Below are 57,671 nucleotides of genomic sequence, written 5' to 3'. Positions count from 1 at the left end.
CCTCGACGCGATCGCGTACGAATGCGGATTCGGGTCGGCCGCCGTGCTGCGCCAGAACTTCGCGCGGTCGCTCGGCATCACCCCCACCGCTTACCGCGCGCGCTTCTCGTGCGCCGACGCCGAGCGAATGCCGGACGCCGTCGCCTCGTGACGCGAGAGCCTGGGCCACGTGCCCTCGACGTGGTAAAGTTGAGCGCAAGCGACTCAAGTTTGAATTGCGCCATGGATTTCAGGAGTACACATGAACGCACAACCCACACCCGCGCAGGAGGAGCAGCAGAGCGCCCTCGAACAGTTCGGGATCAACCTCACCGACCGCGCACGGCAGGGCAAGCTCGACCCGGTCATTGGACGCGACAGTGAGATCCGCCGCGTGAGCCAGGTGCTCACCCGCCGCACCAAGAACAACCCCGTGCTGATCGGCGAGCCCGGCGTCGGCAAGACCGCCGTCGTTGAAGGCCTCGCGCAGCGCATCGTCGCAGGCGACGTCGCCGAGTCGCTCAAGAACAAAGAACTCGTCACCCTCGACATCTCGGCGCTCGTCGCCGGTGCCATGTACCGGGGGCAGTTCGAAGAGCGCCTCAAGAACGTGCTGAAGGAGATCACCGAGTCCGAAGGTCGCATCATCACCTTCATCGACGAACTGCACGTGCTCATGGGCGCGGGTGGTGGCGAGGGATCGGTCGCTGCATCCAACATGCTCAAGCCGATGCTCGCGCGCGGTGAGCTGCGCCTCATCGGCGCGACCACGCTCAACGAGTACCGAGAGTTCATCGAAAAGGATGCCGCCCTCGAACGGCGCTTCCAGCAGGTGTACGTCGGCGAGCCGAGCGTCGAAGACACCGTCGCGATTCTGCGCGGACTCAAGGGTCGCTACGAGGCGCACCATGGTGTCATCATCAGCGACGGTGCGCTCGTCGCGGCCGCAGCGCTCAGCAACCGCTACCTGCCGAGCCGTCAGCTGCCCGACAAGGCGATCGACCTGATCGACGAGGCCATGAGCCGCCTCAAGATGGAGATCGATTCGAGCCCCGTCGAGATCGACGAGCTGCGCCGGTCGGTCGACCGCATGAAGCTCGAAGAGCTCGCGCTGAAGAAGGAGAAGGATGCCGCCTCGAAGGAACGCCTCGTCGCCCTGCGCGAGCAGATGGCCGCGGCATCCGACGAGCTGGCCGCCCTCGAGGCGCGCTGGGAGCGGGAGCGCGCCGGCCTGAACCGGGTCGGCGAGCTCAAGAAGCAGCTCGACCAGGCCTACACCGAGCGCGACCGCGCGCTGCGCGAAGCCGACTACGCGCGCGCGTCGAAGCTCGAGTACGAGACCATCAAGCGCCTCGAGCAGGAGGTCGCCGACGCCGAACGCGCCGAGGCCGACCCGGCCGAGGAGCGCATGGTCAACGAGCAGGTCACCGATGAAGACATCGCCGCCGTCATCGCGGCGTGGACCGGCATCCCCGTCGGGCGACTGCTGCAGGGCGAATCCGAGAAGCTGCTGCACCTCGAGGCCGAGCTCGGCAAGCGCCTCATCGGGCAGAAGGAGGCGGTCGGGGCCGTATCGGATGCGGTGCGCCGTTCGCGCGCGGGCATCAGCGACCCCCACCGGCCCACCGGCTCGTTCCTGTTCCTCGGGCCGACCGGTGTCGGCAAGACCGAGCTCGCCAAGGCGCTCGCCGAGTTCCTCTTCGACGATGAGCACGCGATGGTGCGCATCGACATGAGCGAGTACGGCGAGAAGCACTCCGTCGCCCGGCTCGTCGGCGCCCCTCCCGGGTACATCGGCTACGAGCAGGGCGGGCAGCTCACCGAGGCGGTGCGGCGTCGCCCATACTCAGTCGTGCTGCTCGACGAGGTCGAGAAGGCGCACCCCGAGGTCTTCGACGTGCTGCTGCAGGTCATGGACGACGGGCGGCTCACCGATGGCCAGGGCCGCACGGTCGACTTCACGAACGTCATCCTGATCCTCACCTCGAACCTCGGCTCGCCGATCCTCATCGACCCGACCCTGTCCATGGATGACAAGCGCGAGCAGGTGCTGGCGCTCGTGCGGCAGGCCTTCCGCCCCGAGTTCGTGAACCGGCTCGACGACGTCGTGGTGTTCCAGCCGCTGTCGGAGGCCGACCTCGCCCAGATCGTCGAACTGTCGGTCGACGCGCTGCAGCGCCGGCTGGGGTCGCGACGGCTGACCCTGGCCGTCACGCCGGATGCCAGGGCGTGGCTTGCCGAGCGCGGCTACGACCCGATCTACGGCGCCCGGCCGCTGCGCCGCCTCATCCAGACCGAGGTGCAGGACCGCCTGGCCCGCGCGCTGCTGGCCGGCGGCATCCATGACGGCGACATCGTGCGCGTCGACGTCGCCCCGGACGGCTCCGCGCTGGTGCTCACGACCTAAGCCTCCCGGGCGTCGGGGAGGTTGCGGAGGCGCCAGAACGGGCCGATGACGACGGGGAGCGCTGACAGGAGCGCGCCGACGGTGCCGATCCAGAGGGTCGGGACCGTGCCGAGCCACGTGCCGAGCCAGCCGGCGGCGAGCGCCGAGAGCGGCATGACGCCCCAGACGCAGAAGCGGATGCTGGCGTTCATCCGCCCGAGCAGGCGCGGCGGCGTGATCCGCTGGCGGAACGTCACCTGCGTGATGTTGTAGACGAGCACCCCGAAGCCCATCAGCATCCCCTGCAGCACGAGCATGACGAATGCGGCGGGGGTCGGGAGGATCGCGGCGAGCGGGAACGGCACCATCGCGAGGCTGAAGCCGATCGCGCTCAGCGGGATGAGGCGGGCTTCGCCGAACCGCGAGACGAGCCGCGGCGTTGCGATCGCGCCGAGCAGTCCGCCGACCGCGCCGAGCGAGAACAACAGGCCCATCAGCTCGGGCGAGAATCCGAGGATGCGCAGGAAGAAGATCGGCGTCAGTGTGAAGACGAGGGTGCTGGTGAGGTTCGAGATCGCGGTGGTCGCCACGATGCGTCGCAGCAGCGGGTTGCCGAACACCCAGCGCAGGCCCTCCGCGATCTCGCGGTGCAGTGGTGCGCGGTCTTCGGGGGCGCGGCGCTCTTCGTGGTCGCGTGTGGACAGCAGCGCGATCATCGACGCGATGTAGGTGCCGACCGTCGCGAGGATCGCCATCGGTGCGCTGATGAGTCCTACCAGCCCGCCGGCGATCGCGGGACCGGTGAGCCCCGCGAGCTGTTGTGTCGACTCGAGCTTGCCGTTGGCGTCGGCGATCTGCTTCGGCTGCACGAGCGAGGGCACGAGTGACTGGTACGACACGTCGAAGAACACCGTCGCGATGCCGACGATCAGCGCCACCACGTACAGGTGCCACATTTCGAGGATGCCGAGCAGGTGCAGCGCAGGCACCGCGGTCAGCGCGAGGGCGCGCACGGCGTCGGCCCAGATCATGACGTGCCGCTTGCGCATGCGGTCGATCCACGCGCCGGCGGGGAGTCCCACGACGAGGAACGCCGCCATCGAGGCCGCGTTGAGGTAGCCGACCTGCGCCTCGGTGGCGTGCAGCAGCAGCACCGCGAGCACCGGGAGGGCGAGCTCGACGATCTGCGCACCGAACTGGCTGAGCGCCTGGCCGCCCCACATCGTGACGAAGTTGCGGTCGCGCCAGAGCGACGGGGCGGGCGCCGCGGCATCCGTTCCGTCGGGGCCGTTCGTGCCGTCCGCTGCATCGACTGATTGAGACATCTCGATCAGTATGCGCCGATCGATTGGGAAGTGTCAATCAGTCGGCTACGCTGGCCGCATGGACGATGCAGAGGCACGCGCGGCAGCCCGCGCGCTGAGTTCACCGCTGCGGATGCGGGCGCTGCGCCTGTGCCGGTTCGACGCGCGCACCAATAAAGAACTCGCCGACCTGCTCCAGGTCAATCCCGGCACGATGCTCCACCACGTGCGCACGCTCGTGGATGCCGGGTTCCTCGCGCCGCAGCCCGAGCGCACCGGCGCGCAGGGCGCTCGCGAGGTGCCGTACCTGGCGACGGGGCGTTCCTGGGACGCGCCGATGGAGAACGGCACCGCCGTGCTCATGGAGACGGTCCGCCAGCAGGTCGCGCTCGCCGACCCGGCACACGTCGAACTCGGCTGGCTCGGCCTCAAGCTGAACGCCGAGCACCGCGCCGAACTGCACGAGGCGGTGCAGGCGCTGTTCGCCCGCTACAAGGACGCACCGCCCGATCCCGACGGCGACCCCTACTCGCTGGTGGTCATCACCCACCCCGACCTCAACCCGCCCGGCGCCTGAGCCGGGCTGCCTGGCCGACGGACGCCGCCCCCCCGTGCACAACTGCGGGGATCCGCCGCGACACGCCGTCAGGCTCGATGGGTCGACGGCGTGTCGGGCGAGATCCCCGCAGTTGTGTTCGCGCCGGATGGGTCAGCGCGCGGGCCGGGCGGATGCCGGGGTCAGGCGTTGACGACGGCCGACTCGACGATCGGTCGGCGCACGCGAGGTGCCCGCTCGCCGTCGCGGCTGGCGACCGGAGCGTCGTCGATGGTGCCGGCAGCGCCGACGGCCATGACCGTGAAGGGGCGCAGGTCGCCGTCAAGGCCGAATGCGGCGGCGACGGCGTCGGGGTCGAAGCCGGTCATCTGGTGCGTGGCGAGCCCGCCCGAGTGGGCCTGTACGGTGAAGTGCGCCGCGGCCTGGCCGAGGTCGTAGAGCGCTGACGGAAACTCGCGGCCGTCGCGTGAGAGTTCGGCGACGAACACGACGAGCGCGCCCGCGGACGCAGCCCAGGCCTGGTTGAACGCGACGAGCGAGTCGACGACCTTGGCATGTGCGTCACTGCCGCGTCGCGCGACGATGAACCGCCAGGGCTGGTTGTTGAACGCGGACGGCGACCAGCGTGCCGCTTCGAGCGCTGCCGCGAGGGCGTCTTCATCGATCGCGGTGGCGCCATCGAACGCGCGGGTGCTCCAGCGCTGCGAGAGCACGTCGAGGATCGGGGTGTCGGTGGGTGCGGTGCGGTCGAGCAGATCGGTCATGGGAGGTCCTTCAAGGTGTCTGAACAATGCCGAGACACCGTCGTCCCGATCCATGCAACCGGATGCAGTGGCCGGATGTTCCCGGTGCGAGCTTTTGCGTCACAGAAGTCCGGCCGATCTTCGCAGCGTCGCGGAGTCCGCAACGCGTGCGGGCATGCGTACGGTGAACGCATGGGCATCGCGACGGCAGACCTCTACGACGAGCGCGGCGACGAGCTGGACTCGGTCGGCATCCAATTTCACGACATCGGCGGACACGTCGCGTTCGACGGGCCGGTGCGCACGATCCGCTGCCACCGCGACAACGCGCTCGTCAAGCAGACGCTCGCCACACCGGGAGACGGTGCGGTGCTCGTCGTCGACGGCGGAGGGTCGCTCGAGTCGGCGCTCGTGGGCGACCTCATCGCGGCATCCGCCGTCGAGCACGGCTGGGCGGGCGTCATCGTCAACGGTGCGATCCGCGACCGCGAGGCGATCGGGCAGTTGCCGCTCGGCGTGAAGGCGCTCGGGTCGAACCCCCGCAGGAGCGCGAAGGACGGCGTCGGAGAGGTCGACGTCGTCGTCGAGATCGGCGGGGTCGCGTTCCGCCCCGGCGCGCATGTGTGGGCCGACGCCGACGGCATCCTCGTCGAACGCTGAGCCGCGAAAACCACACCGACGTGAGAAACCACCCCTGCACGCGTGTGTCGCAGCAGGGGTGGTTTCTCGGCGGGCGGATGCCGGGGCAGGCGCGGACGCCGGGGTTCAGCCGGCGAGGGCCTCGCGCAGCTTGACCCGGGCGCCCATGCGCAGCAGCGAATTCTCGTAGATCTTCGCCCCGACCACGATCGCGGCGACGCACGTCGCGGCCAGGATCAGCAGCGAGAGCAGCGGCTCCCACCACTGCGCCTCGCCGAGGAACAGGCGCATCGGCATCCCGACCGGCGCCGAGAACGGCACGTACGACATGATCGTCATCACGAGCGGGTTGTCGTTGAAGAAGATGACCAAGAAGTACGGCGCCATGATGAGGAAGATCAGCGGTGTCGTGGTCGATCCGATGTCTTCCTGCCGCGAGACCATCGCGGCCGCGGCGGCGAACATCGCCGCCAGCAGCACGAACCCGAGCAGGAAGAACACCGCGAACCACGCCAGCGGCGCCCCGAGCCCGCCGAGCAGGGCGGTCTGCCCGGTGACGGTCAACCCCACCACGGCGATCGCCGCCAGGATGAGGATCTGCCCCATCGCGAGGATCGTGTTGCCGATGACCTTTCCGGCAAGCAGTGCCCGCACCGGGATCGCCGAGAGCAGCAGCTCCACGACGCGGGTCTGCTTCTCTTCGACGATCGACTGCGCGATGGTCGACCCGAACAGCTGCGCAGACATGAGGAACACGATGCCGAAGCCGAGCGCCACGAAGTAGCGCAGCATCGCGTCGGTCGACGACGGGTCGAGCATTTCGACCGGCGGCAGTTCGGCGAGCGACATCAGCAGGGATGTCGGGGCGGAGTCTTCGGCGAGCACGGCGAACCCGAGCGGCGATGCGCTGTCGGCGACGACCGCGGCATCCACATCGCCGGCGAGCACGAGCGCTTCGGCGTCGGCGCGGCTGCCGACCTCGGTGACCTCGAGGCCCTGCACACCGGCGACGTACTGCTCGGCGTCGGCCGTGACGGCGACGGGCGTGCCCGACGTGTCGCGTGCCTGGAGGCCTCCCCAGACCACCAGGGCGAGCGCCGCCAGGAACAGGATGGCGAACGAGATGATGAACGCCTTGCTGCGCAGCTTCGAGCCGATCTCGCGCTCGGAGACGAGCCAGACGCTCTGCAGGAACGACGGGGCGGGTGCGGTGCTCATCGGATGACCTCCTTGAAGATCTGCGAGAGGGACGGATGCTGCGGTGCGAAGCTCGCGACGTCGCCGCCGTCGATGGCACGGCGCAGCACGATCTGGGCGGTCTCGTCGCTGTCGACGTCGAACACGGCGTAGCCGCCGTCGAATTCGAGCACCTCGACCCCGGGCACGTCACGCAGCCAGCCGGCATCGCCTGCCGAGACGAGTTCGAACCGGTTCTGCGCGTGCTCGGCTCGCAGCCCGTCGCGGGTGCCGGCGGCGCGGATCGTGCCCCCGGCGATGATCACGAGGTCATCGCACAGGCGCTCGACGACATCGAGCTGGTGCGACGAGAACAGCACCGCGACGCCCTGCGCGGCGCGGGCCTGCAGGACCCCGGCGACCACCTCGACGGCGATCGGGTCGAGGCCAGAGAACGGCTCGTCGAGGATGAGCACCTCGGGATCGTGCACGAGGGATGCCGCGATCTGCGCGCGCTGCTGGTTGCCGAGCGACAGGGTCTCGACGTTGTCGTCGAGGCGCTCGCCGAGCCCGAGCTCTTCGAGGAGTGCGCGGGCGCGAACCGTGGCATCCGCCTTCGAGAATCCGTGCAGGCGGGCGAGGTACACGATCTGCTCGAGCACCTTCATCTTCGGGTACAGCCCGCGCTCTTCGGGCATGTAGCCGAAGCGGCGGCGGTCGGCGCTCGTGACCGGCTCACCGTCGATCGTGACGGTGCCGCCGTCGCGGCTGAGCAGTCCGAGCGCGATGCGCATCGTGGTGGTCTTGCCGGCGCCGTTGCCTCCGACGAAGCCGGTGAGCCGCCCGGGGGCGACCGTGAACGTGATGTCGTCGAGCACGCGGCGACCGCCGTAGCTCTTCGTGATGCCCGTCAGCTCGAGCATGGTGCCTCCTCGGGGATGTCGTGCCTCCACGCTACGAACCCCGCGCCCGCCACACATCCGTCCCGCGGCGGATCCCCCGGCATCCGCCGTCGGAGGGATGCCGGGGGATGCCGGGGGTGCCGGGGGAGACGCACGCCGAGGTCGCGTGCACAACGTCGCCATTCCGCAGCCCGGTGCCCTGGAACCGGGCCGCTCGACCGCTCAGCGCACCGGATTGGCGACGTTGTGCACGCCGGGGCTCAGCCCTCAGGCGAGGCCGTGGCGGTGGGCGTAGACGACGGCGGCGACGCGGTCGCGGGCGCCGAGTTTCTGCAGCAGGTTCGACACGTGGGTCTTCACGGTGGCCTCGCCGATGAACAGTTCCTTCGCGATCTCGCCGTTGCTGTAGGCCTGCGCGAGCAGGCGCAGCACTTCGCTCTCACGGTCGGTGAGGTCGACGGCGATGCCGGATGCCGGGGGCGCCGGCTCGGCAGCCCCGATGGGGTCGCTCGTTCCCGCGAACCGCTCGATGACCCGCCTCGTGACTGCGGGCGCCAGCAGGGCATCGCCCGCCGCCGCAACTCGCACGGCGGCGACCAGGTCTTCGGGGCCCGCGTTCTTCAGCAGAAAGCCGCTCGCCCCGGCAGACAACCCCTGGAACAGGTAGTCGTCGCGGTCGAAGGTCGTGACGATCACGACGGCCGACGCGACGGCCGGGTCGGCGACGATGCGCCGGGTCGCCTCGAGCCCGTCCATGTCGGGCATCTGCACGTCCATGCAGATGACGTCGGGGTGCAGTTCGGATGCCGCGGCCACCGCCGCCGTCCCCGTGCCCGCTTCGCCGACGACGGTGATGTCGTCTTCGGCCTCGAGGATCATCCGGAACCCCGCCCGCATGACGGCGTGGTCGTCGACCAGCAGCACGCGGATCACGCGGGTGCTCCCGCCGGGGCCGCGGCGGCGACGGGCACTCGTGCCCGCACGAGGAACCCGCCGCGCGGACGTGGGCCCGCCTCGACGGTGCCGCCGGATGCCGCGGCGCGCTCGCGCATGCCGACCAGCCCCAGGCCGGGGCGACCGCCGGCACGGTTGAGTCCCGTGTTGGTGACTTCGAGTTCGACCGCGTCGGTCGCGTAGCGCAGGCGCACGTCGGCGGTGGCTTCGGGCCCGCCGTGGCGGCGCGCGTTCGTGAGCGCCTCCTGCGCGATGCGATACAGGTTCACCTGCACGAGGGCGGGCACTTCGACCGGTTCGCCGACGACCGTGAGCGTCGTCGGGAGGCCGTTCTCGCGGGCATGCGCGACAAGGTCGTCGATCGTCGCGAGTGACAGGGTCGAGTCGTCGGGAGTGTCGGCATCCGGTGTGCGGAGCGTGTCGAGCAGGTGGTGCAGGTCGTCGATCGCCGCTCGCGCCGACGTCTCGATGCCGGCCAGTGCGGTGCGCGCGGCGGTGGGGTCACGGTCGAGCACGGTGCGGGCAGCGCCGGCCTGCACGCCCATCGCCGAGACGTGGTGGGCGACGACATCGTGCAGTTCGCGGGCGATGCGCACCCGGTCGAGCGCGACGGCCTGTGCTGCCGTCAGTTCGCGCTCCCGTTCGAGTTCAGCGGTGCGCTCCTCGATGACGAGGCGGGCGATCGCCTGCGCGTACGCGCGCTCGCCGAAGTAGTAGGCGCCGCCGAAGAAGGCGGCGTTGACGAGCAGGTTGATGAGCGAGAACGCGACGAACGGCGACATCGCACCGGCCTGCGACAGTGCGCCCTCCGCCGGGTCGGTCGCGGCCTGGAACATCGTGACGAGCAGCCACACGAACATGCCCGCGATGACGATGACGCGCACGACGGTCGCGCGCCGCCGGTCGTCGACCCACGCGCCGACGGTGTACATCGCGATGAACAGGGCGATCTGGCTGACGTAGAACTCGGGCACCCGTGCGCTCATCGCGACGAAGTAGGCGACCGCGACGACGATGAGCACGGTGCACGGAAAGCGACGTCGCACGGCCAACGGCACCGTCATGCCGGCGGTGTAGAGCAGCGCCCAGCCGAGGCCCGGCGTCTCCTCTTCGTAGAAGACGCCTGCGATCTGTCCGAGCCAGGCGCTCAGCACGGCGCCGAGCAGCAGCGCGCCCGCAAGCCACACGTCCGCCTGCAGTTGGCCGGACGTCGGGGGATGCCGTCGTGTGACGGCCGCATCCGTTATCGACATGGCTCCAACGCTACGGCGCACGGCGGGCACCGGCATCCCCCGCACGGCGGATCGAATCGGGGCCGGGCGACGGTGACGCGGTCAGGTGCGCGAGGGAGCGACTGCGCGGCGGCCGACGAACAGCCACGCGGCGGCGCCGACCAGCGGAACGAAGATCACCAGCAGGGTCCACACGAGCGCCTGAAGCGTCGTGAGGCGCTTCGCGGACCGGGCGAGCGACACCAGCGCGACCACGGCGAACACCGCGATCGCGATTGCGACGATCGACCAGGCGATGTCGTATCCGGCCGGCAGCAGCGGGTTCACGGTGTCCATGCCGTCAGCCTATCGACGCGGGTCCCGCCGCTCAGAAGATCATCGGGCGCTCGTCGTCGTCCTCGCCGTCGAGGTCGAGGTCGACCATCACCGGCACGTGGTCGCTGGGGATCTCGCCCTTGCGCTCGTTGCGGTGGATGACTGCACCCGCCACGGCATCCGCGAACGCGGGGGAGCCGAGGATGAAGTCGATGCGCAGCCCCTCGTTGCGGGGGAAGCGCAGCTGCTTGTAGTCCCAGTACGTGTAGCCGGTGGGCACGAGCGGCCGGACGGTGTCTGCCAGCCCCGCGTCGAGGAGCGCCTGGAACGCGGCCCGCTCGGGCGGTGAGACGTGGGTCGTCACGCCCTCGATGACGGTCGGGTCGCCGTTGTCGTCGTCGGTGGGGGCGATGTTGAAGTCGCCGGTCAGCGCGAGGGGCAGGTGGGGCTGCGCGGCCAGCGTGGTCGCCGTGTATTCGCGCAGGGCCTCCAGCCACGCCAGCTTGTAGGCGTAGTGCGGGTCATCGAGCGAGCGACCGTTGGGCACGTAGAGGCTCCACGCGCGGACGCCGCCGATCGTCGCGCCGATCGCGCGAGCCTCCTGCGGCGGATGCGGGTCGTCGGGGTTCTTGCTGAAGCCGGGCATGCCGGGGAAGCCGATCTCGAGGTCTTCGATCGGCTCACGGCTGGCGATCGCGACGCCGTTCCACTGGTTCAGTCCGTGCGCCTCGACGTGGTAGCCCGCCGCCTCGAACTCGGCGTACGGAAACTGCTCCGGCTTGCACTTGATCTCCTGCATGAGCAGCACGTCGACGTGCTCGCGCACCGCGAAGTCGACGGTGCGCACGACGCGCGCGCGGATGGAGTTCACGTTCCAGGTGGCAAGACGCATGCATCCAGCCTATTTCGCCCCGCCGACCCCGCCCGCCGGGTCACAGGACGCGGAGGATGTCCTCCACACGCTCCTTCGCGTCGCCGAACAGCATCTGCGCGTTCTCGCGGAAGAACAGCGGATTCTGCACGCCGGCGTAGCCGGAGGCCATCGACCGCTTGAACACGATGACGTTCTGCGCCTCCCACACGCGCAGCACCGGCATCCCCGCGATCGGCGACCCCGGGTCTTCGGCGGCGGCCGGGTTGACGGTGTCGTTCGCGCCGATCACGAGCACGACATCGGTGGATGCCAGGTCGTCATTGATCTCGTCCATCTCGAGCACGACGTCGTACGGCACCTTCGCCTCGGCCAGCAGCACGTTCATGTGCCCGGGCAGGCGACCGGCCACCGGGTGGATGCCGAAGCGCACGTCGACGCCCTTCTCACGCAACCGGTGCGTGAGCTCTGCGACGGGGTACTGCGCCTGCGCGACGGCCATGCCGTAGCCCGGAGTGATGACCACCGACGACGCGGATGCCAGCATCTCCGCCGCCGACTCGACGTCGATCTCGCGGTGCTCACCGTGGTCGGCGTCATCGCCCTTGGGCGCTTCGATGCCGAAGCCGCCGGCGATCACCGACAGGAACGACCGGTTCATCGCCTTGCACATGATGTACGACAGGTACGCACCCGACGAGCCGACGAGCGCACCCGTCACGATGAGCAGGTCGTTGTTCAGCAGGAAGCCCGCGGCAGCTGCCGCCCACCCCGAGTAGCTGTTGAGCATCGAGACGACCACCGGCATGTCGCCGCCGCCGATCGAGGCGACCAGGTGCCAGCCGAGCAGCAGTGCGACCGCCGTGACGGCGATGAGCAGGGCGAGCGAGGGGGTGATGACGTACCAGACCGTCAGCGCCACGAACACGACGAGTGCACCGAGGTTGAGGAAGTTCTTGCCCGGCAGCACGAGCGGCTTCGACGCCATCCGCGCCGACAGCTTCAAGAACGCGACGATCGACCCGGTGAAGGTCACGCCGCCGATGAACACGCCGATGAACACCTCGGCGTGGTGGATGTCGGCCAGCGCCCCGGTGAGGCCGGAGTCGTGCAGGTGGCCGTTCCAGCCCACCAGCACCGCCGCGAGACCGACGAAGGAGTGCAGCAGTGCGATGAGCTCCGGCATCCCCGTCATCTCGACGACGCGCGCGCGCCACAGGCCGATGATCGCGCCGACCACGACCGCTGCTGCGAGCAGGGTGAGGCCGATCGTGCCCGACGTGGTGCCCCACGCGGCCGATGCGGCGAGCCACACGGTCGCGACCAGGGCGATCGCCATGCCGACGATGCCGTAGACGACGCCGCGGCGGGCCGTCTCGTGCTTGCTGAGCCCCGCGAGGCTCAGGATGAACAGGAGCGCGGCGACGATGTAGGCCGCGGTGCTGATCGAGATCGCGAGACTCATCGGTCGCCCTCCTTCGAGAACATCGCGAGCATGCGTCGCGTCACGGCGAACCCGCCGAAGATGTTGATGGATGCCAGCAGCACAGCGGCCGCGGCGAGCACCTGCACGACGAGGTCATCGGCGGTGATCTGCACCATGGCGCCGACGATGATGATGCCGCTGATCGCGTTGGTGACGCTCATGAGCGGGGTGTGGAGGGCGTGCGCGACCTTGCCGATGACGTAGAAGCCGACGACGACCGACAGCACCAGCACGAGGAAGTGCTGCGGCAGCGGTGCAGGGGCGAACGCGCAGACGGCGAACAGTGCGGCGATACCGGCGGCGATGAGCCCGGTCTTCGCGCCCTGCGACATCGTCTTCTTCGGTGCGGGTGGTTCCGGTGGCGCGGCGGCTGCGGCGGCCGGCGCGGCAGAGACCTGCGCGGGCGGCGGCGGCCAGGTGATCGTGCCGTCCTTCACAACGGTCACCGAGCGCTGCACGATGTCGTCGTCGTCGATGGTCAGCGTGCCGTCTTTGCTGGGCGTGAGCAGCTTCAGCAGGTTGAGGAGGTTCGTGCCGTACAGCTGCGACGCCTGCTGCGGGAGCCGACCCGGCAGGTCGGTGTAGCCCAGGATCGTGACGCCGCCCGGCGTGACGGTGCGCTCGCCGGCGACCGACCCCTCGACGTTGCCGCCCTGGCCGGCGGCCATGTCGACGATGACGCTGCCGGGCTTCATGCTCGCGACATCCGCCGCCGTGATCAGTCGCGGTGCGGCCCGCCCCGGAATGAGCGCGGTCGTCACGATGATGTCGACGTCGGCGGCCTGCTCGGAGTACATCTCGGCGGCGCGACGGTTGTAGGCGTCGCTCGTTGCCTTCGCATAGCCGTCGGAGGAGACCTGCTTCTGCTCGTCGGGGACGACGACCTCGAGATACTCGCCGCCGATCGAGCGGACCTGGTCGGCGACTTCGGGGCGCGGGTCGGTGGCCCGCACGATGGCGCCGAGGCTGGATGCCGCGCCGATCGCAGCGAGCCCTGCCACACCGGCGCCGGCGACGAGCACCTTGGCGGGCGGCACCTTGCCTGCGGCGGTCACCTGACCGGTGAAGAAGCGACCGAACTCGTGCGCCGCCTCGACGACGGCGCGGTAGCCCGAGATGTTCGCCATCGAGCTGAGCACGTCCATCGACTGCGCGCGTGAGATGCGCGGCACGGCATCCATCGCGAGGGCGGTGACGCCGCGCCCCGCGAGCGCCTCGAGCAGTTCGGGGCGCAGTGCGGGGGCGAGCAGTCCGATGACGGTGGTGCCCGGCTGCAGCAGCGACATCTCGGCATCCACCGGCGCGGCGATCTTCAGCACGATGGCTGAGGACCACGCGGTCTGACGGTCGACGATCTCGGCGCCGGCGGCGACGTACGCGTCGTCGGGAAAGCTCGCGCCCGCCCCGGCCCCCTGCTCGACGACGACCTCATAGCCGAGGGCGATGATCTTCTCCGTGGTCAGGGGCGAGACGGCGACCCTGTGCTCTGCTGGCTGCTCAGCGACGATGCCGATGCGCGTCATGGTGGTCCTTCCGGTCGGCAGCGACGCCGACGGTGTGCGGGACTCCTCAATCTATTGGCGCGTCAAGGCCTGGATGGGAGCGTTTCGGTGAAAGATCCCCGGTTCTTGAGGAGTTCGGATGCCGGAGCGCGGTTGCCGGGCGGGGCCTTCCGTAGACTCGGGGGCATGACCTTCTCTTCGTCTCCCGAGCTCGAATCCGACCGCCAGGCGCTGATCACGCTCATCGGCGACGAGGCCGTCTTCCACGGTGACTTCACCCTGTCGAGCGGCAAGAAGGCGTCGTATTACGTCGACATGCGCAAGCTCACCCTGGACCACCGCGCCGCACCCGCGATCGGGCGCATCATGCTCGACCTGATCCGCGACGTCGACGGCATCGTGGCGGTCGGCGGGCTCACGCTCGGCGCAGACCCGATCGCCAACGCCGTCATGCACGAGTCGGTGCGCGCGGGCCGCCCCCTCGACGCGTTCGTCGTGCGCAAGGAGCCGAAGGACCACGGCCGAGGTCGCCAGGTCGAGGGCGCCGACGTGTCGGGCAAGCGCGTCGTCGTCGTCGAGGACACGTCGACGACGGGGCAGTCGGCGCTGAAGGCCGTCGAGGCGCTGCGTCGCGAGGGTGCCGAGCCGGTGGCCGTCGCTGTCATCGTCGACCGCAAGACCGGCGCGCAGGCCGCAGTCGAAGCCGAGGGGCTGCAGTGGCTGGCCGCGATCGACCTCGACGATCTCGGCCTCGCGCCGCAGTAGGCCCTGGGCGTCAGCAGCGACGGGTTCATGTCCGTCGTTGTCACAATCTGACTAAAGCGCTTTACAAACGGGACGGGGCTCGTCTAGCCTCGGCACGTCGGACACCCCGCTCCGGCCCTGCCGCCGCTTCAACGGAGAAGTCCCATGCGACGACGACCGCTGCACACCCGCATCCTCACCTCGATGGCTTTGGCCACCACGGCCATCCTGCTCGCTTCGGGCGCCCCGCCCGCGCTCGCCGCGGACGGCGACACGCACACCATGGTCGATCCGTCTGCGACCGCCCAGACTCGATCGCTCTTCGACTTCCTCGAAGAGCAGCAGGGGCAAGGCGTGCTGTTCGGCCAGCAGCACGCGACCGACTACAGCATCGGCGGAGGTGACTCCGATGCGTACGACGTAACCGGAGACTATCCGGCTGTCTTCGGGTTCGACACGCTGATCATCGACGGCGGCGAACGCCCGGGCATCGATTCGAACACGCCTGAACAGAACGCCGATCTGCTCGCGCAGGCGTTCGTCGACGCCGACGCCAAGGGCGGCATCCCGACGCTCAGCGCGCACTTCGACAACTTCGTCACCGGTGGTGCGTACAACGACGTCAGCAACCGTCCGGTCAGCCAGATCCTGCCCGGTGGCGACTTCAACGACGAGTTCCTCGCGTACCTCGACCTCATCGCGCGCGCCGCGCAGGGCGCCGAGCGCGCCGATGGCACGCTCGTGCCGGTCATCTTCCGTCCGTGGCACGAGAACACCGGTTCGTGGTTCTGGTGGGGTGCCTCGCACGCGACGACCGCGGAGTTCAAAGAGATCTTCCGCTACACCGTCGAGTACCTGCGCGACGTGAAGGGCGTGCACAACTTCTTGTACTCGTTCTCACCCGGCGGCACGTTCGCCGGCGATGCCGACCGTTACCTCGCCACCTACCCAGGCGACGAATGGGTCGATGTGCTCGGCTATGACACCTACGAGAACTCAAACGAACCCGATGACTCGTCGGTGTGGATCGATGAGGTCGTCACCGATCTCGGGATGCTGGCGCGTCTCGCCGAGACGCGAGGCAAGATCTCGGCGTTCACCGAGTTCGGGCGCAACGGTGATCGCACCATCCAGCCGACCGGCAACAAGAGCCTGACGTACTTCACCGACCTGTTGGCCGCGATCAAGGCGGATGCCGACGCTTCGAAGATCGCGTACATGCTCACGTGGGCGAACTTCGGCGGCGGGCAGATCTACGTGCCGCCGGCAGGCCACGAGATGGCGGATGATTTCGCCGCGTTCGCTGCCGACGAGCACACGGTGTTCGCGGGCGACCTGCCAGTCGACCTCTACACCCGGTCGATCTCGACGGCTGCTCACGATGCGTCGATCCGCATCGCCTCCCCGGCGGACGGGTCACGGGTCGAGGAGCTCCCCGCCACCGTTCGTATCAAGCTGACGGGCGTCGACGACGCCGATGTCTCCGGCGCCGCGTTCACCGCCACCGGCACCGACGCGCCCGTCGAGCTGGTGCTGGATGACGAGGGGTTCTGGTCGGCTGAGTGGGATGCTGCCGGTGTCGACGAGAACAGCGAGGCGACGATCACCGCGGCAGTCACGACGGGCGAGCGCGCGCTCACTGCGACGACGAACGTCATCGTCGGCGCCGCGCCAGAACTCGCGCCCGGCGTCATCGACGACTTCGAGACCTACGCGAATGACACCGCGCTGCGCACCGCGTACACGGCCGAGAACACCGCCGCCAGCACCTTCTCCTTGGCAGAGGTCGAGGGGCGCAGCCGCGCGCTGCAGATCGCCTACGACCTGAATGTGGGCGGCTACCTCGGATTCACGAAGGCCTACGCCCAGTCGCAGGACTGGTCGGCCGACAACGAGTTGCGACTCTGGCTTGATCCGGATGCGTCGAACCAGAAGCTCGTCATCCAGGTGACGGCCGGCGGGTTGGCGTTCGAGGGATACCCGTCGCTCGCTGGCGACGAGCCCGGCGAGGTCGCGCTCGCGTTCGAAGACTTCCGGACACCGACCTGGCAGAACCAGCCGGACGCGCGTCTGACACCGCAACTGCTCGACTCGGTGACGAAGTTCGCGATCTACATGAACCACGTCGGCGACGCGCCGACCTCAGGAACGATCCGCATCGACGACATCTCGACTGCGGGTGAGGGAGCCGAGCCGGAGGAGCCGGAGACCTCGACGGGCCCGATCTCGCTGGACGACTTCGAGGCGTATGCCGATACCGACGGGCTGCGCGCGGCGTGGTCGAATCGCAATGGGGCGCAGCAGCTGACGCTCGACCGCGACGCTGCGAGCGGATCGCAGGCGACCGAGTACGCCTACGACTTCGGTGCCGAGACCTATACGCAGGTCGCGCGCTGGATCGGCGGGCAGGACGCCGCGAACTGGGCGGGTCGCGACCGCGTGCGACTGTGGGTCGACCCGAACGGTTCCACCCAGAACCTGCTCATCCAGTTCCGCACGCCGGCGCAGCCGGGCCAGTCCGAAGACACGTTCTGGAACCTCGAGCACCGGCTCGACGGCGCGGAGGCCGGCACCATCGAACTGAACTTCGCGGATGCCGTCGTCGGCTGGCCCTCGGGCATCGACCCCGAACTGCGCCCGAGCGCGACGGACTTGGCCGATGTTCGCGAAGTCGTGCTGATGCTGACGCAAGCCGACACTGAGGCACCCGCCACCGGTTCGGTTGTGCTCGACGACATCGTCGTGACGGGCGAAGATGCCACCGAGCCCACCGAGCCCACCGAGCCCACCGAGCCCACCGAGCCGACCGAGCCGACCGAGCCGACCGAGCCGACCGAGCCGACCGAGCCGACCGAGCCCACCGAGCCCACGGAGCCGAGCGAGGCGCCGGTCGCGGGTTCGACCGGCGGGCTTGCCGCCACCGGTGGCACGACGGCACTCGTCACCGGAACGATCGCGCTCGCACTGGCGGCGCTGACCCTGGGCTTCGTGCTGGTCGTCCGCCGCCGCCGGGCCTGAGTTCTTCCGCGGCCGCGGCTACTCACCACCGCCGCGGCCGCGGAAGAACTGCACCGCGAACACGATGAGGGTGCCCAGGAGGATCACCGTCGTCGTGGCGAACAGCATCGTCTGTTCGAACTCGTTCATCAGAGGCCGTCCGCCAGTTCGGGCAGTTCTGTCTCGACCGGCTCGACCGGCAGCAGATCGGCCACCGAGTCGAGGATCTCGTCGGGCCGGAACGGATACTTCGCGATCTCGGCGTCATCCGAGATGCCGGTGCGCACCAGCACGGTGTGCAGCCCCGCCTCGATGCCGGCGACGACGTCGGTGTCCATCCGGTCGCCGATCATGCCCGTCGTCTCGGAGTGCGCCCCGATCTGGTTGAGCGCCGAGCGGAACATCATCGGGTTCGGTTTGCCGACCACGTACGGTTCGCGGCCGGTCGCCTTCGTGATGAGCGCAGCGAAGGCTCCCGTCGCGGGCACCACACCCCAGGGCGTGGGGCCGGTCGCGTCGGGATTGGTGACGATGAAGCGGGCGCCGTCGTTGATGAATCGGATCGCCTTCGTGATCGCCTCGAACGAGTACTGCCTCGTCTCGCCGACGACGACGTAATCGGGCTGCGTCTCGGTCATGATGTAGCCGGCCTCGTGCAGCGCCGTGGTCAGCCCCGCCTCGCCGATCACGAACGCCGAGCCGCCGGGCAGCTGCGACCGGAGGAAGTCCGCCGTCGCGAGCGCCGAGGTCCAGATGCGTTCCTCCGGAACGTCGAGGCCGGACGCCCGCAGTCGCGCGCTCAGATCGCGCGGCGTGAAGATCGGGTTGTTCGTCAGCACGAGGAACGGCGTGCCGGTGTCGCGCCAGTGCGCGAGCAGGTCGGCGGCGCCCGGAATCGGGCGGTTCTCGTGGACGAGCACGCCGTCCATGTCGGTCAGCCAGCAGTCGATGTCGGCGCGTGTCCGCATGGGACCAGACTAATCGGCTCGATGCCCGTAGTGTCGGTCTCGTGGCGCGCGACACCTGGGACCCCGAGCTGCTGCCCGACCTGTCCGGCAAGCGCTACCTGGTCACCGGTTCCAACGCGGGCCTCGGCTTCTTCTCGTCGCTGCAGCTCGCCGGTGCGGGTGCCCACGTCATCATGAGCGGCCGCAATCCCAACCGCCTCGCCGCAGCGCGCGGCGCCGTGCTGCGGCAGCATCCGGATGCCTCGGTCGAGACGCTCCTGCTCGACACCAGCAATCTCGGCTCGGTGCGCGCGGCCGCCGCAACGGTGAAGTCGCGCAAGGGGCTCAACGGCATCCTGCTCAACGCCGGCGTCGTGCACCCGCCACGCCACCGCGAGGTCACCCGCGACGGGCACGAGATGGTCTTCGCCACCAACGCGCTCGGCCACTACGCGCTGGCCGGCGCACTGTTGCTGCCGCTCGCCGCGGGCCGTGGGCGGCTCGTCTGGAACGGGTCGATCTCGACCATGCTCACCCCGATGGACCCCATCGACCCCGAGCTCGAGAACGGCTACACGCCGTGGCGGGCGTACGTGCAGTCCAAGATCGCCACCACCGCACTCGGATTCGAGGCCGATCGTCGACTGCGGGCCGCGAACGTGCCCGTCGCGAGCGTCGTCGCGCACCCGGGCTACTCGATCGGCGGGCGCACCCGCGGCATCGCCGGTGTGAACGCGCCGAACCGGCTCAAGCGGTTCACCGACAACCTGCAGGCGCCGATCACGCAGTCCAAGGAGCGCGGTGCCTGGCCGCTCGTACGGGCACTCGTCGATCCCGACGTCGAAGGCGGGCAGTTCTGGGGTCCGTCGCGGGTAGTGACCGGCATCCCGAAGCTGTCGACGCCGCCCAAGATCACGCGCGACGAGAACATCTGCGCGCGACTGTGGGACTACTGCGAGTACGCGACCCGCACCGAGTGGCCCTACCTCAAAGCCTCGCGCACCCGCGCTCGCTGAGCTGCAGGTCTGTCAGGCCGTGAGCCAGACGGCCTCGGCCGCGCCCTGCGGCAGGGTCACGGTGGGGGAGTCGTCGATCGCGACCGCGTCACGACCCGTGACGGTGAGGGTGTGGCCGACGTCGATGCCGGCCTCCTCCAGCGCGCGCAGCAGCTCGGGGTCGCGGTCGCTCACCCGCAGCACGCGACCGGCGTGCCCGATGCGCGCTTCGCCGAGCAACACGAACGGCACCCGCTCCACTTCGCCCGCGGCGTCGGGGATCGCGTCGCCGTGCGGATCGAACCGCGGATGCCCGAGCCGCTCCGAAATGCCCTCGAGCAGGCGGTCGCTGATCGAGTGCTCCAACACCTCGGCCTCATCGTGCACTTCGTCCCACGCGTAGCCGAATTCGCGCACCAGCCACGTCTCGATGAGTCGGTGGCGGCGGATGATGGATGCCGCCCGCAGACGCCCGGCATCCGTCAGTGTCACGGGGCCGTACGGGCGGTGCGAGACGAGGTCCTGCGCGGCGAGCTTCTGCACCATTTCGGTGACCGTCGACGGCGCGAGACCCAGCACGCCGGCCAGTTGTGACGGCGTGATCGGGGCGGTCTGCCACTCGGTGTGGTGGTAGATCGCCTTCAGGTAGTCGTCGATCGCGGCGGAGGGCACGCTTCAGGCTATCCGCCCGTGAACACGAGCCACAGCAGGACGCCGTTGAGGGTGATGAGGAACAGCGATGCGGCGATGCCGGCGGCGGTCGTCCACACGCGGTTGCGGAACCCGCCGAGCACGTCGCTGCGGGCCGTGAGTGCCACGAGCGGCACGAGCGCGAACGGGATGCCGAAGCTCAACACCACCTGGCTCAGCACGAGCGCGAGGGTGGGGTCGACCCCGATCGCCAGGATGATGAGCGCCGGGGCGAGGGTGAGCAGGCGTCGGGCGAGCAGCGGGATGCGCACCTTGAGCAGTCCCTGCATGATCTCGGCACCCGCGTAGGCGCCGACGGCGGTCGAGGCGAGGCCGCTGGCGAGCAGCCCGACGGCGAACAGGGTCGCGATGACCGGGCCGAGCCCCGCGCCCAGCGCTGCGTGCGCGCCTTCGAGGCTGTCGGTGCCGGGCGCCCCGGCGAGGTTCGCGGCAGCCAGCAGCAGCATGCACAGGTTGACGGTGCCCGCGATGGCAAGCGCGATGGTCACGTCCCACTTGGTGGCCCGCAGCAACCGGGCGGTCCCGATGCCCCGGCGACCTTCGAGCGCAACCGCATCCCGTTCCGCAGTCACGTGCGCCGGGCCGACGGCGCCGATACCCCGCGCACGTGACTGCGGAGTGGTCGATCCGGGGGCGAATCGGTCACGGGCGAGGGCGCTGTGCGCGTAGATGGCGTGGGGCATGATCGTCGCGCCCAGAATGGATGCCGCCAGCAGCACCGAGTCGGTGCCCTCGAAGCGCGGCACGAGCCCGTCCGCGACGCTCGCGGCATCCGGCGGTGCGACGAACACGCCGTACGTGAAGCCGAGCGCGATGATGAGCATGAGCCCGATGACGACGAACTCGAAGCTGCGGGCGCCGCGACGCGCCTGGATCAACAGCAGCGCGATCGACACGGTGCCGGTGATCACGCCGCCCCACAGCAGCGGCACGCCGAACAGCAGCCACAGCGCGACGGCACCGCCGATGACTTCGGCGATGTCGGTGGCCATCGCGACGAGTTCGGCCTGCAGCCAGTAGGCGCGTCGTCCCCAGCGGTTCTGGATGCGCTCGCCGAGCGTCTCGGCGAGGCTACGCCCGGTGACGATGCCGAGTTTCGCCGACAGGTACTGGATGAGCCACGCCATCGTGTTGCCGAGCACGACGACCCACACCAGCAGGTAGCCGTAGCGGGCGCCCGCCGTCATGTTGCTGGCGACGTTGCCCGGATCGAGGTAGGCGACACCGGCGACCAGCGCGGGGCCCAGCAGCCACGCTGCGCGCTTCGCCCGATTCGGGGCGGGGCGCGTGTCGACGGCCGCACTTTTCGGCATACCGAAAACCGTAGCGGATTTTTCGGCTACCCGAAATATGCCGACGGCCGGGCAGCCGGTCGAGTTGGTGGCACTCGTTGTCGCTCGCCGGTGCGCTGCGCGACAACAAGTGCCACGAAGTCGGCAGGGGGTCATCGGAAGGGGAGCACCTCGTACGTTGCGCCGTGCTGTCCGGCGAGGGCGACGGGGCGGGTGTCGACGGTCTGCACGAAGCGGTGGTGCGTGTCTAGGGCGTCGGGCACCGGCGGGTGGTAGACGGGCAGGGTGCCGATGCCCTCGTTCGACAGCCACACGAGATCGCGGCCGGCGCGCACCCGGTCGATCGTGGCGGCGAACTCGCGCCGGCCGTCGGCGTCGAGGTAGAGCAGCACGGCCGAATGGAAGACGACCAGGGTTGCGTCGGCGGGCGCCTCAGCGACGAGCGGCTCGAGCTGCTCGCGGATGTCGCCCGCCACGACCCGAGCCCGGTCGGATGCCGCGATCGCCGCCGCACCGCGCAACCGTGCGACCCGGGTGTCGTGGTCGGGGCCCGGCCAGATCAGGTTCGCGAGCCAGGCGACCGCATCGCTGTCGGCCGGATCGATCGGCGACAGGTCGATGCCGGCGCGCCACACGACCTCCGGCATCCGCTCGGGTGCGGCGGCGGCGTCATCCAGCCGGCAGTCGAGCACGACCTCGCTCGGGCCCGAGGCCGGGTCGAGAGCGCGCGGACCGTCCGGGGTTGCGTACCGGTAGCTGTACCGGTCCGGATGCAGGCAGAGTCCGGCCGCGGTGCCCGTCTCGAGCAGCGCGACCGGACCGTCGATGCGTGAGAGCACCGGCAGCAGCGTCGCGCAACGCGTCGCCTCGTTGGTCTGCGTCGCCCGCGTCGAGGCGAGCGCGGCGACGTCGTCGACGTGCGCCAGGAACCACTCGCGGAAGTCGCGATAGCCGGTGAGGGGACACCCCAGCCACCGCGCGCACGCGAACACGAGGTTCGGCTGCCGCTTCAGCCTCGGCAGCGCGACGATGTGCGCGAGCGCCTCGGCATCGTCCGCGATGCCCACCGCCCACTCCTCGTAGAGGGGCGATGTGCCGTGCGCCCATCGCCGACCGAAGTCGTCGTAGTGCGCGGCGTAGACCTCGAGGTCGGCGGTCACGGCACCTGCATCACCAGACGATGCCGCCGCCGAGCGAGATGCCGCCCCACGTGAGCGCGATGAAGATCGCGGCGAACACGACGGGGGCGATGCCCTTGCCGCCGCGGGCGAGGCCCTTGAGCAGCCCGATCACCCCGAAGATCGCAGCGACGACAGAAAGGCCACCGCCGAGGATCAGTCCGATGAAGAGGGGGATCGGCATGAGGATGAGGCCGGCCAGCCCCACCCAGAACGCCACCCAAGCAGACGGATTCGAACGGTTCGCGGCGACATCAGACATGGCCCGATTCTCGCAGATCGCGCCTGTGGCGCACCTGCAGGTCACCGCTGTTGACACCGGAACCCCGACCGGATCACACTGAGATGGCCTCGCTACCTGGTGGAGGCGGCATCGCACCTCATGCCTCGAGGCGTCGCCCTTCTGGACGGCGCCGCAGCCGACGGGCTGCGCCTCCGCGATTCACGCGGTTCTAGCGATCTGCACCGTGGTGGGGTCCCATGCACGAGGTTCCCGAGAAGCTCCTCAGCGCCGCACTCCAGTACGCCCTCGCGCGGGTGCGCGAGCATGCAACCGTGGCGCAGATCGAGGCCCTCGTTGGGGGCGCAGCACGCGACGCGGTCGCCGTGAAGACCCACCTCGACCAAGCCGCCGTCCACGCGCAGAACGCGGCAGCCGCGCTTGCCGTACCCGACGTCGTCACCGGCATCCGCGAAGCCCGGTCCGCGGTCGAGCTTGTGCTGCAGGCCATCCAGACCGCCGACCCCGACGCGGCGCCGGGGACACTCGTCGAACGGATCCTCGATGACGTGCAACCGGGCGCCCTCGTGCGCCAACTCGGCCTGCACGACCCGACCGCGAAGGTCACCGGCTCGCGGGTCGAACTGACCTGGAGCGCCAACGACGTCGACGTCGCGATCCTGCAGATCGGCGAGCTATCCCTCACGCTCGCGCTCGACCCGGCCGGACTCTCGATGACCCTCGCCGCAGAGCGCGCGAAGCTGGATCTCGGCGAGGGCACGAGCGGCCTCGTGCAGCTGCTGATCGGCGCAGCAGGCTCCGCCGAGACGAGCGTGTCGTTCACAGTGGATGCCGCCGGCCTCACCGTCGCCGGATCCGCCGGTCCGCTCACGCTCCCGGGACGCCTGGCAGCGCAGGTCGTCGACCTCGACGGCATCGAGCTGTCGCTCGCGCCGCGCGACGACGGCATCCGCATCGAGATCCGCAGCCGCCTCGCCGCCGACGTCGGCGGCGTCATCACGGCCCGCGTCGACGGCGCCGGACTCGCGCTGGTCCTCCGGCCCGCGGCACTCCTTCGCGGGGATGTCGCCTTCTGGCGCGACAGTGCCGCCCTCGTGCCGCTGCCACCGCACGGCATCGGGCTCGCGCTCGAGGTCGGCCCCGCCAGCGGTGGGGGATACCTCGGGACCGTCCCGGGCGGGTTCGGCGGCGCCCTCGAACTGAGCCTCGGCCCCGTGAAGGTATCCGGCTACGGCCTGTTCTTCAGCGAGGGCGGCGCGGTCGGCTTCGTCGCGGTCGTCTCGGTGCGCTTCGTCGTGCCGATCGAGCTCGGGTTCCTCTTCACCCTCAACGCGGTCGGCGGGGTCGTCGGGCTGAACGTGAACGTCGACACCGCACGGCTCGCCGCCGGCATCAAGGACGGCGTGCTCGACGCGCTCTTCTTCCCCGACGACGTGGTGCGCGCGGCCCCGACGATTCTGAAGACGCTCGCGAACGTGTTCCCCCGGCATCCGGGCGGCTTCGTCCTCGGTCCGATGGTGCAGCTCGGCTGGGGCCGGCCCATCAGCCTCGCGACGCTCGACGTCGGGGTCATCGTCGCGGTCCCCGACCCGGTGGTCGTCATCATTGGGCGCGCCCGCTGTGCCCTGCCGCACCCCGATGCCGCCATCATCGACCTGCGGGCCGCTGTGCTGGTGCAGGTCGGCCGTGGGATCATCCTGCTGCGAGCGGAACTGTACCAATCGCGCATCGCGTTCCTGTCTGTATCCGGGGGCATCGGGCTCCTGCTGCGGTTCGGCGACGACGCCACCGTCGTCTTCAGCGCCGGCGGATTCCACCCGACCTACGCCCACAAGCCCGCTGAGCTCGCCGACCTCAGCCGTATCGGCGCGGAGCTGTCGCCGCCGATCGGACTGCAGTTGCGACTGCAGGGGTACGTCGCGATCACCCCCAACACCCTGCAGTTCGGCGGATCGATCGAGATCGGGCTGTCGATCGGTGTCGCGGCCGTCCGCGGGCGGGCATCGCTCGACACCATCATCCAATTCGACCCGTTTCACTTCACCGCGAGCATCAGCGCGAGCGCCCACGTCGAGGCATTCGGCATTTCGCTCCTCGGCGTCAAGCTGGCGCTGGAACTGTCAGGGCCGGGTCCGATTCGCATCAGCGGCGCCGGAAAAATCAGCCTGCCGTGGCCACTGCCGGACCCGAGTCTCGACTTCGGCCCGATCGAGATCGGCGACGGCCCGCCGCCTGGACCCCCACCGCCCGCAATCAGCCCGCTGCCGCTCGTGGCGGCCGAGCTTCGCAAGCCCGAGGCGTGGCGCCGCATCGACCGCGCGGCGCAGCGCGTACCGGTGCGCCTCGCCCCGCTTCCCGAGGGCGCCGCCGGCGTCCTCGTCGAACCGTGGGGGCTGCTCGCGGCGACCCAGCGGGCATTCCCGTTCGAGATGACCCTCGAGCGGGTTGGGTCCGCACAGGTCGCCCCCGCGGGATGCCGGCTGCGCATCGCCAAGGTTGTGATCGGGTCGACGGTCGACCATTCGCCGCTGCCCGAATCCTTCCCGATCGGACAGTTCCTCGCGCTCACGAAGGACGAGCAGCTCCGCGCCCCCGAATTCGAGGACCGCGCCGGCGGCATCGCGATCGACCCGGCGGATGCCGTCGCCGGCGGCGCGGAGCTGCGCGCGCACGCGACCGAGGCCACGCTCTCCTACGAGGACAGTTGGGCAGATGACCCGTCTCGCTGGCCGGCGAGGAGCCTGCTGAAGTTCGTCGGATGGGAGGCCTCGGTACTCGGTGCCGGACCCGCTGGCGCGACTGCTTTGCGCACCGGCGACCGCTACGCGCCGGTCGAGGACGTCCGCCGGATCGAGGTCGTCGCCGCCAGCGCCAGTCGCGTCACCGACATCGACTCCGGCGCGGAGGTCGCCGGCATCCAGCCCTGGAGTGACGCCCTACAGGTCGCCCGTCGCAGCGCCGGTGGGTTCGGCGCCCTCACGAAGGTGGTGGCGCCGTGACGGATGACGTGACCGTCCGCCCCGATCCGATCTCGCCGACCGACGCGAACCCTGAGAGTTTCACGTTCGTCCCGTACGTGCGCGCCGGCGCCGCGGCCGGCATCACCGCCCGATTCACCGAGGGGATGCCGGCCCGCGCCACCATGCACGTGCAGGTCACCGTCGAGGACGGCGCCGGTGGGACGGAACTCGTCGACACGACGGACATCGTCGTGCGGGGTCCCGGGGATGTGACCGGGATCGATCCGGCGCAGGTCATCCGTCGCTACCCACAACCCGGGACGGGGTCGGCGAGCACCGCCGACCTGGTCCACGTCGAGTTCGACCAGCCCGACCTGCCGTGGATGTTCACGCCGGCGGCGCCCGTCGACGGGCGGCTGCCGCCGTGGCTGCGGCTGGTCGTCGTGCCGACCGATTCGATCCGCGCGGACCTGCCGCCCGCGGGCGCGGAGCTGCCCCCGGTCATCCGCGTGCCCGTCGCCGAACTTCCGCCACCGGAGGAGGGCTGGGCGTGGGCGCACGCGCAGCTCAGCGGTGCCGACCTCAACGAGGCAGCGCTCGTCGGCCGGGCAGGATCGGGCTCGCCGGCGCTCAACCTGTCGCGGCTGCTTTGCCCTCGGCGTCTCGAGCCGAATCGCGCGTGGACGGCGCTCGTGGTCCCCGCCTTCCAGCCTGGCGTGCGGGCGGCATTCGGCGCTGCCGAGCCGCCGGGAGAGACCCTTGCCTGGTCCTGGGGCAGCGGCGGCGGGACGGCCGACCTGCCGTTCTACGACCGATGGGAGTTCGCGACCGGCGATCCGAAGGACTTCGAGCAGCTCGCGGAGGATGTGGAGCCGGTGCCGCCGCCGCCCGGCATCGGGCGTCGCCTCGTCGACACGACGCATCCCGGTGCCGGCATCGACGCCTCCGCGACAGGCGGCCCCCGCCATGTCCGAGGCGCCCTCGTCCGGGCCGTGTTCGGCCCCGAGCCCGAACCGGTCTCGAACGCGGGCGTCTGGGACGCGACCGTCACCGATCCGCTTCGCGCCATCATCGACCCCCCGGCCGACGACGGTGACCCGGTCGTCGGGCCGCCGCTGTACGGCGGTGCCCACCTGCAGCGCGACCGGGTGCCCGCAGCGGGGGCCGAACCGGCGTGGCTCGTCGACCTCGCCCTCGACCCCGCCGACCGGATCGCCGCCGCCCTGGGCGCGGCCGTCGTGCGGATGGATCAGGAAGACCTGATGGCGGGCGCGTGGTCGCAGCTGGAGAACGTGCGCGCCGCGAACGCCGTGCTGCGTGCCGCCCAACTGTCGCTGTTCGCGCAAACCTCCCTCCACGCCCGGAGCCTCGGGCGGATGGCACCCGGGGCGGTCCTCGGCGTCACCGCCCGAGCCCATGCGCACCTCGCTGGAGCTCCGGGCGCGACCGCTCGGGGCGTCGTAGGCGCGAGCGCGTTGCCCCCGGCCGCGATCGGCGCCACCGCGCGGCGGCTGGTGCGTCCGCTCGGCCGCGCCGCCCGCTTCGGAGCCGTCGAGGAGCGGGCCGATCGCGCCGTCGCGGTCATCGCGGACGGGGACACGGGCGCCGACTGGGTGCTCCCCATCGCCGGCCCCCGCACCGCCGGCATCCGCGGGGCGCTCGACGCCCTCGAGCGCGGCGACCTCGATCCGGTCGTCTCTGCCGTCGAGGACGCGCCGCTGCAAGGGCTGCTCGACGCGCTGGACGCGCTCCCGACCCCCGAAGAGGTCGGCGCGATCCCCGGACACCCCGACGACGACCCGGAGGGGGAGCTCATCGCGACCGCCCTCGCGCTCGCGTTCGGGATCGTCGCCACGCGCAACGAATGGGCGGTGCCTGGCGCGGCGATCGCGCGATTCCCGGATGCCGGCGTGTCCGCCGACGACCCGGGCCCCTTCGAACAGGACCTGCTGACCTTCCGGGTGCTCATGCCGATCTGGGACGCCCTCGCCGGCGCCGGATTCAGCGGCTACAGCCCCTACGAGCCGGGCGATCGGCCCGACGGGGGGGAGCAGCAGCCGCTGCCCGGGACGGTGATCGAGGCGTTCGGGGAGGCCGTGCTCGACGCGGACGAGCCTGTCGAGCTGGCGCGGCCTCGACTCGACCTCGCCGCCCTGGACCTCGTCGGGAAGCTGCGCCCCGCCCTCACCGTGCCGCGCCGCGTGGCGACCCGCCTGCCGGGACTCGCGGCGCTGCTGGGCCGGCCGGAAGACGCGATCGACACCGTGATGGTCGCGCCGGAGTTCCGGCATCCGCTGTACGAGGCGCTCAGCCGTTACGACCAGGAATGGCTCATGCCGGGGGTCGCCGCGATCTCCAAGCCCGACATGGTGACGGCGCTGCAGACCAACGGACGATTCGTGCAGTCGTTTCTCACCGGAGCGAACCACGAGTTCGCACGCGAGCTCGTGTGGCGGGAGTACCCCACGGACGGCCGTGGCACGAGCCTCGCCCGGTTCTGGACGCCCGCCCCCGACCTACGCCCCCTCCACACCCTCACGACCGGAGGGCTGGGCGAGGGCATCGATCCGCTCCGCTCCGGCAAGCTCGTGCTCGTCGTGCGCGGCGAGGTGGTGCGCCGGTTCCCGCACCTGCTCGCGATCGCCGCGCAGGGTCGTGCCGCCCAGGGTGCGGTGCGCGGCTACCCCGTCGACTACCACAGCCCCGTCACCGAGCTCTTCCGCATCGCGCTGGTGCCGAACCTGCTGCTGGTCGGCATCGACCTCACCGCGAGCGCCGTCTCCGCCGCCGACGCGACCGTCGGCGCGCCGCCCCCGGACGGTGCCTACTGGTTCACGCTCGGCGAGCACGTCGGGGCGCCCCGGTTCGGGCTCGACGAGGCTGACCCTCGACCGGAGCCGAGGACGCGCGATGAACTGGGCTGGGCGGACTGGGCGCCCCTGGTCGGCGCGCACCTGCCGGCGACGCTCTCGGCGACCGTGCGCACAGTCGTCGACACTCCCGAACCCGACGTATACGCGGGCGCGTACGCGGGCCGGCCCGCCACGAGCGCGCTGCTCGCGTGGACCCTGTTCCAGAAACCGTCACGGATGGGGTTCCGCCTCGCACAGCTGCTCGGGAGGATGGAGGCCGGCGATGGCTGACCCGTGGGCGGACCTGGACCCCGGCGTGCCGCTGCTCCTCGTGCCGGTGCGCATCGAGACGCAGTCGCAGCAGACCCCTGACGGACTCGTGCTGCGGGTGCGCATCTCCCCCGACGACCTGTCCGTCGACCCCGTCACCGGTGCCACGCACCTGCTGCCCGAGCGCTTCCGCGTGCGCGTCGTGCAGGGAGGTGTCGTCACCGCGGAGCAGGAGGGCGCACCCGTCGACCTCGCGTCGGTCGGCGTCGCGCTCGGCGCGGCCGGGGACGACGCCGCGTTCGAGGCGGGGGCGACGGCCCTGCGCGCGCTCGCGGACGGTGACCCGTCCGGTCCCGCCTGGCTGCGCGACTACGCGGGGGCCGAGGCGGCGGGTCTGGCGATCACGGTGCCACTGCCGTCGGACGACCGCATCGATCTGCTCACGGTCACCGGCGCGCGCAGCGGGGGAGCGGATGCCGGCGCCTCCGCCGTGCGGGATGCGCTCGCCGCGCACCCCGGGCTCTCCCTCGTCGCCGCCGGCACCCCCACGAACAACACCGAGCGCGCCCGCGCGGACGATGCGCCTCCGGCCTTGTCGACCGCCGGTCCCCGTCTGCTCTCCCATGCCTTCGGGATACCTGACCCGGGCGGGCTGGCAGGCATGTCGGGCACGATCCTCGACCCCGACCTTCCGGGCGCCGCGAGCGACGCGCTGTGGCCGGTGACGTGGGAGCCGTGGCTGGCAGCGACGTGGCGCACCCGGGCGCTCGGCCCCTACGAGACGGCCGAGCTGCAGCAGTACATCGCCGCGCATGTGCGTCCCGCCGGCCCGCTCCCGGCGGTGCGGATCGGGGCGCAGCCCTACGGCATCCTCCCCGTCGTCACCGCCGCCGACTATCGGCCTGACGACGCCGCGGAGGCGCTGGTCGCCGCAGCGGTGCGCCACGCGGCGCCGATCTGGTCGGCCGCGGCCGCGCCCCCGACGGTCATGACCGGTGACCTGCGCGACACCCTCCCACAGATCCTCGGGCTCGCTCCGACGAGCCGGAACGTGCGGATTCGGCAGATCCTCCACCCCGGCGGGGTCGTCCTCGCCGGAGCGGAGGAGAGGGCGTCGGTCGCGCGCGAGATCGAGCGGGCCGCGGATCTCCCGCCGGGTGCGCTGAGGGGACTCCCCGATCTCGGCACACCCCGCGTGCTGGGGCTGCCGCTCGTCGCCGACGACGACCCTGACGTCCTGCGCCTGCTCGCCGAGCAAGCACCGTCCACCGCCGACGCGAGCGTGTTGCAGGTGTTGCTCTCGGCGGCACGCGCGCGCTCCCTCGCGACCGTGCGTGCGGCGCGGCGACGGCTGCTCGAGCTCACCGACTTCGTGAACGAAGCGCATGAGCGCGTCCTCGACGGCCCGCCCGGCGACGCCCAGGACCGACTCCGGCAGGACATCGTGCAACGCGTGCCGATTCTGGTCGAGGCCGTGCATCCAGATGCCGCGGGCGCCGTCGCCGACATCCTGTTTCCCGAGCTGTTCGACCTCGACATCGCCACGCGCGACCCGATCGCCGCCGACGCCCTCGCGCGGCTGCGCGAACACCTGCCGTGGATCACCCGTGCCGGACGCCTCGCGCCGCGGATCACCGGGCGGGGACTGTTCGGACCCGGTCCCCGCAGCGCCGCCCGTGAGATCCTGGCTGCCCTGGTCGCCTACCTCGCCGCGCTCGAGGTCGTCCGACGCGCCCGCCTCGGGATCGCGCGGCTCGCCGATGCGGAGGATGCCGACATCCGTGCCGCGGTGTTCGCCGGCGCCCTCGACGTGTGCTCGCATCGCTTCGACGCGTGGGCGACCGCGCTCGCGAGCGGACGACTGGCCCGGCTGCGGCGGGATGCGCCGACGGGCATCTCGATCGGCGCGTACGCGTGGGTCGAAGACATCACGCTCACCCCACGCGCCGCCGGCGACGACCCGCAGGAGGCGGGCGGCGTCGGGTGGGTGCAGGCGCCGTCGCCGCGGCACGCCGCCGCCGCGGCGGTGCTGCGAAGCGCCCGCCTCACCCACGCGCCCGCGGACGGCCCCGACGACCCGCTCGACCTCGACGTCAGCAGCACGCGCACGCGCGAGGCGACCGCGATCGTGCGCGGGATGCGCGCGGGGCAGGAGCTCGCGGCCCTGCTCGGCTACCGCTTCGAACGGTGGCTCCACGAGACGGACCCATCGTTGAACCGGTTCGTTCCGGCGCTGCGGGCCCTCGCCCCGCTCACCGTCGGCCGCGAGACCCCCACGGTCACCGCTGAGCCGTCGCTCGTGCTGACCGGGTCGGTCGTCGACGGCCGCGTGCTCCCCCAGAAAGCCGCCGAGCTCGGCGCGCAGCTCACCGACCCCGCTCGACTCGGCGGGGTGCGCGTCGCCGATGACGTCGAGATCGCGACCGTCAGCACGCTCGTGGCCAGGCTCGCCCAGGTCGCCGACGCCGTCGCAGACCTGCTGCTTGCCGAAGGCGTGCAGCAGCTCGTCACCGGAGACCGCGCCCGCGCTGCGGCGGCGATGGACGCGCTGTCGGGCGAGCTCCTGCCCGAGGAGCCCGAGATCCCCGTCGCCGCGGGCGAGCGCGCCGGCGCGACCGCGCGAGTCGCGATTCTCGGCGGCGCCGAGGCAGCCGGCGCGGCGGACGGGTGGCAGGCCGGCATCCGCGCTGCCGCGCACCCGTTCCTGGAGGCCTGGTGCCGGAGCGTCCTCGGACGCGCCGACCGGATCGTCGTCGCCCGCACCGCGGGCGGGCAGAACCGGCTGCTCGCGCCGTTCGGGCTCAGTGCCCTCGACCTCGTCGTCGCAGCCGACGGCACTCCCGAGGGTCTCGGTCGCCTGTGGGCGCGGCTACGGCGCCGACGGCCGACGCTGCCGCTCGCGCCGTTCCTGGGTCGACCGACCGGCACCGGGCGGATCAGCCTCGGCGAGGCGTGGCAGCTCGCGAGCGCCGCCCGGGCCGTGCTCGGCGGCGCGCGCGGTGCCGAACCCGACGACCTCGTCGCTGCCGGCGCACGAAGCGAACTCGCCCGGCACACCCTCGACACCGCCGCGCTCACGGCGCGGTTGGATGCGGTGCTGGACGGGCTCGACGCTGTCGTTGCCGCACTCCCGGATCCCGCGTCGGCGACTGTTCCCCGCCTGCGCGTCGCCGCCGACGCACTTGCCGCGATCGGGGTCGGCGACACGACCGACCCGGACGTCCTCGTCCCCGCTGACGGCGACGCCGACGGTGCGGATTCGGCGCTTCGCGCCTTCGTGGCCGACGGCGCCGCGACGCTCGACCGGCGCCGCGCCCGTGCCCGCACGCTCGCCGACGACGGGCGAACCGCCGAAGCCCTCGCGGACCTCCTCGGCCCGCTCCCGGTCGTACAGCGCCTGGTCCCGCCTCCGACGGGCGCCGCGATCGTCCACGCGCGAGTCCCGGCGGCGGCCAGCGCGGGCATCCGCCGATGGGTCGCCCGGATGGGGACGGTCCGTCCCCCGGTGGGACGCTGGACGACGCTCGCAGCCATCCGGCGCGCGACCGGGCGCGCCGGCGAACTCGCGGCTGCGGTGTTCGTCCCGCCGCCGCATCCGCCGGCGTGGTTCGGCGATGCGCTCCCACCCGACGGGGTTGCGACCTCGATCGTCTACGAGTCACTGCCCGGATTCGCGGCATCCGGCGCGATCGCCGGGCTGATCCTCGACGACTGGGCCGAGCACCGGCCGGCGCTGCGCACCGTCTCCAGCCCCGAGGAGGAGACCCCGTCGCGTCAGGAGTCGCTGGTGGAGACCGGGCTCGCGTTGCACGCGAACGCTCCCGCCGCGCGGGCGCCGCAGGCGCTCCTGCTGGCCGTCTCGCCGGACGACGGCGGGTGGAGCGAGACCCGGATCGACGCGGTGCTCGCCGAGGTGCGCGGCCTCCTGCGGATGCGCCTCGCGACGCCCGCCGACCTCCCGCTGGTCGGAGACGTGCTGCCTGCCATCGCCCTCGACCACTGGTCCGCCTTCGACGAGCCGACGATCGACCCGCGCGCTCTCCGCGCGCTCGCCGTCGACGTGCCGACGTTCGCGAGGAGCGAGCCGTGAGCGTGTTCCGCCGGTTCCTGCCGCCGCTGACCTCGATGCAGCCGCTGCGCAGCCGCGTCGAGCCGAACCCCGTCAGCGGGGACCCCGCCGTCGGCCTTCAGGCTGCCGTCGCCGATCCGCTGTGGCTCCTGGGTCGGCAGTGGCAAGTGGGGGAGTTCGCCGGCGAAGATACCGGCACCCCGCTCGCCATCGAGATCACCGCCGAGTTCGAACCGTTGACCGCCTGGCATCCCGGCCCCCTCTCTGTCGGCGGCGATTGGCTGCCGCTTCCTCCGGGCGCCCCCCTCGAAGCCCTCGTCGAACGGGAGGCCGGGGCCGTCGCCGGTACCCGGGCGCGGGATGCCGCCGCGTGGGCGCTGCATGACGAGCTGTCCCGGCTCGGCGAGGGTCGCGCGGTCGACGCGCTTCTGACCCACTGCCCGCTCCGGCCACCTGATATCCCGCCCGACGCCACCCCCGCCGCCGACGCAGTCGGCATGGGCACGTTCCTCGCGGGACGAGCGCTCGACCCGGACGCCGTCGCCATGGCTTTCGCAGACGGCGAGCCCGACTGGTTCGCCGCTGCCTTGCGCGCCGGTGCCGCCCGACGGGCGGCGGCCCGCGCCGCGATCACCGACTGGCTCGCGTGGTGGGGGGCGGAGTTCGGGGCGACCGGCGAGAGCAGCTGGGTCGCGGGCGCCCTCGAATACGGGTTCGCGCTGGCGACCGGGACCCGCGTCCTGGAAGCACCCGCGTACGCAGGCGGCGAGATCGGCTGGGCGAGCCTGGACGCGGTCCCTGACGAGCTCCCGCCCGGGCCTCCCGAGCCGCCGGTGACCTTCGTGCGTCACGTGCTCGCGTCACGGCTCGGGTTCGCCGGCATGCCGGCATCCCGGTTCTGGGAGTTCGAAGACGCCGCGATCGACCTCGGGGCCGTCTGGGCGGACCCCCACGAACTTGCCCGGGTCCTCGTGGTCGAGGCGGCGATCGTCACCGGCGACGACTGGCTCGTGCTGCCCGTGGACACGCCACCCGGCGGCATCCTGCGGGTCACCGAGGTCCGCTGGCGCGACACGTTCGGGTCGGAGTGGGTCGCGCCCGAGCGGCGCAGCGTCGCGGCGGCCGGGCGACGCCGTGCCCCGTGGCGGATCTTCACAACGACCGAGGGTGGTCAGCGCGACGGCGACGTCGGTGATGCGCGGCGCGAGATCGACGGGCTCGTCGTGCCACCGGCATCCGCCCCCACCCTCGAGGGGTCGCCCATCGAGGACGTGCGATTCGTCCGCGACGAGACCGCCAACCTCGTCTGGGCCATCGTGCAGACCGTCCCGGGCGGATCCGGTGATCCGGTGCCCGTGACCGCGCGCGCCGCCCCCGATCCCGCTCCCATCGCACCCGGGGATGCCGATCCCGGCGAGGTGCTCGGGTACGAACTGATGAGCTTCGTGCCCGACACGTGGCGCCCTTATGTGCCCCGCCTCGGTGACGACGGGGTGACACTCCACCGTGCTCGACTCGCCGCAGCCGAGGGTGCACCGCCGGGCGGTGTGCTGCTCGACGAGGAGGCCCAGCGCGTGATCCGAGCAGCCGAGGTGCCGCGGGAAGGGGTTCGCGTCCAGCGGGTGCCGCGGGTCGCGCGTCGCGCCGACGGCACCTGGGACGTGTGGATCGGCCGACGCGTTCGCCCCGGGTACGGGGAGGGGGAGAGCGCGTTGCGATTCGATGCGACGCGACGGCCGTCCCCCGATCGGGGTGCGTAGCCTGGTGCGGTGAGCGAGCACACCGTCGACCCGGAAGAACCCGTCCTGGCGGTCGGCGTGGGCCCCTGGCCGGGCGGTCCCGAGGCGTGGCCCGACGACCCCCGCTACGACCGCGAGCTGCTCGCCGCAGGCGACCGCCGCAACGTCATCGACGCGTACCGCTACTGGACGATGGATGCGATCGTCGCCGACCTCGACGCCCACCGGCATCCGTTCCACGTCGCGATCGAGAACTGGCAGCACGACATGAACATCGGCTCGATCGTGCGCAGTGCGAACGCGTTCGGTGCCGCAGAGGTGCACATCGTCGGAAAGCGCCGCTGGAACCGGCGCGGCGCGATGGTGACCGACCGCTACCAGCACGTGCGTCACCACCCCGACGTCGAGGCGTTCTCGGCGTGGGCGCGGGATGCCGGCATCCCCGTCGTCGCCGTCGACAACGTGCCGGGTTCGGTGCCGGTCGACCGCGCCGACCTGCCCGAACGCTGCGTGCTGCTGTTCGGCCAGGAGGGGCCGGGGCTCTCGCCGGAGGCGGTGGCTGCCGCATCCGGCGTCGTCGAGATCACGCAGTACGGCTCGACCCGCTCGATCAACGCGAGCGCCGCCGCCGCGGTCGTCATGTACGAGTGGTGCCGCCGCTGGGCGTAGGCGCGCGCTGAGTCCAGGATTTCAGCGTGACTCGGCCGTTCAGACGGCTGGACTCGTGCGCGAATCCCGGACACGCGGAGTGGATGCCGAGAACTGGAACGCCGAGGCTCACGCGCCCGCGGTGAGCCACTCCGGGCGGCGCACGCGCCAGCCGAGGGTCACGAGGCGCGCGAGCATGTAGATGCCGAAGAAGCAGGCGGCGAGCCACGCGAGTCCGGACGCGCCCGTCGGCAGCACGATCCACAGCACGATGAGGGCGGGCAGATACGGCACGAGGTTCAGCAGGCCCGCGATCGCCAGGTACTTCGCGTCGCCTGCGCCCATGAGCACGCCGTCGAGCACGAACACGACCCCGCACACCGGCTGGGCGATGGCGAGCACGATGAGCGCCGGCTGCACGAGTGCCGCAACCTCGGGGTCGCCCGTGAACGCGAGTCCGATGACGCCTGACAGCGCGGCGATCAGCCCGCCGACGAGCACCCCGAACCACACGCCCCACGCGGCCGTGCGGCCGAGCACCCGGCGGACGAACGGCTCGTCGCCGGCACCCAGGCCCTTGCCGATGAGCGCCTGCGCGGCGATCGCGAGGGCGTCGAGGGCGAACGCGGCCGTTGCGAAGATCGTGAACGCCACCTGCCATCCGGCCAGTTCGTCGGTGCCGATCGCGGTGGCGACGGCGACCGTCGCGAGCAGTGCCGCCCGCAGTGACACGGTGCGCAGGAACAGCCAGCCACCCGACCGCGCCGACCCCCGCACGCCGTCGCGTTGCGGTCGCAGCGACGCCGCGTGCTGCGTGGCGAGCCGCCCGATCACGAGCGCGTACGCGGCCACCATGCCCCATTGCGCGACGACGGTGCCGGCGGCGGACCCTGCGATGCCCCACCCGAGCCCGTAGATGAACAACCAGTTCAGGAGCGCGTTCGCGGCGAAGCCGAGCCCCGCGATCCACAGCGGCGTGACCGTGTCTTGCATGCCGCGCAGCAAGCCCGTCGCGGCGAACACGATGAGCATCGCCGGGAGCCCCCACATCGACAGTCGCAGGTAGATCTCGGCTTGCAGGGCGACGTCGGCAGGTGCGCCGAACATCGCCACGAGCGGCGTCGTCGCGAACGAGCCGACCGCCGCCAGCACGGCACCGATGCCGAGCGCGAGCCACAGGCCGTCGATGCCGGCGCTGACGGCACTCTTCGGGTCGCCGGCGCCGAACCGCCGCGCGACGGCCGGCGTCGTCGAATACGCGAGAAAGACCATCAGTCCGACGATCGTCTGCAGGATCGCCCCGGCGATGCCGAGCCCCGCCAACGGTACGACGCCGAGGTGCCCGACGAGGGCTGAATCGACGATGAGGAACATGGGCTCGGCCACGAGTGCCCCGAGCGCCGGAACCGCCAGCCGCAAGATCTCACGGTTGAGGGTCACGCTCGCCATGCGTCGAGCCTATTCCTGCGCGCCGACGACGAGCCGCCTCGTACGCTGGATCGATGGCCCGCACCGCGATACTGCAGCGCCTGGCGCTCGTGCGCCTGCACGCGCGCCTGCCGTCGTGGCTGCGCATCGCGATCGCGATCGTCGCGATTGCGCTCGGTGCCGTGATCATCATTCGCCCGACGACGGCGCTCAATGTGCTCGCGGTGTTGCTGGGCGGCGGCATGATCCTCACCGGCGTGCTCGAACTCACCGGCCGAGCCGACGACGCCGAGCATCCGCGGTGGCGAGCGCTCACCGGGATCGGCTGGCTCGTCGGCGGCACGTTCGTGCTGCTGTGGCCGGCGCTCACCGTGAGGGCGGTCGGCGCGCTGGTCGGCGTGCTGCTGATCGTCAACGGCGTGCTCGGTGTCGTCGCGGCGTTCCAGCGCGGTCGCGGGTGGGATGCGCGCATCGCCGACGTCGCGTTCGGCGCGACGGGCGCCCTGTTCGGTGTGCTGGCGCTCGCGTGGCCTGACATCACGCTGCTCGTCGTGGCGGTTGCGTTCGGGGCACGCCTGATCTGGGGCGGGGTCGCCGACCTGTGGACGCGGTTGCGAGGACGGCGCGACCGCACCCGTCACCGTGACCCGTCGCGCCGCCGCTGGGGTCGAGCGGTCATCGCGATCGCATCGGTCGCCGTCGCGGTCGCCGCCACGATCGTCACCGCCCCGCTGCGTGCCGGGTCGCCCGTCGTCGATGACTTCTATGCCGCCCCCCGCGACATGCCGGATGAGCCCGGACGCCTCATTCGGTCCGAGCCGTTCACCGCCGGCATCCCGGTCGCCGCCGAGGCGTGGCGCATCCTGTACACGACCACCGGGGTGGACGGCGAGGTGCGTGCGGCGAGCGGTGTCGTCGTCGTGCCGCGCGAGGGCGACGGCCGGTGGCCCGTCGTCGACTGGAACCACGGCACGACCGGGTTCGCACAGGATTGTGCGCCGTCCCTGCAGGAGCGGGGCCTGTGGTCGGGTGCGCTCTACATCTTGCCGACGATGATCCAAGAGGGGTGGGCGGTCGTCGCCACCGACTACATCGGCTTGGGCACAGAGGGCCCGCACCCGTATCTCATCGGCCCGCCCAGCGCCTATGCCTCGTTGGATGCCGTGCGCGCGGCGCGCGAGCTGCCCGAAGCCGATCTGGGTGTCTCCACGGTGGTGTGGGGGCATTCGCAAGGTGGCCATGCGGCGTTGTGGACGGGGGCGCTCGCCCGCGAATACGCACCCGAGGTGTGGATCAAGGGTGTCGCGGCCCTCGCCCCCGCGGGCGACCCGCCGGCGCTCGTGCAGCGCGTGTCGAGGGTGACGGGCGGCAGCATCTTCGCGTCGTTCGCGATCGCGTCGTACACGCAGATCTACGACGACATCGACCTGCGCGAGGTGGTGCGGCCGGGCGCACAGGAGATCGTCCAGCGCATGTCGCAGCGGTGCCTGTCCGACCCGGGTACGGTTGTGTCGGTCGCCGCGGCGCTGGGGATGAGCGGCGACCCCGACCTGTTCGCGAGGCCGCCGACGAGCGGTGAGCTCGGCGTCCGTCTGCGTGAGAACATCGCGCCTGCCGGCACCACCGCACCGCTGCTGATCGGCCAGGGCGGCTCCGACACGGTCGTCTCGCCGACGCTGCAGAGCTACTACGTCGACACGCTGTGCGCCGCCGGGCAGCAGGTCGATTACCGCGTCTACGACGGATACGAGCATGCCCGCGTGATCGAGCGCCCCTCGCCGCTGCTGCCCGAACTCGTCGAATGGACGCATGCGCGCTTCGCCGGCGAGCTCGTCGAACCCGGCTGCACCCGTACCGATCGCTGACGACCGCCTATCCTTGTCACATGACCGAGAACGCCCCCCGCTCGGGGATCGACCTCGCCGAACTGAGCGAGTCCATCCGCCCGCAGGACGACCTGTTCCGCCACGTCAACGGCGCGTGGCTGGAGCGCACTGAGATTCCAGACGACAAGGCCCGGTGGGGTTCGTTCCACCTGATCGCAGAGCAGGCCGAGAAGGACGTGCGCGCGATCATCGAGGAGTCTCAGGATGCCGAGGCCGGCACCGAAGAGCGCAAGATCGGTGACCTGTACGCGAGCTTCATGGACACCGAGCGCATCGCCGAACTCGGTGCGCAGCCGCTCGCCGAGCAGCTCGCGCGCGTCGACGGGATCGACTCCATCCCGACCTTCCTGCGCACCGTCGGCGAGCTGGAGCGCGAGGGTGTCGGCGGCGTCATCGCGGCCTACATCGAGCCCGATCCCGGCAACCCCGAACGCTACGTCGTGTTCTTCTTGCAGGGTGGGCTGTCGCTGCCCGACGAGAGCTACTACCGCCTCGAGAACTTCGAGCACACGCGCACGGCCTTCCGCGGCTACGCGAAGACGATGCTCGAGCTCGCCGGGTTCTCGGCCGACGAGGCGAATGCCGACGCCGACCGCATCTTGGCGCTGGAGACCGAGCTGGCTACCCACCACTGGGACAACGTGCGCAGCCGTGACGCGGTCGCCACCTACAACCTGAAGACGTGGGCCGAGGTGCAGGAGCTCACGGGGCTTGATCTGCAGCCGTGGCTCGACGGTGTCGCACCCGACCACGCCGACGGGTTCGCCGAGATCAACGTCAACCAGCCGTCGTACTTCGAGGGCCTCGGCACGCTGCTCGTCGAAGACCGTCTCGACGACTGGAAGGCGTGGCTCAAGCTCCACATCATCCGCGCCAACGCCGCGTTCCTGTCCGACGAGTTCGTCGACGCGAACTTCGCGTTCTACGGCACCGAGCTCACCGGCGTGCCCGTCAACCGCGAACGTTGGAAGCGCGCGGTCGGCCTCGTCGAGGCGGCGATGGGCGAAGCGGTCGGCAAGGTGTACGTCGAGCGGCACTTCCCGCCGCAGGCCAAGACCGAGATGGACGAACTCGTCGCGAACCTCATCGAGGCCTACCGGCAGTCGATCACGAGCCTCGAGTGGATGACGCCCGAGACCCGTGAGCGCGCGCTCGAGAAGCTCGACGCCTTCACCCCGAAGGTCGGCTACCCGGTGCGGTGGAAGGACTACGCCGCCCTCGAGGTCGACCCCGGCGACCTGATCGGCAACGTCCGCCGCACCAACGCGTGGGAGCACGACCGCCAGCTCGCGAAGCTCGGCGGCCCGATCGACCGCGACGAGTGGCACATGACGCCGCAGACGGTCAACGCCTACTACCACCCGCTGATGAACGAGATCGTGTTCCCCGCGGCCATCCTGCAGTACCCGTTCTTCGACATGGAGCGCGACGCGGCAGCCAACTACGGCGGCATCGGCGCGGTCATCGGGCACGAGATCGGCCACGGCTTCGACGACCAGGGCAGCGCCTATGACGGCACCGGCGCCCTCAACAACTGGTGGACCGATGCGGACCGCGAGGCGTTCACCCAGCGCACCTCGGCCCTCATCGAGCAGTACAACGCCCTCACTCCGCAGGGGCTGAGCGAGGAGTACAAGGTCAACGGCGCCCTCACGATCGGCGAGAACATCGGCGACCTCGGCGGGCTCGGCATCGCGATCAAGGCGTACCGTCTGCACCTCGCGGCAACCGGCGAGACCGGTGACGGCCCCGAGATCGACGGGTTCACCGGCATCCAGCGACTGCTCTTGAGCTGGGGGCAGGTCTGGCAGCAGAAGGCGCGTGATGCCGAGACCATCCGGCTCCTGACGATTGACCCGCACGCGCCGAACGAGTTCCGTTGCAATCAGATCGTCCGCAACGTCGACGCGTTCTACGATGCGTTCGAGGTCACCGACGGCGACGAGCTGTGGCTCGCGCCGGATCAGCGCGTCACCATCTGGTAATCACCCCCTGCTGCGCCCTGCCCGGCGCGGAAAGGATCAAACGTGGGCACCCCCGAGCCCTCGAATGACACGACGCTCCGGCGTGGTGCCCGCCGCGCTCCGGCGGGCGCCCGCACGCGTCGTTCGTCGTCTGCGCGCCGTTCGTTCACGTCGACCCTGACGGCGCTCGATGCGCTCTCGGTGGCCGGCGCGCACGTCTCGCTGAAGGTTATCGACCTCGACTCCGGGTCGGTGGTGCTCAGCGGTGACGAGCACGTCACCCTGCCGGTGGGCGGCATCGGCATCGTGCCCCTGCTCATCGAGGTCGCCGCACGCATGGAGTCCGGCTCGCTCGATCCGTTCGAGATCGTCGACCGTGCGAGCGTGGATGCCGTCGCTGTCGCAGGCGTCTGGCGGCACCTGAAGGCCCCGGCCCTGCCGATCGTCGATCTCGCGGTCCTCGCCGCGGCGACGGGCGATGCACTGGCCGCCAACGCGCTGCTCGATCGGGTCGGGCTCGACGCCGTCCGCGAGCGACTCGGTTCGCTCGGGCTGCGTCGCACCGCGCTGCTCGATCGGTTCCGTGACGAGCGCGGGCCCGACGATGCGCCGCAGGTCGCGCTCAGTTCGCCGGGAGAGCTCGCGGAGCTGTTCGCCGGACTCGTGAACTCCGATGTCGTCTCGGCGGCGGTCAGCACGCAGGTGGCCGAATGGCTGAGTCTCAATGAGGACCTGTCGCTCGTGGCGTCCGCGATGGGGCTCGATCCGTTCGCCCACGACGACGACCCGGGCGGACTGCTGTTCGTCAACAAGACCGGCCGCGGCGACGGTGTGCTCGCCGAAGCCGGCGTGGTCGCCGGTCCCCGCGCGGGCGTCGCCTACGCCCTGCTGGTGGGCTTCGACGACTTGTCGGTCGCGCATCGGCTGCGCGCTCACGATGCGTTCCGCACGCTCGGGGTCGATCTGATGGAGTACGTGCACTGACGAGACCGGCGCATGCCGGTTGCGGAATGTCTGGGGATGCCTGGCGGCGAGTCCGCTGACCGCTCGCTGTGCGGGTGTGGATAGCCGGCGACACCCGAGTCGCGTTCGGAGTACATTCACCTCAGCATCGGGTTCGCCATGAGCCTGTTCGCCGTCGTCGCCGTGCAGAAGAACGTGCGCGACATCGCCGCCTTCAACGCGGCGCACCCCGAGTTGGCGCACGCCCGCATCGACCCGCAGGACGCGTAGCGAGTCGATCTCGCGGCTCGCGCTTGACCCTCACACGGTGTCAGGCTGTCGAGTGGGATCACCATGTTGAACATCGGAGAGTTCGCCCGCCTGGCCGGCGTGTCGGTGCGGATGCTGCGTCACTACGACCAGCTCGGCCTGCTGCGCCCGCAGCAGGTCGATCCGCACAGCGGCTACCGCTCGTACTCCACGGCGCAGCTCGAACGCGCCAATCAGCTGATCGCCCTGAAAGACCTCGGGTTCACGCTCGAGCAGGTCGGCCGACTGCTGGATGACGGGCTGTCGGCCACGGCGGTCACGGCGTTGCTGCGAGAGCGCCGGCACGAACTGCGCGAGCAGCTCGAGGCCGACCAGCGGCGACTGCGGTCGGTCGAGGCGAGACTCCGAGCAATCGAGAAGGAGCATCCCATGTCCGCATTCATCGAGACGTCTCTGCCTGCACTGCGACTGGTCCAGCAGTCGGTGCGCATCGACGAGATGAACGAGATCGAAGACGCGATGGGCGGCATGTTCGGCCGCGTCAACGCCGCGATCGACGCCGCCGGCGCGTCCCGCACCGGGCCCGGCATCGCGACTTACACGGTCGACGGTGACGGCATGATCGCTGCGGCTGCCGAGCAGATCGCCGGGGACGACGTGCCTGCCGGGCTGGAGGCGGCGACCGTCGACGCGCAGCCGCGAGCGCTCACCGTCCGCTACACCGGCGCGGATCTCTCCGGCATCCAGAGTGCGTGGCAGGAGCTCGTCGCCGAGGTCGAGGCGCGAGGGCTCACACCGTCGGGCACGTGCCGCGAGGTCTACGAGTCGACGCCCTTCGACGGCCCCGGTGCCGAATGGTCGGTCGACCTGCAACAGCCCGTCGCGTGACCGGTGGCGTGCCGGTCACGCCACGCCGAACGGCGCCCGCAGCCTCCGAGGCCGCGGGCGCCGTTCGCTAGCATGGGGCCGCACCTTGCCCGAGATCACGCATCGGAGGACCGACATGGCCGCCCACTCCACCTCGCCGTTCCGCAGAGACTGGCATCCGGGGGAGGTGTGGGCTCAACTGCGCAAGCCGGTGTTCGTGCCGGCCGTCCTCGTGATCGCCGCGCTGATCGTCGTCGCGATCATGTTCTCCAGCGAAGAGGGCGACGCGTTCGCGGTGCTCAAAGACGCGATCACACAGGGCGTCGGCTGGTGGTACATCCTGGCGGCGACCGGCTTCGTCGTCTTCGCGTTGTACTGCGGACTCTCGCGCATCGGCAACATCAAGCTCGGTCGCGACGACGAAGAACCCGAGTTCTCGACCGTGTCGTGGTTCACGATGCTCTTCTCGGCGGGCATGGGCATCGGCCTCGTGTTCTACGGTGTCGCCGAGCCGCTGTCGCACCTGATGGTTCCGCCGGGCAACGCCGGGGTCGATCCTGAGACGACCGCGTCGGGCCGCCTCGCGATGGACCTCACGCTCTTCCATTGGGGACTGCATGCGTGGGCGATCTACGTCGTCGTGGGCCTCGGGCTCGCCTACATGACCTTCCGCCGCGGGCGACCCCTTTCGATCCGCTGGCTGCTCGAACCGATGATCGGACGCAAGCGCGTCGAAGGCTGGATCGGGCACACGATCGACGTCGTCGCCATCGTCGGCACGCTGTTCGGCGTCGCGACCTCGCTCGGCTTCGGCGTGCAGCAGATCAGTGCCGGTCTGACGTTCCTGGGTTGGGTGGAGCCGTCGCCGACGTTCACCGTCATCCTCATCGCCGTCGTCACCGGGCTTGCGACGCTGTCGGTCGTCTCCGGGCTCGACAAGGGCCTGAAGTGGCTGTCGAACATCAACATGTCGCTGGCCGCGCTGCTCGCGATCTTCGTGCTCGTGCTCGGCCCCACCCTCGTGCTCATCCAGGGCATGATCGCCAACACCGGCAGCTACATCGCCGCGCTCCCCGGGCTCATGCTCGAGACCTGGCCGCTGGCGACCGACACCTGGGCGGGCGATTGGACGATCTTCTACTGGGGCTGGTGGATGAGCTGGGCGCCGTTCGTCGGCATGTTCATCGCGCGCATCTCGCGCGGCCGCACCATCCGCCAGTTCGTCATGGGCGTGCTGCTGGCGCCCACGCTCATCGGCGTGATCTGGTTCACGATCTTCGGCGACTCCGCGATCCTCCGACAGCTGACCGAAGGCGACATGCTCACCGATGGCGCCGTGAACACGAACACGTCACTGTTCCAACTGCTCGAGACGTTCCCGATGGCGGTCGTCACGAGCGTGATCGCGATCGCGATCATCGTGTTCTTCTTCGTGACGTCGTCCGACTCGGGGTCGCTCGTCATCGACATCCTCGCCACCGGCGGTGCCACCGAGACGCCGCGGCTCACGCGCGTCATGTGGTCGGTGCTCGAGGGAGTCGCCGCTGCGGTGCTGCTGCTCGTGGGAGGGGCGGCATCCCTCACTGCGTTGCAGACCGCGTCGATCGCGACCGCCGTGCCGTTCTCGATCATCATGGTGCTCGCGTGCATCTCGTTGCTGCGCGCCTTCCACTGGGAGGTGCAGAACGCGCCGCAGTACGTGCGGGCGCGCCTGGCGACGCCGCCCGGCGGGGACGCGGCATCCACGACCGACGTGCCGAGATCGCGTCGTCGCGAGGTGATGACGACCCTCGCCGCGGGCCTGGGCATCGCGCGTCCCGAGCAGGTGACGCCCCTCGGGGACGGCGAGTTCCTCGTGTCGCTGCAGACGGTGCCGATCGATGCCGTCGACGTGGATGCCGCCGGTGTTGCGACCCTCGATGAGGAGCGCATCGCGCAGGACCCGATCGCCGGTGAGGTCTTCGACACCCCCGAGTTCGAGGCACTGCACGGGGCCGACGGCGACCACCCGCGCGGCGGGTAGCGCGCGCCGCGGCGTCGGCGCGCGTCACCAGATTCGGAGAATGCCTGCAGATTCGGGTGGATCCGGGCTCGGGATCCGAATCCGGCGACAATCTCCGAATCTGATGACGCCGCGGCGCCCGGCAGACCGGGGCGTCAGAAGATGATGGTGTGGTTGCCGTGGCGGATGACGCGGTCCTCGGCGTGCCAAAGGACCGCGCGCGAGAGCACCTGACGCTCGACATCGGCGCCGCGGCGGGTGAGCTCGGCCGATGAATCGGCGTGGGTGACGCGGACGGTGTCCTGCTCGATGATCGGGCCCTCGTCGAGGTCAGTCGTGACGTAGTGCGAGGTCGCGCCGATGAGCTTGACGCCGCGCTCCTTCGCCTTCTTGTACGGCTCGGCGCCGATGAAGGCGGGCAGGAACGAGTGGTGGATGTTGATGACCGGCACCCCGAGCTGCTCGAGGAAGTCGGCTGACAAGATCTGCATGTAGCGGGCGAGCACCACGAAGTCGACGTTGCCGACGAGCAGCTTCAAGATTTCGGCTTCGGATGCCGACTTGTCAGGCCCGGGCGTCGACGGCACGTGGAAGAACGGCACCCCGAACGAGCGCACATCGTCGGCCGCCGTCGTGTGGTTCGAGACCACCATCGGAATCGTCACCGGCAGGTCGCCTCGACGGTGCCGCCACAGCAGGTCGAGCAGGCAGTGGTCCTGCTTGGACGCGAGGATCGCCATGCGCTTGGGCACCGACTGGTCGGTCAGCGACCACTCCAACTCGAACGGCCGCAGTGTGCCGTCGATCTCCGCTTCGATCTGCGGGCGGTCGGCCGCGAAGTCGGGGCGGTGGAACACGACCCGCTGAAAGTACGCGCCGCCCGTCGGGTCGTCGGAGTACTGGTCGAAGGCGACGATGTTGCCGCCGATGCGGGTGATCATCGCCGAGACAGCCGCAACGATTCCCGGGGTGTCCTTGCCGTGCACGATGAGGCAGGCGTGGGCGGGGTGCAGCTGCGGGCTGGGCGACGTCATGCATCGATTCTGCCGTGTCCGAACCGGTGCACCGGCATCCGCACGCCTTGCGCCGTGCACAACTGCGGGGATTCTCGACGGCACGCCGGGCCTTGCACACGGTGCACGGCGTGTCGTTCTTGATCCCCGCAGTTGTGCACAGGCGGGGCCGCACGCCGAGAGCGAAACCTGATGCGGCGGTAGTCGGCTCCCGCGCAGGATGTGGGCATGCGCATCCTCATCCTCGGCGGCACGGTCTTCCTCTCTCGCGAGATCGCGCGGCAGGCGCTCGAACGCGGCCACGAGGTCACCTGCGTGAGCAGGGGCGACGGCATCCCCGACGGCGCGACGCACGTGCGCATCGACCGGGCGGCAGTTATCGACCCGGCGGCGCCGGCGTGGCAGGCGCTCGCCGCCCAGCGGTGGGATGCCGTGGTCGACGTCGCGCGCACACCGTCATGGATGCGCACGGCCTCGACGGCATTGGCGGATGCCGCGAAGCACTGGACATTCGTGTCGACCATCAACGTCTACGCAGACCTGTCGCACCCCGGTGCGTCGGCCGGCGGTGCGGTGCTCGTCGAACCGTCCGCCGCAGGAGACCTCGACAAGCTCGACTTCGTCGACGCTTCCGCGTAGCCGCCGCGAGGTCGTAGCCTGGCGCCATGAGGGCGCCCGTCACCGCACGCCGCCGGAACAGAGATCGCACCGGGCCGAAATCCTAGGGCGCGACGTACTCCTGGCGGACCGCACCGCGGGTGGCGCTCTCGATGTGCCCGAAGTCGCGATCCGAGTTGAGGATGACCGCGTCGTTGACGACCGCGTAGGCCGCGATGAGGCAATCGAAGGCTGCAGCCGCGCGCACGAGCCCTGAGCCCCACAGTGCCTGTTGGACGTCCAGGGCGTGCTGCTCGTCGGGGTGTTCCCAGGCGGGCAGGAGCTGCGCCATGTCCGAGCGGAGCTCTTCGTACTCCTGAGGTGTCCGGGCCGAGTGGCAGTACTCGAGCACCTGAGGAGGACAGGTGATGATCAGGTGAGCAGGTGAGAGCTCTCGGAGCTTTGTCGCGATTGTTTCGCTCGTTGACGCCTTCTGCCAGATGCTGTTGTCGACGAGGTAGGTCGTCACCGGTCGGCAGCTGTCGACGCGGGCGGGATCGTCGGTGCGTTGATCTGGTCGGGCTCGAACGTGCGCGCGATGATCCGCTCGACAGCTGCCGGTTGGCGACGGACGGCGATGAGCGTCCGCAGGGCGAGATCCACCGTTTCGCGATTGGAGGTCGTCCCGGCGAGTTCCTTCGCGTGGCGCAGCTCGTCTGGGTCGATATCGATTGACGTGACGGCCATGATTCCCCCTCCGTTGTATAGAGCAGTATATAAGGACACTGCCCCGTAGGCCTACGACCCCGCCGGGTACGGCTCCATCGCCTCGATGAACGCGTCGCGGTCGCTCTCGCTGAGTACCTCGCGCGACAGCATGAACAGCGTCAGGCCCTCCAAGGGCGCGTCGGTGCCGGCGACCTGGGCTTCGCGCGCCTGGCGGAACTGGCCGGTCGGGTCGCGGGTCAGGTCGGTGATGGTGGAGTAGCTGCTGAGCACGCCCGGCCAATCGTCCGCGTAGTACTCCCACACCGCCTGCTCCGAGGGCTCGGCGCTGCCGTAGAACTTCTCGGCGGTCTCGGGCGTAATCCCTGAATCGACGGTGTTGAACGCGGCGAAGTACTCGAATCCGTGACGGGCGAGCACGTCTTCGACCCGCGCCATCACCTCGGCCTTCAGACCCAGTTCGGTGATCGGCTCGAGCGTCGACCAGGATGCCGATGACGCGACCACGAGCATTGACTCACCGCCGTACCCGTTGCGCGCCGACCGGGTCGACGCGTCACCTGCCGGCACCCATCCGAAGCCGTACTCGGCGGTGAGCGTCTCGCGCACATCCGCCATCGCGGCATCCGCTGCGGCCGTCGTCTCTTCGAGCGACGGCTGGGCGAGCACCTCGTCCGCCGGCAGGTCCTTCACGCCGGGGAACGCCTCCCAGAACCGGTCCTCGTCCGAGACCGGTCCGAGCCCGGTCGTCGCGGCGCCCAACGCACTCATCGCTCCGACGGTGCCGACATTGACCAGCAGCGCGATCGTCAACGCGACCGCGGCGAGCTTGCGCCCGTCCGCCATCACCAGGCCCGCGACGATCACGCCGACCACGAGCAGCTGCAAGATCACCGTCGTGCCGTTCAGCAGCGCGGCGGGTGGCGCGAGCAGCAGGAGCACCAGCAGTGCGAGCGCGAACACCCCTGCCGCCACCAGCGCGACCCATCCGACGATGCGCCCGGCCGGTGTCGGCTGGGGCGGGGGAGGCAGCGGCACCCCGGACGGTGCCGGGCGGGGGATGCGGGTCGCGCCACGGTATCCGCCGGCGGGCGGCAGCGGCGGCGGCGCGGCGTCGTTGGTGAGCACGGTCTGCCCGTCGTCGGTCACCATGGGCGCTCCACCCCTCCGCCGGTGCCGTCGTCTTCTTGCTCGCGCTCGTCGCGCTCGGACTGCCCCTGCTCCAGCCGCTCCTTGATCTCGTCGAGCTCGTCTTCGGGCGGCGGCTGCGGCGACTCTTCGGCATCCTGCTCGTTGTCGTCGGGTACCGGCGGCGGCGGTTGCAGCTTCTCGCGCAGGCGCTGCTCCTGCTCGTCCAACGTCGTTTTGAGGCTGCGCTGCGGGTCGGGCGATTGCTCGTCGGCCTCGGCGGTACCGCACTCGGGCGGGGTGCCCAGCACGAGGTCGAGCGCCTCCTGATACAACGCGGCCGCGGCATCCGCATCACCCGCCGCCCGCGCGCGATCGCCCTGCCACTCCACGACCAGCGCCAGGTTCGACCGCACCGCGCACGCCTGCAATCCGTCGACCAGCACCACCGCCGTCTCGAGCGACGATCGCGCGGCGTCGAGGTCGCCCGCCGCGGCCTGGCCCACCCCGCTGTTGTAGTGCGCAAGATACGGCTCGAACCAGTTCAGTGGATGCTGCCCGCGCGCCGCCGCGATCGTGCCCTGCGCGTCCGCGGACTCGTGCGCGGCGATCGCCTGGTTCGCGAAGGTGTACATGCTCAGCAGCTTGACGACGAGTACGGCCGCCGCGAGCAGGATCGGGATCGACGCGAACCCGACGATCCGGCGGATCCGCTGCCGGCGCCTGTTCGCGGCGACCAGTGCAGCCGCCGCGGCAGCCGGGTCAGCCGGTGCGGGGGTGGATGCCGGGAGCGTCGCGGTCATGGTCGCCTCCCCGTGCGGGTGATGGCGCCGGCCTGCACGAACCGGCGGGTCGCGAGCGCGATCTCGACGCCCAGCAGCACCAGGACGGGAACCGCCAGCATCCACGTCAGCTCGGTGCGGGTCGCCGCCGTCCCCGACGCCGTCACGGTCTGCGTCGGCGCGGGCGGATAGTCCGGTTCGGTCGCGGCGTCGCGTCGCTGGTAGTCGACGCCGAGCTCGTCCGCGATCGTCTGCAGGGCCGCGTCATCGATCGTCGACAGCGCGGGTGCGCCCTGGTACTCGATGTATTCGCCTGCCGGGTCGCCGCCGACCGCGGTCGTGCGCATCGGGCCGCCTGCCTCGGTGCCGTAGCCGAAGACCGCACCCCCTGCCACCAGGGCGGCCGATGCATCGAACGACTCCGGGTCGTCGGATGCCGTCTGTTCACCGTCGCCGAAGTAGAACACCATCCGGGTGCGATCCGGAGACCGGTCGGCGGCATCGGCGAGCAGGTCGGCGACCGTGTCGGCGGCCACGCCGATCGAGCTTCCGCGTGACTGCGCGGTGGCCTCCGGGCGCAGCACCTCCACGGCCGTCATGACCGCGGTGGTGTCGGTGGTCAGCGGCAGTCGCACCTGCGCCGACGCGTCGAATGTGACCAGGGCGAACCGCGCGCCGGGGTACGCGTCAAGGAGCGCCGCGATGTCGCTGCGAACCCCTTCGATGCGGGGTCGGTCGCCGTCCCAGTCCTCCGCGACGATGCTTGCGGTGGTGTCCACGGCGAGCACGATGTCGGTCTGGGTGGCCACGGTCGTCACCTGCCCGTCGGGGATGCCGGGGCGCAACAGTATCGCGCCGCACAGCACGACGAGCAGCATCCTTCCCGCCCACACGGCTCGCGCCGTCGTGTCGCGGGCACGCACGAGCGCCATCACCGCGACGGCGAGCACCGCCGCGGTGAGCACGGCTACCAGCAGGGCGGGGATGATCGGCAGAAAGCTCATGCGCGCACCCTCCACGCGACCACGACCAGCCCTGCCACGAGCACGAACAGCACCGCCGGCCACACGCCGGGGTCGTCGGCGATCACGATCTCAGCCTCACCGCGCAGGAGCGTCGCGTCTTGCCGTTGCACCTCGGCGACGATGTCACCCACCGTTGTCGTCTCGCGCAGGCCGAACGCGTCGCCGCCGGTGGATCGGGCGGCCTCGGCGAGGGCGGCGCTCGTCGGGTTGGCGGGGTCGAAGATCGGATCGATCGAGTACAACCGCACGCCCAGCGATCGCGCGAAGTCGGCGGCCTGCTGCAGCGTGACCGTCTCGGCGCCGTTGATCTCGTTGTCGGTGGCGAAGATGATCGAGCGCGACCGGTCGTCTTCGGGGCGGTCGAACCCGAGCGTGCAGGCGGCCAGGCCGTCACCGATCAGCGATCCGCCGGGGCCGTTGAGCGTGCCTACCCAGTGCTCGGGCACCGACTCCACGAAGTCGAAGCTGTCGCGCATGTCAGTGAGGTGCGCTTCGATGAAGTCGTAGTCGTCGGTGAGGGGAAAGATCTGCACCGGCGAACTGTTGAAGATCGTCAGACCGATCCGCTCACCCTCGAACCCGGGGAGCAGCTCCTGGAACACGTCGAGCACTTCGGCGTCGACCTCGGTCATCGAACCGGACACATCGAGGCACAGGACGATGTCGCGATTGCGCGTCTCGGGCTCGATCGACTGGACCGACATCGGCCGTGCCGCGACGAGGCCCCCGATGGCCACGGCGACGACCGCCAGCGCGACCAGCGCGCTCGCCGTCAGGCGGCGTCTCCGCACGGCGGCACGCACGCCGGGCAGCGATCGGATGCGCTCGGCCCGCGCAATCGGAGCCGCCCCGGCGCCGCCAGCCCGTCGGCGACCCGACAGCACCCCGGCCACGATCCCGCCCACAGTTCCGCCCACGATGGCGACCGCGGCGAGCAGCAGCATCCACGGCATTGCTAGCTCCACGACTGCACCACCTGACGTGCCGCAGCCGCACCGGCTGTCGGGTCGATGGCGGGGCCGCGTCGGAACAGCGACGGGTAGTAGTGGCGCTGCAGGGCGTCGACGAGGCTCGGGTGCACCCCGCGGTCGGCGAGGTCGCGCAGGCTCAGCACCGGCGCTTCGAGGCCGCTGTATTCGTTGACGTACCCGCGGGCGAGGCGGCTGAGTTCGAGGTTCGCGTGGCGGGCGTCCAGTGCCCCGGCGCGGTACGCGTGCTCCACGGCGTCGATGCGGGTGAGGTACTCGCCGCGCAGGTGCGCGATCGCCGCGCCGACCACGTCGAACGGTTCGACCTCGCGCGGTTGCGGGCGCGGGCGCTTCGGCGCCGTGAGCGCGAGCACGATCCATGCCAACACCACCACGAGTGCGATGATCCCCACGGCCAGCACGATCCAGCCCCAGCCGTACTGCGCCGGCGGATACAGCTCACCCGACATGCGACCTCCGCTCGAGCATCGCCAACAGTCCGGCGACGGCGTCATCGCGACCGCCGATCTCGGCGTGCGAGACCGCGACGCGGTCGAACAGCTCGCGGCGGCGGGTGTCCTCGGCATCCCGCATCGCCCGGATCTCGGCCAACACCTCACGGTCGCCGTGCAAGAACGCCGGCACCTGCCACGCGCTGTCGACATCGACCCGCGGGCGTGCCGAATCGGTCTTGAGCACCGGGGCGCCGTCGCGGATCGTGACCCACAGCAGGTCGTGCTGCACCCGCAGCCGCCGGATGAGCCGTTCCTCGTCGGCGGTGACGGGGGCCTCGTCGGTGACCACGACCATGATCATGCGACGCGACACCGAGCGCACCACGGCATCGAGCAGTCCCGGCCGGTCGCCGTGATGCTGCGACGTCGCCATGGCGGCATCCACGGCACGCAGTGCGCGCTCCAGGCCGCTCTCGCCCGAGGTGGGCCGCTCACGACGGATGCCGCCGGCATCGCCGTGCACGATGGCGACCTCGTCACCGTGCCGCACTGCGAGCAGCCCCAGTACGCCCGTGATCAGAATCGCGAGGTCGCGCTTCGGGATGTCGTCCTCGGCCAGCGCGCGCATCGACGCGCTGCTGTCGACCGCGAGCAGCACGGTGTGGCGACGCGTCGTGCGCATGCGCTTGACGAACGGCTCGCCGTAGCGTGCGGTCGCCTTCCAGTCGATGTCGCGCACCTCGTCGCCCGGCTGATACTCCCGCAGATCCTCCACGTCGAGGCTCCGCCCGTGATGCAGCGACGCGTACGCGCCGTCGAGCGGATGCATCGAACGGTGCGTCGAGCGGATGAACAGGCGGCTGCGCACCCTGGCGAGGAGGCCGGCCATGATCAGGGCGTCGCGACGGCGCCGAAGATCTCGTCGATCAGCTCTTCGCTGCGAACGCCCTCGGCCTCGGCCTCGTACGTCAGCAGCACGCGGTGGCGAAGCACCGGGTACCGCAGCTCCCGGATGTCTTCGGGCAGCACGTGGTCGCGCCCTGCCAGCAGTGCCAGCGCGCGCGACGCCTGCAGGAACGCGATGCTCGCGCGCGGGCTCGCGCCGTATTTGATGAGCCGGGCGCGGTCTTCGCCGATGTACTGCGCAGCGTTGCGGGTGACGTAGGCGAGGCCCACGATGTAGTTGCGGATCGCGGCGGAGACGTGCACGCGTCGCGCGATGTCTTGCAGGGCCGCGACGTCGTCGACGGTGACCGCACCGGGCACGTGCACATCGGGGTCGAGCACGCCGGTGTCGAGGCGGTCGAGCACCTCGCGCTCCTCCTGCGGGGTCGGATAGTCGACGATCTCTTTGATGAGAAAGCGGTCCATCTGCGCCTCGGGCAACGCGTGCGTGCCCTCTTGGTCGATCGGGTTCTGCGTCGCCATCACCAAGAACGGGCGGGGCACCCGGTGGGCCTCCCCACCGATCGTCGTCTGGCGCTCCTGCATCGCCTCGAGCATCGCCGACTGCGTCTTCGCGCTTGACCGGTTGATCTCATCGAGCAGCACGAAGTTGGCGTGCACGGGTCCGAGCACCGTGCGGAACGACCCGGACGACGCGTCGTACACCTGCGTGCCGATGATGTCGCTCGGCATGAGGTCGGGCGTGCACTGGATGCGGTGGAAACTCGCGCGGACGGTGTCGGCGAGCGTGCTCGCCGCCGTGGTCTTCGCCAAGCCCGGGACGGATTCGAGCAGCACGTGACCGCCGGCGATCAGCGCGATCAGCAGGCTCGTGCGCAGACGGGTCTGCCCGACCACCCGGGAGGAGAACGCGGTGGTGACCGTCGAGATGACCGACGTCGCGCGGGCGAGCTCGTCGGGCGTCAGGTCAGAAGCGGATGCAGTCACTGCGGCCCTTTCGCCGGGGACGGGGCACACGCGGCGTGCAACCCCCAGGGCAAGCGTAACCACTCGTTCGGAGAGGGTAGACATCTACCGGTTCCTGATCTACCGCGGTAGAATCGGCCTATGAGCCTGAATATCAAGAACGAGCAGACGCACGCGCTCGTCCGCGAACTGGCGCAGCTGACCGGCATGAGCCAGACCAGCGCGGTCGAAGACGCAGTCCGCCGCCGACTCGACGAGCTGCGCGGCGGCGGTCAGCCGCGGCGGTTCAGCCCGGCCGAGGAGGCGCGCAAGCTCGCGGCGATCGAGCGGATCGTGGCCGCGTTCCACGCCGAGACGACACCCGAACAGCGCGAGAACATGGTCGACCACGGTTGGCTCTACGACGAGATGGGGCTGCCCAAGTGATCGTCGACACCTCGGCCCTCCTCGCCATCCTTCAGAACGAGGAGTCTGCGGATGCGGCAGTCGCGACGCTCATCGCATCTGCGCCCCGCATTGCTGCGCCCACGCTGGTCGAGGCAAGAGTCGTCGTCGGTGCGCGATACGGCGTGGTCGGGTTGCGTCGACTCGAGGCGCTGCTCCGACAGTTCGAGATCGAGGTCGCCGCCTTCGACGAGCGACATGCCGATGCGGCCGCGCTGTCCTACAGGGAGTTCGGCAAAGGATCCCGGCACCCCGCCCAGCTCAACCTCGGCGACACGTTCAGCTACGCACTGGCATCCGTCGAAGACGAGCCGCTCCTGTACGTCGGCGACGACTTCTCGCGCACCGACATCCGTTCCGCGCTGGAGGAGTACGGCGGCTGAGGGCGCTCGCCGGAACCAGCCCTTCGCCTCACTCCGGCAGCGAAGGATGCCGCTCGATCGTGGGGCGCTGGGGGATGAAGGCGGCGAGCACGAGCGCGATGACCGCAGCGGCGCCGCCGAGCACGAACGACAGGTCGTAGGCGACGTGCGTCGGCACGTTCACGCCGTTCTGCACGGTGGTGAAGGTGGCGAGCACGGCGCCGATGACGGCGGCGGCGGTCGAGGTGCCGAGCGAGCGGAACAGGGCGTTCAGCCCGTTCGAGGCGCCGGTCTCGCTGGGCGGCACCGAGCGCATGATGAGCATGGGCATGGCGGCGTACCCGAAACCGATGCCGACGCCGACGAGCAGGTTGGCGACGAGCACATGCCACACCTCGTCCGACCACAGCAGCGAGAAGCCGTAGGCGACGATGAGGGCGATCGCTCCCATCACGAGCAGTCGACGCGGGCCGACCGTGCGTGCCAGGCGCCCCGAGTACGGCGAGAGCACCATCATCACGAGGCCGGCCGGTGCGATCACGAGGCTCGCGGCGAGCAGGGTGAGTCCCATGCCTGCCGGGGCGGGCAGTTCGAGCAGCTGCGGGTACGACACGTTCGAGCTGAAGAGCGAGAAGCCCATCGCCATCGACGCGATGTTCGTGAGCAGCACGGGGCGCCTGGCCGCGACGCGCAGGTCGAGGAGTGGCTGCGCGATGCGCAATTCGTACCAGCCCCACACGAGCAGCACCGCGAGTCCGCCGAGCCCGCACGCGAGGACGGCGGGGGAGGTCCAGCCCCATTCGTTGCCGCGTGAGACGGCGAGCAGGATGCCGGTGAGTCCCGCCGCGAGGCCCGCGGCGCCCACGTAGTCGAAGCGGCCCGCGGTGCGCAGCACACTCACCGGCACGATCCACAGCACGAGGGCGAACACGACAGCGCCCATGCCGGCCGCCATCCAGAACAGTGCGTGCCAGTCGGCGTACTGCGTGACGAGCGCTGACAGCGGCATCCCGAGTGCACCGCCGACGCCCATCGTCGCGCTGATGAGCGCGATCGCGCTGTCGACGCGGTCGCTGTGCAGCACGTCCCGCAGGATCGAGATGCCGAGGGGCACGACGCCGGTGACGGCGCCTTGCAGTGCGCGGCCGATGATGACCCCGACGATGTCGGTCGACAGCGCGGCGATCACCGAGCCGACGACGAGCACTGCGAGCAGCACGAGCACGATGCGCCGTTTGCCGTACATGTCGCCCAGGCGGCCCGAGATCGGGGTGATGACCGCTGCGGCCAGCAGTGTCGCGGTGACGACCCACGCGGTGTCTTCGCGGCTCGCGTGCAGCAGTTCGGGCAGTTTCGCCTGGATCGGCACGACGAGCGTGAACATGAACGACGACGCGAGCCCGGCGATCGCGAGCACGGCGACGATGGCGCCCTGGGGCGGTACCCGGGTGAGTCTGCTGCGCTCGTCGTCCGGGTGTCCCACTGCCTCAGGCTACCGGCGTGACAACCCCCCGAGGGCCGAGCCGGGCGGCCTCCTGCAGGGCGGCGGTGACGGCGTCGAGCCAGCGGCCGACGTGCACGCGGGCCTCGGAGGTGTCGGGGAAGCGGATGCGAAGGTGCAGCCCGTCGTCGCCGGCGAGGAACCAGATCATGACCCCGTCGGTCTGCGTCGCCGCCGACACCCACTGCACCTCGGTCGCGCCCGGCACCTCGATCGGGATGCGGCGGGCGTCCAACCACGACACGGCGAACATGCCGGGGGTCGCCGGCATCCCTCCCCACGGCGCGAGGATCGGGGCGAGCGGATGCGAGCCGAGCGCGAGCGCACGCTTGACGGCCGCGGCACCGGATGCCGGGTCGTCGGCGTCGCAGTCGATCACCGCGTTCGTGATGAACCATCCGACGCCCTCGTGCCACCGCGGCTCGAACCGACTGTGCACGGGGAAGACGGCGCGCAGCGGGGCATCGGCGACGCGACGGGTCACTTCGGTCAGCAGCGAGACCGCGAGGGCGGCCACACGCACACCCGCGGCGTCGGCGCGCGCACCGAGTCGGGCATAGCCGTCGGCGTCGAGCACGTCGCGCACCACGACGATCTCGTCGCGCGGCGAGGAGAGGTCGCCGAGCGGCAGCGGAAAGACGGGCATGAGTCCGCCGCCGTCGGCCATGATCCGCTCCCACTGCGCCGTGACGTCGGCGGGGGCGGGCGGCGCGGCCTCGAGGAGGCGTGTGTGCTCGGCGAAGGCGGGCGCCTCCGCGAGCGGGCCGCTGTTTTTCAGGGCATCAACGAGATCGCGGGCGAGGATGAGCAGTGACCACATGTCGAGGTGGGAGTGGTCCGACGCGATCACCACCACGGGCGGTTCGTCGCCGGTCTCGAGCAGCGCGACCCGGTGGCTGGGTGCACCGAACGGCCGACATGCGGCATCCAGCACGCCACGCAGCACCGCCCGCGGGTCGTCGGTGATCGCGTGCTCCTGCCACTCGGGATCGCCGGGCGTCGCCTCGTGCAGGGTCAGGCCGTCGGCATCCGCCGAGACGACCGTGCGGAGCGTCCCGTGGCGCGCGACGACGGCCGCCCATGCCCGCCCGATCGCCTCGCGCTCAACCGGGCCCGGCAGGCGGAACGACAGGGCCATCCACGACCCGGCGCGGTCGCCGGCTTCGAGGTGCCGGCGCTGGTCGAACGAGATCGGCAGCGGCCGCCGCGGGTCGGGCGTCAGGGGAATCGTGCACGTCGACAGGCGCCCCGTCGAAGCGCCTTCGGGCAGCGCCAGCTGCAGCACATGTGTCAGTCGCATTGCGCCGTAGTGTAGGGCCACGGGATTTCCACTCTGCGACAGGGAGGCGTCGTGCACACACTCGACCTCGGCACCGCGCAACTCGCCTACGATCTCGCCGGCGAATCCGGCCCGCTCGTCGTGCAGCTGCACGGCCTCACCTCCAGTCGTGAACGCGACGCGCTGCTGGGCCTCGACCTCGGCCGGTCGCTGCGGTCGCACCGCATCCTGCGCTATGACGCGCGGGGTCACGGCGCTTCGACGGGCAGCCCGGGTGCCGCCGACTACGGCTGGGACCACCTCGCTGACGACCTGCTGGCCTTGCTCGACCACGTCGCGCCGGGCGAGAAGGTGCACGGGGTCGGCGCATCGATGGGCGCTGCCACGCTGCTGCACGCCGCGGTGAAGGATGCCGGGCGCTTCGCGACGCTCACCCTCGTCACGCCGCCGACCGCGTGGAAGACCCGTGCCG

Annotated in this window: 49 protein-coding genes (2 of these 49 cut by a window edge); 21 read left to right on the top strand and 28 right to left on the bottom strand. The window is 70.8% G+C overall.

The genetic code is table 11. From position 1 onward, the window contains the following. A protein-coding gene (locus tag ACSF8R_RS06845; protein WP_434811118.1) for a GlxA family transcriptional regulator crosses the window boundary here: on the top strand, window positions 1–151 show its 3' end. 833 nt of this gene lie to the left of the window's left edge; 151 of the gene's 984 nt are visible here — the last part of the coding sequence; the start codon falls outside the window, past its left edge; the stop codon is at window positions 149–151. Between the two features lie 90 nt (window positions 152–241). Beyond that, window positions 242–2,386, top strand: a complete 2,145-nt coding sequence (locus ACSF8R_RS06840; RefSeq protein ID WP_434811117.1) for an ATP-dependent Clp protease ATP-binding subunit — start codon at window positions 242–244, stop codon at window positions 2,384–2,386. Here ACSF8R_RS06840 and ACSF8R_RS06835 read toward each other — a convergent pair. Continuing rightward, entirely contained in the window at window positions 2,383–3,690 is a 1,308-nt protein-coding gene (locus tag ACSF8R_RS06835) for an MFS transporter (RefSeq protein ID WP_434811116.1), read from the bottom strand. The genes ACSF8R_RS06840 and ACSF8R_RS06835 overlap by 4 nt on opposite strands. Window positions 3,691–3,748: 58 nt before the next feature. On the opposite strand from ACSF8R_RS06835, the gene ACSF8R_RS06830 reads away from it, so the two are divergent. Next, on the top strand, window positions 3,749–4,246 hold the full coding sequence (locus ACSF8R_RS06830; protein ID WP_434811115.1) for an ArsR/SmtB family transcription factor: 498 nt from the start codon (window positions 3,749–3,751) through the stop codon (window positions 4,244–4,246). Between the two features lie 161 nt (window positions 4,247–4,407). On the opposite strand, the gene ACSF8R_RS06825 is transcribed toward ACSF8R_RS06830, so the two are convergent. Next, window positions 4,408–4,989, bottom strand: coding sequence for a nitroreductase family protein (locus ACSF8R_RS06825; protein ID WP_434811114.1), 582 nt, complete (start codon window positions 4,987–4,989; stop codon window positions 4,408–4,410). Window positions 4,990–5,160: 171 nt separating this feature from the next. On the opposite strand from ACSF8R_RS06825, the gene rraA reads away from it, so the two are divergent. Then, complete coding sequence (gene rraA, locus ACSF8R_RS06820; protein WP_434811113.1) at window positions 5,161–5,628, top strand: ribonuclease E activity regulator RraA; 468 nt, start codon at window positions 5,161–5,163, stop codon at window positions 5,626–5,628. A gap of 105 nt (window positions 5,629–5,733) precedes the next feature. On the opposite strand, the gene ACSF8R_RS06815 is transcribed toward rraA, so the two are convergent. The 8 genes from ACSF8R_RS06815 to ACSF8R_RS06780 form a co-directional block, all read right to left on the bottom strand. Next, window positions 5,734–6,825, bottom strand: a complete 1,092-nt coding sequence (locus tag ACSF8R_RS06815; RefSeq protein ID WP_434811112.1) for an ABC transporter permease — start codon at window positions 6,823–6,825, stop codon at window positions 5,734–5,736. Then, window positions 6,822–7,706, bottom strand: a complete 885-nt coding sequence (locus tag ACSF8R_RS06810) for an ABC transporter ATP-binding protein (RefSeq protein ID WP_434811111.1) — start codon at window positions 7,704–7,706, stop codon at window positions 6,822–6,824. The genes ACSF8R_RS06815 and ACSF8R_RS06810 overlap by 4 nt, the downstream gene beginning before the upstream one ends. 246 nt (window positions 7,707–7,952) lie before the next feature. Further along, on the bottom strand, window positions 7,953–8,618 hold the full coding sequence (locus tag ACSF8R_RS06805) for a response regulator (RefSeq protein WP_434811110.1): 666 nt from the start codon (window positions 8,616–8,618) through the stop codon (window positions 7,953–7,955). Beyond that, the gene (locus ACSF8R_RS06800) at window positions 8,615–9,892 is read right to left on the bottom strand and encodes a sensor histidine kinase (RefSeq protein WP_434811109.1); all 1,278 of its coding nucleotides are present in this window, start codon (window positions 9,890–9,892) and stop codon (window positions 8,615–8,617) included. The genes ACSF8R_RS06805 and ACSF8R_RS06800 overlap by 4 nt, the downstream gene beginning before the upstream one ends. A gap of 81 nt (window positions 9,893–9,973) precedes the next feature. Next, complete coding sequence (locus ACSF8R_RS06795) at window positions 9,974–10,207, bottom strand: PLDc N-terminal domain-containing protein (protein WP_434811108.1); 234 nt, start codon at window positions 10,205–10,207, stop codon at window positions 9,974–9,976. A 31-nt stretch (window positions 10,208–10,238) separates the two neighbouring features. Continuing rightward, a complete protein-coding gene (locus ACSF8R_RS06790) occupies window positions 10,239–11,078 on the bottom strand; it encodes an exodeoxyribonuclease III (protein ID WP_434811107.1) in 840 nt (279 codons plus the stop codon). Between the two features lie 40 nt (window positions 11,079–11,118). Further along, complete coding sequence (pntB, locus tag ACSF8R_RS06785) at window positions 11,119–12,522, bottom strand: Re/Si-specific NAD(P)(+) transhydrogenase subunit beta (protein ID WP_434811106.1); 1,404 nt, start codon at window positions 12,520–12,522, stop codon at window positions 11,119–11,121. Then, window positions 12,519–14,066 carry a Re/Si-specific NAD(P)(+) transhydrogenase subunit alpha gene (locus ACSF8R_RS06780; RefSeq protein ID WP_434811105.1) on the bottom strand — a complete coding sequence of 516 codons (1,548 nt, stop codon included), beginning with the start codon at window positions 14,064–14,066 and terminating at the stop codon, window positions 12,519–12,521. The genes pntB and ACSF8R_RS06780 overlap by 4 nt, the downstream gene beginning before the upstream one ends. Before the next feature lie 165 nt (window positions 14,067–14,231). On the opposite strand from ACSF8R_RS06780, the gene pyrE reads away from it, so the two are divergent. Both pyrE and ACSF8R_RS06770 read left to right on the top strand, forming a co-directional pair. Beyond that, complete coding sequence (gene pyrE, locus ACSF8R_RS06775) at window positions 14,232–14,810, top strand: orotate phosphoribosyltransferase (protein ID WP_434811104.1); 579 nt, start codon at window positions 14,232–14,234, stop codon at window positions 14,808–14,810. Window positions 14,811–14,954: 144 nt separating this feature from the next. Then, on the top strand, window positions 14,955–17,807 hold the full coding sequence (locus tag ACSF8R_RS06770; protein ID WP_434811103.1) for a glycosyl hydrolase: 2,853 nt from the start codon (window positions 14,955–14,957) through the stop codon (window positions 17,805–17,807). Window positions 17,808–17,935: 128 nt separating this feature from the next. Here the strand turns inward: ACSF8R_RS06770 and ACSF8R_RS06765 are convergent, their stop codons facing one another. Beyond that, window positions 17,936–18,754 carry an HAD-IIA family hydrolase gene (locus tag ACSF8R_RS06765; protein WP_434811102.1) on the bottom strand — a complete coding sequence of 273 codons (819 nt, stop codon included), beginning with the start codon at window positions 18,752–18,754 and terminating at the stop codon, window positions 17,936–17,938. A 41-nt stretch (window positions 18,755–18,795) separates the two neighbouring features. On the opposite strand from ACSF8R_RS06765, the gene ACSF8R_RS06760 reads away from it, so the two are divergent. Then, a complete protein-coding gene (locus ACSF8R_RS06760; protein WP_434811101.1) occupies window positions 18,796–19,749 on the top strand; it encodes an SDR family NAD(P)-dependent oxidoreductase in 954 nt (317 codons plus the stop codon). 12 nt (window positions 19,750–19,761) lie between these two features. Here the strand turns inward: ACSF8R_RS06760 and ACSF8R_RS06755 are convergent, their stop codons facing one another. From ACSF8R_RS06755 to ACSF8R_RS06740, 4 genes are all read right to left on the bottom strand, one after another. Beyond that, the gene (locus tag ACSF8R_RS06755; protein WP_434811100.1) at window positions 19,762–20,400 is read right to left on the bottom strand and encodes a metal-dependent transcriptional regulator; all 639 of its coding nucleotides are present in this window, start codon (window positions 20,398–20,400) and stop codon (window positions 19,762–19,764) included. An 8-nt stretch (window positions 20,401–20,408) separates the two neighbouring features. Further along, window positions 20,409–21,752, bottom strand: coding sequence for an Nramp family divalent metal transporter (locus ACSF8R_RS06750; protein ID WP_434811099.1), 1,344 nt, complete (start codon window positions 21,750–21,752; stop codon window positions 20,409–20,411). Window positions 21,753–21,883: 131 nt separating this feature from the next. Next, entirely contained in the window at window positions 21,884–22,891 is a 1,008-nt protein-coding gene (locus ACSF8R_RS06745) for a DUF2332 domain-containing protein (protein WP_434811098.1), read from the bottom strand. A gap of 10 nt (window positions 22,892–22,901) precedes the next feature. Further along, a complete protein-coding gene (locus tag ACSF8R_RS06740) occupies window positions 22,902–23,171 on the bottom strand; it encodes a hypothetical protein (RefSeq protein WP_434811097.1) in 270 nt (89 codons plus the stop codon). Window positions 23,172–23,389: 218 nt separating this feature from the next. Between ACSF8R_RS06740 and ACSF8R_RS06735 the strand changes: the two genes are divergently transcribed. From ACSF8R_RS06735 to ACSF8R_RS06715, 5 genes are read left to right on the top strand one after another with little or no spacing between them, the layout of a single operon-like run. Beyond that, the gene (locus ACSF8R_RS06735) at window positions 23,390–26,149 is read left to right on the top strand and encodes a DUF6603 domain-containing protein (RefSeq protein ID WP_434811096.1); all 2,760 of its coding nucleotides are present in this window, start codon (window positions 23,390–23,392) and stop codon (window positions 26,147–26,149) included. Next, on the top strand, window positions 26,146–29,253 hold the full coding sequence (locus ACSF8R_RS06730) for a hypothetical protein (RefSeq protein ID WP_434811095.1): 3,108 nt from the start codon (window positions 26,146–26,148) through the stop codon (window positions 29,251–29,253). The genes ACSF8R_RS06735 and ACSF8R_RS06730 overlap by 4 nt, the downstream gene beginning before the upstream one ends. Then, entirely contained in the window at window positions 29,246–33,322 is a 4,077-nt protein-coding gene (locus ACSF8R_RS06725) for a hypothetical protein (RefSeq protein ID WP_434811094.1), read from the top strand. The genes ACSF8R_RS06730 and ACSF8R_RS06725 overlap by 8 nt, the downstream gene beginning before the upstream one ends. Continuing rightward, window positions 33,319–35,061, top strand: coding sequence for a hypothetical protein (locus tag ACSF8R_RS06720; RefSeq protein ID WP_434811093.1), 1,743 nt, complete (start codon window positions 33,319–33,321; stop codon window positions 35,059–35,061). The genes ACSF8R_RS06725 and ACSF8R_RS06720 overlap by 4 nt, the downstream gene beginning before the upstream one ends. A gap of 9 nt (window positions 35,062–35,070) precedes the next feature. Further along, the gene (locus ACSF8R_RS06715; protein WP_434811092.1) at window positions 35,071–35,709 is read left to right on the top strand and encodes a TrmH family RNA methyltransferase; all 639 of its coding nucleotides are present in this window, start codon (window positions 35,071–35,073) and stop codon (window positions 35,707–35,709) included. A 108-nt stretch (window positions 35,710–35,817) separates the two neighbouring features. Here ACSF8R_RS06715 and ACSF8R_RS06710 read toward each other — a convergent pair whose 3' ends face one another. Further along, window positions 35,818–37,137 carry an MATE family efflux transporter gene (locus ACSF8R_RS06710; RefSeq protein ID WP_434811091.1) on the bottom strand — a complete coding sequence of 440 codons (1,320 nt, stop codon included), beginning with the start codon at window positions 37,135–37,137 and terminating at the stop codon, window positions 35,818–35,820. 53 nt (window positions 37,138–37,190) lie between these two features. Between ACSF8R_RS06710 and ACSF8R_RS06705 the strand changes: the two genes are divergently transcribed. From ACSF8R_RS06705 to ACSF8R_RS06685, 5 genes are all read left to right on the top strand, one after another. Further along, window positions 37,191–38,981: a DUF308 domain-containing protein gene (locus ACSF8R_RS06705; protein WP_434811090.1), complete on the top strand. Its 1,791-nt coding sequence runs from the start codon at window positions 37,191–37,193 to the stop codon at window positions 38,979–38,981. A 20-nt stretch (window positions 38,982–39,001) separates the two neighbouring features. Next, window positions 39,002–40,987 (top strand): M13 family metallopeptidase, encoded by a 1,986-nt coding sequence (locus tag ACSF8R_RS06700; protein ID WP_434811089.1) that lies wholly within the window; start codon window positions 39,002–39,004, stop codon window positions 40,985–40,987. A gap of 42 nt (window positions 40,988–41,029) precedes the next feature. Then, window positions 41,030–41,950 (top strand): serine hydrolase, encoded by a 921-nt coding sequence (locus ACSF8R_RS06695; protein ID WP_434811088.1) that lies wholly within the window; start codon window positions 41,030–41,032, stop codon window positions 41,948–41,950. A gap of 312 nt (window positions 41,951–42,262) precedes the next feature. Further along, window positions 42,263–43,066 carry a MerR family transcriptional regulator gene (locus ACSF8R_RS06690; protein WP_434811087.1) on the top strand — a complete coding sequence of 268 codons (804 nt, stop codon included), beginning with the start codon at window positions 42,263–42,265 and terminating at the stop codon, window positions 43,064–43,066. 115 nt (window positions 43,067–43,181) lie between these two features. Beyond that, window positions 43,182–45,068, top strand: coding sequence for a BCCT family transporter (locus ACSF8R_RS06685; RefSeq protein WP_434811086.1), 1,887 nt, complete (start codon window positions 43,182–43,184; stop codon window positions 45,066–45,068). Between the two features lie 134 nt (window positions 45,069–45,202). Here ACSF8R_RS06685 and purU read toward each other — a convergent pair whose 3' ends face one another. Beyond that, window positions 45,203–46,081 (bottom strand): formyltetrahydrofolate deformylase, encoded by an 879-nt coding sequence (gene purU / locus ACSF8R_RS06680; protein ID WP_434811085.1) that lies wholly within the window; start codon window positions 46,079–46,081, stop codon window positions 45,203–45,205. Window positions 46,082–46,288: 207 nt separating this feature from the next. Between purU and ACSF8R_RS06675 the strand changes: the two genes are divergently transcribed. Continuing rightward, on the top strand, window positions 46,289–46,699 hold the full coding sequence (locus ACSF8R_RS06675; protein WP_434811084.1) for an NAD-dependent epimerase/dehydratase family protein: 411 nt from the start codon (window positions 46,289–46,291) through the stop codon (window positions 46,697–46,699). Between the two features lie 82 nt (window positions 46,700–46,781). Here the strand turns inward: ACSF8R_RS06675 and ACSF8R_RS06670 are convergent, their stop codons facing one another. From ACSF8R_RS06670 to ACSF8R_RS06630, 9 genes are read right to left on the bottom strand one after another with little or no spacing between them, the layout of a single operon-like run. Beyond that, complete coding sequence (locus ACSF8R_RS06670) at window positions 46,782–47,186, bottom strand: PIN domain-containing protein (protein ID WP_434811083.1); 405 nt, start codon at window positions 47,184–47,186, stop codon at window positions 46,782–46,784. Then, window positions 47,183–47,404 (bottom strand): type II toxin-antitoxin system VapB family antitoxin, encoded by a 222-nt coding sequence (locus ACSF8R_RS06665; RefSeq protein WP_434811082.1) that lies wholly within the window; start codon window positions 47,402–47,404, stop codon window positions 47,183–47,185. The genes ACSF8R_RS06670 and ACSF8R_RS06665 overlap by 4 nt, the downstream gene beginning before the upstream one ends. A gap of 51 nt (window positions 47,405–47,455) precedes the next feature. Next, the gene (locus tag ACSF8R_RS06660; RefSeq protein ID WP_434811081.1) at window positions 47,456–48,535 is read right to left on the bottom strand and encodes a hypothetical protein; all 1,080 of its coding nucleotides are present in this window, start codon (window positions 48,533–48,535) and stop codon (window positions 47,456–47,458) included. After that, complete coding sequence (locus ACSF8R_RS06655) at window positions 48,529–49,314, bottom strand: hypothetical protein (protein ID WP_434811080.1); 786 nt, start codon at window positions 49,312–49,314, stop codon at window positions 48,529–48,531. The genes ACSF8R_RS06660 and ACSF8R_RS06655 overlap by 7 nt, the downstream gene beginning before the upstream one ends. Beyond that, window positions 49,311–50,297 (bottom strand): vWA domain-containing protein, encoded by a 987-nt coding sequence (locus tag ACSF8R_RS06650; protein ID WP_434811079.1) that lies wholly within the window; start codon window positions 50,295–50,297, stop codon window positions 49,311–49,313. The genes ACSF8R_RS06655 and ACSF8R_RS06650 overlap by 4 nt, the downstream gene beginning before the upstream one ends. Further along, complete coding sequence (locus ACSF8R_RS06645; RefSeq protein ID WP_434811078.1) at window positions 50,294–51,271, bottom strand: vWA domain-containing protein; 978 nt, start codon at window positions 51,269–51,271, stop codon at window positions 50,294–50,296. The genes ACSF8R_RS06650 and ACSF8R_RS06645 overlap by 4 nt, the downstream gene beginning before the upstream one ends. Window positions 51,272–51,273: 2 nt before the next feature. After that, complete coding sequence (locus tag ACSF8R_RS06640) at window positions 51,274–51,756, bottom strand: hypothetical protein (RefSeq protein ID WP_434811077.1); 483 nt, start codon at window positions 51,754–51,756, stop codon at window positions 51,274–51,276. After that, entirely contained in the window at window positions 51,746–52,630 is an 885-nt protein-coding gene (locus tag ACSF8R_RS06635) for a DUF58 domain-containing protein (protein WP_434811076.1), read from the bottom strand. The genes ACSF8R_RS06640 and ACSF8R_RS06635 overlap by 11 nt, the downstream gene beginning before the upstream one ends. 2 nt (window positions 52,631–52,632) lie before the next feature. Then, complete coding sequence (locus tag ACSF8R_RS06630) at window positions 52,633–53,634, bottom strand: AAA family ATPase (RefSeq protein WP_434811075.1); 1,002 nt, start codon at window positions 53,632–53,634, stop codon at window positions 52,633–52,635. 120 nt (window positions 53,635–53,754) lie between these two features. On the opposite strand from ACSF8R_RS06630, the gene ACSF8R_RS06625 reads away from it, so the two are divergent. Further along, a complete protein-coding gene (locus ACSF8R_RS06625; RefSeq protein WP_434811074.1) occupies window positions 53,755–54,039 on the top strand; it encodes a type II toxin-antitoxin system VapB family antitoxin in 285 nt (94 codons plus the stop codon). Next, a complete protein-coding gene (locus ACSF8R_RS06620; protein ID WP_434811073.1) occupies window positions 54,036–54,440 on the top strand; it encodes a type II toxin-antitoxin system VapC family toxin in 405 nt (134 codons plus the stop codon). Before ACSF8R_RS06625 ends, ACSF8R_RS06620 begins: the two co-directional genes overlap by 4 nt. A gap of 28 nt (window positions 54,441–54,468) precedes the next feature. On the opposite strand, the gene ACSF8R_RS06615 is transcribed toward ACSF8R_RS06620, so the two are convergent. Further along, window positions 54,469–55,902, bottom strand: a complete 1,434-nt coding sequence (locus ACSF8R_RS06615) for an MFS transporter (protein ID WP_434811072.1) — start codon at window positions 55,900–55,902, stop codon at window positions 54,469–54,471. A 4-nt stretch (window positions 55,903–55,906) separates the two neighbouring features. Continuing rightward, the gene (locus ACSF8R_RS06610; RefSeq protein ID WP_434811071.1) at window positions 55,907–57,220 is read right to left on the bottom strand and encodes a peptide synthetase; all 1,314 of its coding nucleotides are present in this window, start codon (window positions 57,218–57,220) and stop codon (window positions 55,907–55,909) included. A gap of 51 nt (window positions 57,221–57,271) precedes the next feature. Here ACSF8R_RS06610 and ACSF8R_RS06605 point away from each other — a divergent pair, with 51 nt between their 5' ends. After that, a protein-coding gene (locus tag ACSF8R_RS06605; RefSeq protein WP_434811070.1) for an alpha/beta fold hydrolase crosses the window boundary here: on the top strand, window positions 57,272–57,671 show its beginning. 1,145 nt of this gene lie beyond the right edge of the window; 400 of the gene's 1,545 nt are visible here — the first part of the coding sequence; it begins with the start codon at window positions 57,272–57,274; its stop codon lies beyond the right edge, outside the window.

Origin of the sequence: Microbacterium sp. bgisy189 (genome assembly GCF_965345345.1) — a bacterium.
Taxonomy (GTDB): domain Bacteria; phylum Actinomycetota; class Actinomycetes; order Actinomycetales; family Microbacteriaceae; genus Microbacterium.
Note: the sequence above shows the minus strand (reverse complement) of the source record. Positions and strands in the feature narration are given on the sequence as shown.

Bases quoted from the DNA above. Each gene is read 5' to 3' on its own strand.
- ACSF8R_RS06840 (WP_434811117.1), top strand. From the start codon at position 242: ATGAACGCACAACCCACACCCGCGCAGGAGGAGCAGCAGAGCGCCCTC.
- ACSF8R_RS06835 (WP_434811116.1), bottom strand. From the start codon at position 3,690: ATGTCTCAATCAGTCGATGCAGCGGACGGCACGAACGGCCCCGACGGA.
- ACSF8R_RS06830 (WP_434811115.1), top strand. From the start codon at position 3,749: ATGGACGATGCAGAGGCACGCGCGGCAGCCCGCGCGCTGAGTTCACCG.
- ACSF8R_RS06825 (WP_434811114.1), bottom strand. From the start codon at position 4,989: ATGACCGATCTGCTCGACCGCACCGCACCCACCGACACCCCGATCCTC.
- rraA (WP_434811113.1), top strand. From the start codon at position 5,161: ATGGGCATCGCGACGGCAGACCTCTACGACGAGCGCGGCGACGAGCTG.
- ACSF8R_RS06815 (WP_434811112.1), bottom strand. From the start codon at position 6,825: ATGAGCACCGCACCCGCCCCGTCGTTCCTGCAGAGCGTCTGGCTCGTC.
- ACSF8R_RS06810 (WP_434811111.1), bottom strand. From the start codon at position 7,706: ATGCTCGAGCTGACGGGCATCACGAAGAGCTACGGCGGTCGCCGCGTG.
- ACSF8R_RS06800 (WP_434811109.1), bottom strand. From the start codon at position 9,892: ATGTCGATAACGGATGCGGCCGTCACACGACGGCATCCCCCGACGTCC.
- ACSF8R_RS06795 (WP_434811108.1), bottom strand. From the start codon at position 10,207: ATGGACACCGTGAACCCGCTGCTGCCGGCCGGATACGACATCGCCTGG.
- ACSF8R_RS06790 (WP_434811107.1), bottom strand. From the start codon at position 11,078: ATGCGTCTTGCCACCTGGAACGTGAACTCCATCCGCGCGCGCGTCGTG.
- pntB (WP_434811106.1), bottom strand. From the start codon at position 12,522: ATGAGTCTCGCGATCTCGATCAGCACCGCGGCCTACATCGTCGCCGCG.
- ACSF8R_RS06780 (WP_434811105.1), bottom strand. From the start codon at position 14,066: ATGACGCGCATCGGCATCGTCGCTGAGCAGCCAGCAGAGCACAGGGTC.
- pyrE (WP_434811104.1), top strand. From the start codon at position 14,232: ATGACCTTCTCTTCGTCTCCCGAGCTCGAATCCGACCGCCAGGCGCTG.
- ACSF8R_RS06770 (WP_434811103.1), top strand. From the start codon at position 14,955: ATGCGACGACGACCGCTGCACACCCGCATCCTCACCTCGATGGCTTTG.
- ACSF8R_RS06765 (WP_434811102.1), bottom strand. From the start codon at position 18,754: ATGCGGACACGCGCCGACATCGACTGCTGGCTGACCGACATGGACGGC.
- ACSF8R_RS06750 (WP_434811099.1), bottom strand. From the start codon at position 21,752: ATGCCGAAAAGTGCGGCCGTCGACACGCGCCCCGCCCCGAATCGGGCG.
- ACSF8R_RS06740 (WP_434811097.1), bottom strand. From the start codon at position 23,171: ATGTCTGATGTCGCCGCGAACCGTTCGAATCCGTCTGCTTGGGTGGCG.
- ACSF8R_RS06735 (WP_434811096.1), top strand. From the start codon at position 23,390: ATGCACGAGGTTCCCGAGAAGCTCCTCAGCGCCGCACTCCAGTACGCC.
- ACSF8R_RS06725 (WP_434811094.1), top strand. From the start codon at position 29,246: ATGGCTGACCCGTGGGCGGACCTGGACCCCGGCGTGCCGCTGCTCCTC.
- ACSF8R_RS06710 (WP_434811091.1), bottom strand. From the start codon at position 37,137: ATGGCGAGCGTGACCCTCAACCGTGAGATCTTGCGGCTGGCGGTTCCG.
- ACSF8R_RS06705 (WP_434811090.1), top strand. From the start codon at position 37,191: ATGGCCCGCACCGCGATACTGCAGCGCCTGGCGCTCGTGCGCCTGCAC.
- ACSF8R_RS06700 (WP_434811089.1), top strand. From the start codon at position 39,002: ATGACCGAGAACGCCCCCCGCTCGGGGATCGACCTCGCCGAACTGAGC.
- ACSF8R_RS06690 (WP_434811087.1), top strand. From the start codon at position 42,263: ATGTTGAACATCGGAGAGTTCGCCCGCCTGGCCGGCGTGTCGGTGCGG.
- ACSF8R_RS06685 (WP_434811086.1), top strand. From the start codon at position 43,182: ATGGCCGCCCACTCCACCTCGCCGTTCCGCAGAGACTGGCATCCGGGG.
- purU (WP_434811085.1), bottom strand. From the start codon at position 46,081: ATGACGTCGCCCAGCCCGCAGCTGCACCCCGCCCACGCCTGCCTCATC.
- ACSF8R_RS06675 (WP_434811084.1), top strand. From the start codon at position 46,289: ATGCGCATCCTCATCCTCGGCGGCACGGTCTTCCTCTCTCGCGAGATC.
- ACSF8R_RS06665 (WP_434811082.1), bottom strand. From the start codon at position 47,404: ATGGCCGTCACGTCAATCGATATCGACCCAGACGAGCTGCGCCACGCG.
- ACSF8R_RS06660 (WP_434811081.1), bottom strand. From the start codon at position 48,535: ATGGTGACCGACGACGGGCAGACCGTGCTCACCAACGACGCCGCGCCG.
- ACSF8R_RS06655 (WP_434811080.1), bottom strand. From the start codon at position 49,314: ATGACCGCGACGCTCCCGGCATCCACCCCCGCACCGGCTGACCCGGCT.
- ACSF8R_RS06650 (WP_434811079.1), bottom strand. From the start codon at position 50,297: ATGAGCTTTCTGCCGATCATCCCCGCCCTGCTGGTAGCCGTGCTCACC.
- ACSF8R_RS06645 (WP_434811078.1), bottom strand. From the start codon at position 51,271: ATGCCGTGGATGCTGCTGCTCGCCGCGGTCGCCATCGTGGGCGGAACT.
- ACSF8R_RS06640 (WP_434811077.1), bottom strand. From the start codon at position 51,756: ATGTCGGGTGAGCTGTATCCGCCGGCGCAGTACGGCTGGGGCTGGATC.
- ACSF8R_RS06635 (WP_434811076.1), bottom strand. From the start codon at position 52,630: ATGGCCGGCCTCCTCGCCAGGGTGCGCAGCCGCCTGTTCATCCGCTCG.
- ACSF8R_RS06625 (WP_434811074.1), top strand. From the start codon at position 53,755: ATGAGCCTGAATATCAAGAACGAGCAGACGCACGCGCTCGTCCGCGAA.
- ACSF8R_RS06610 (WP_434811071.1), bottom strand. From the start codon at position 57,220: ATGCGACTGACACATGTGCTGCAGCTGGCGCTGCCCGAAGGCGCTTCG.